Source organism: Gordonia sp. ALPHA1B1 (assembly GCF_005502615.1).
Taxonomy (GTDB): domain Bacteria; phylum Actinomycetota; class Actinomycetes; order Mycobacteriales; family Mycobacteriaceae; genus Gordonia; species Gordonia hongkongensis.
Genome location: NZ_SCOC01000001.1, coordinates 57,672 through 115,050, shown reverse-complemented (window position 1 = coordinate 115,050; position 57,379 = coordinate 57,672). Strand labels below are relative to the sequence as shown.

The window sequence follows — 57,379 nt, the reverse complement described above, 5'->3', positions numbered from 1 at the left end:
TCGATGAACGGCCGGTGCAGGTTGTCCGGACGCACCCCGAAGTCGGCCTCGAGGTCGTCGAGCGAACCGTAGACGTCGACGCGCGGGAACTCCGGGTCGTCGGACACCCAGACCGGCAGGGGCGCACCCCAGTACCGATTGCGGCTGATGTTCCAATCCCGGGCGCCTTCGAGCCACTTGCCGAACTGTCCGTCCCGGATGTGTTCGGGCACCCACGTGATCTGCTTGTTCAGTTCGACCATGCGGTCGCGGAACTGCGTCACCGCGACGAACCACGACGGCACCGCCATGTAGATCAGTGGCTGGCCCGACCGCCACGAGTGCGGGTAGGAGTGCTCGATGGTCTCATGGCGGAGGATCCGGCCGGATTCCTTCAGGTCCTTGATGATCACCGGGTTGGCGTCGAACACCATCAGACCCTCGTACGGCGGGACCTGCGCGGTGAAGCGTCCGCCCGGGTCGAGCGGTTGCACCACCTCGATGCCATTGGCGGTCGCGAGGTCCATGTCCTCCTCGCCGAAAGCCGGTGCGAGGTGCACGATCCCGGTGCCGCTGTCGGTGGTCACGTAGTCGCCCAGCAACACGCGATGGGAGTTCGGATGGCCGGCGAAGAAGTCGAACGGCGGTGTGTACGACAGGTTCTCCAAGGTCTTGCCCAGGTGGGTGCCGAGCACCTCCGGATCGGCGATCTCCTTCGCGTACGCACCGATCAGCGCCTCGGCCAGCAGGTATTCCCGGCCGTCGGCGGCCTTCACGTGGACGTAGGTGACCTCGGGGTTCACCGCGATCGCGAGGTTGGACGGCAGGGTCCACGGGGTCGTCGTCCAGATCAGCGCGTTGACTCCGTCGAGGGAGGACAGCGGACCGTCGGGCACCCGCAGCGGCATCGTGACGGTGACCGCCGGGTCCTGCCGCATCCGGTAGGCATCGTCGAGCTTGGACTCCTGGTTGGACAACGGCGTCTGCTCGTACCAGCTGTAGGGCAGCACTCGATAGCCCTGGTAGATGAGCCCCTTGTCGTAGAGCGCCTTGAACGCCCACATCACCGACTCCATGAAGTCGAGATCGAGTGTCTTGTAGTCGTTGTCGAAGTCGACCCAGCGGGCCTGGCGGGTCACGTAGTCACGCCACTCCCCCGTGTACCGCAGCACCGAGTCGCGGCAGTACTCGTTGAACTTCGCCATGCCCATCTTCTCGATCTCCGACTTGTCGGTGATCCCGAGCTGCCGTTCGGCCTCCAGCTCGGCAGGCAGACCGTGTGTGTCCCAGCCGAATCGGCGGTCCACCTTCTTGCCACGCATGGTCTGGTACCGGGGTACCAGATCCTTGACGTAACCGGTCAGCAGGTGACCGTAGTGCGGCAGGCCGTTCGCGAACGGCGGACCGTCGTAGAAGACGAACTCCTCGGCGTCGGCCCGGTTCTCGATCGACGCGGCGAAGGTCGAATCGGAGTCCCAGTACTGCAGGACCCGCTGTTCCACGGACGGGAAGTCGGGGGCGCTGCGCCCGGTGCCCCCGGTCATGTCGACCTTGGGATACACCCGCCCGGACTGAGTGGGGGCGGACTGGGTGGGGTCGGTCGCGTCGCTCACGGCTCGTCTCCTCGTGCCTGGTGATGTCTCATCGGCACGGGGACGCACACCGGAGGTCTGCGCGGTACCACCCCGCTTGCGTCGGAGTTCCGACGCCACTCGACGAATCGCGACGGTTGGTGACCGTACGATCCTGTGGCTGTCACGGGCCACGCCCGCCCGGTTCTACTGGGAGTCACGCATTCGCACCGTCCACTGGACGCCGCACTCGATGACACCGTTCTTCCGGGTGCTCCCCGGTGATGGCCGGATCAACGCGTGAACCAGTGTAGCGACGACCGACCCGGTCGGGCCAATGGGTTCTCGACCGGTGCGCGACCGTGCGGGTGCGCTCAGTCCGGCGGCGGATGCCAGTTCGGATCAAGCGGATCGAAATCCGCACGCCGACGACGCGGCGCGGACTCATCGGGACTTGTTGTCCAGTCGTCCGGGCCGGCGGCGTCGCCGCCCGGCACGTCGTCGGGGACCCACCCCGGAGACTGCGGGTCGAAGGGACGCGGAGCCGACGGCGGGCCGACCGGAGGCCGTTGGCCCCTGGTCGGAGGCGGGCCGGATTGCGGAGGACCGAATTGCCCCTGCTGCGGCCGGGCCTGCTGTTGCGTCCACGATGGTTGACCGACCCCGGGTGGTCGGCTCTGCGGTCCTACGCCGGGCGGTCGGGAACCCGGCGGCGGACCGGGGCGACCACCGGCGACATCGACACCGGTGGGCGGGGCCCCGCGGGGCGGCCCGTCACCACTCGGACCGTCACCGCCGACCGAACGCAGATAGTCCTCGAGGTTGCCCTCACGACGCTCGGGAGCAGGACGATTCGGCGGGACCGAACCAGCGGGCGCGGCCATTCCGGGGTCGAAGGCCCCGGGCCGATAGCCGGCGGGCTCGGAATCGCCGACACCGGGGGCGTCGGCGGCGGGGTACCGACGCGTCGGTGCATCGTCGCCGCGATCGCCGGCCGGGTCGTGCCGGGTGACAGCGTCGTCATCGGCGTCGTGCGACGGATCGGTGTCGCGACCGGCGCCCGGGACCATGTCTTCCAGTGACCGGGCCGCTTCGCCCTTGCGACCGGCGAACACGTCCATCAGGAGGAAGCCGAGGCCCACCAGACAGACCACGATGCAGGCCACGGCCAGCCACACGGTCCCGGTGATGAGACCGAGGATGAGCAGCACGAACCCCAAGAGGGTCGCGGCCAGCGCCAAGGTCAGCACATCACCAGCCTAGTGCGCACCGATCCGCCCAGGTCAGCTGGGTGAGTAGCTGCTGAATCCACCGTTACCCGGATCGTTCGAGAACGACTGATCGGGTCGGCCGCCCTCGACAGGCGCCGCGCTGCCACGCTGCTGGAGTTCCTCGAGCTGGGATTCGAGGTAGGTCTTCAGACGCGTACGGTATTCACGCTCGAAGGTCTTGAGCTGCTCGATCCGGCCTTCCAGCACACCGCGCTGCTGGTTGATCGTGCCCATGATCTCGCTGTGCTTGCGCTCGGCGTCGCTCTGCAGGGCATCGGCACGTTCCTGTGCCTGCCGCAACTGCGCCTCCGACCGCGTCTGCGCGTCGGCGAGGATCGCCTCCGAGCGCTGCCGGGCATCGGCGAGCATGGCATCGGACTTGGTCTGCGCCTCGGAGACCAGCGTGTCGGCGCGCGTCTGGGCGTCGGACAGCATCGCGTCGGCGTCGGCGCGTGCGCTGCCGGTGAGCCGGTCCGCGGTGTCCTGGGCGAGCGCGAGAACGCGTGCGGCACGCACGTTGGCGTCGTCGTTGGTCGCCTGCGGGGCCGGCGTCGGCGCCGGGGCGGGCGGCTCGGGTGCCGCGGCGGGCTTGGCGAACATCTGGGTCCGGTCGTCCGCCTGGGCGCCACCACCGGAACGGGCATCGGCGAGCTCGCTCTCGAGCTCCTCGACGCGCTGCTTGAGGTCGGTGTTCTCTTCGATCAGCCGTGCGAGTTCGGCTTCGACGAAGTCGAGGAACTGATCGACCTCGTCTTCGTTGTAACCGCGCTTACCGATGGGCGGTTTGCTGAACGCGACGTTGTGCACATCAGCTGGAGTCAGCCGCATGTCGGTTCCCCTCATGTCTGGTGGTGAACTTGTGTTCAGTTGGCGGGCCGTCCAACCCGGATCGCGCGACGGTGAGTCGTTCGACCGATACAGGTTGTCACTAACTATTCATACCAGTCAAAAATTGTAACTGGCGTCCAATCCTGTCACACGCGAACCGTTGGTCGCATCTCTGCGATGCGCTGTTGAAATGAAACAGTCATCCGAAGATGACTTACAACGGTAGACCATCGCCGTGACACGGGGTACCCGCCGCCCGATCGGGTGCGCCCGCCGGTGACGGACCCTTCGTGACGCGCCCTCCGCAAGCTCCGGGCGCTCCTCAGGGAGCAGGGGGACGCGCCCGCAAGCTCGGGCGCTCCTCAGGGAGCAGGGGACGCACCCGCAAGCTCCGGACGCTCCTCAGGGAGCAGGGGGATCAGGGGCGGACGAGGTGTCCGGCGATCGCGAGCGACTCGGCCAGGGCGTCGGCGCGTAGGCCGTTGACGATGTTCATGCCGATGATCACGACGAGCATCACGATCATGAGCGACAGGTCGAGCCGGATCGGACCGAGTGGGATCGGGGGGAGAACGCGACGCAGCGCCTTGATCGGGGGGTCGGTCACGGTGAAGACCATCTCGATGACGACCACCGCGATCCCGGTGGGACGCCACTCACGCGCGAAGGTGCGGACCAGTTCGACCACCAGCCGACCCAGGAGGAGCAACCAGAAGATCAGCAGGAGGTAGTACAACACGCTCAACAAAATCGCAGCCACGCGTCAAGAGTGCCTGAACATCTCGGACGACGGCGAACCGAGGTACCCGACGCCGGTCAGGAGTGGTTGTAGAAGCCCGTCTCGGCGATCTTGCGGCGGTCTTCGGGCGACACGTCGACGTCGGCGGGCGACAGCAGGAACACCTTGGTGGCCACCTTGTCGAACGATCCGCGCAGCGCGAACGCAAGACCCGCGGCGAAGTCGACGAGGCGCTTGGCGTCGTCGTTGCTCATGTCGACGAGGTCCATGATGACCGGGTTGCCGTCGCGGAAACGCTCCCCGATGGTACGGGCTTCGCTGTAGTCCGACGGGCGCAGCGTGGTGATCTTCTGCAGCGGGCTGTCGGCGAAGACGCGCTCGAGTTCGCGGGGGTCGGCACCCATCGACCGCGGCGCGGTGGCAGCGCGCAGGGCCGCACTCGACGAACGCTGCAGCGGTTCGAGGCGGGCGGGCGCCCGCATCGGCCCCTCGCCCACCGCGCGACTGCCGGCGTAGGCGAACTCCGCCGCGTACTCCGGGGCCAGGTCGAAGCCGGCGTCGTAGTGGCGGTCGGACAGCTCGTCGCGGTACGCGATCTCGTCGCGGTAGCCGGCGTCCCGGAACGACGGCTCGTATCCGGGATCGTAGGAGGAGTCACCGTAGTAGTCGTCACGGTAGGCGCGCTCACGAGACCGCTCTCGCAGCGGCGGGGCCGACTCCTCGAGGTAGTCGTCCTCGTACTCGCTGGGCGGCACCATGCCGAAGTAAGCCTTGAACTTCTGCATCGTGGTCATTGACGGCCTCTCTGGTAGTGCGACGCCGGTTGCTGCCGTGCCGGATGGTGCATCTGTGGTCAGTGAGCTAACTGCGCTTCGTGTGTCACTTGGTTCTGGTGTTACCAATGTGATTACTGAGAGATTAGCGGCCGATCGCCCATGATCGCGGTTCCGACACGCACGCATGTCGAGCCCGCGGCGACCGCCTCCTCCATGTCCCCTGACATGCCCGCGGACAGTTCGGCGGCGGCGTCGAATCGCCCGCGGAACGCCTCGCGGATGCGTGCGGCCTCGGCCATCCAGTGCCCGGGTTCGCCAGCCAGCGGGGCGATCACCATGAGCCCGCGCAACCGCAGTGAGTCGGCCTCGACGACCCGCTCGGCCAGAGCCGGGAGATCGTCTTCGACGACGCCGCCGCGCTGCGGATCGCCGTCGAGGCTGACCTGGAGCAGGATGCCGAGCGGATCGGCGCGCTCCCCCTCGTCGAGTGCTGCGACCGCGGCACGGTCCAGGGCGTCGACGACCTTCGGGCGGTCGACGGAGTGCACCGCGCGCGCCCACCGCGCCACCGACCGGGCCTTCTTGGACTGCACCGAACCGATCATGTCGAAGACGGGGACGTCGCCGGGCTCCGGGGACTCCCAGTCCCCCAGCACCTCCGCCACCTTCCGGCCGGCCTCGGGTTCGCGTGACTCGCCGAACGCGCGCTCCCCCAGCTGCAGCAGCCGACGGACGTCATCCGCGGGAAAGAACTTCGTGACCACGAGGAGCTGACAGGAGCCCGCCGGCCGATGGGCGGCCTCGACCGCGGCGTCGAGGCGCCGACGCACCGCGGCCAACCGTTCCCCCAGCTCGGCGGTGCGCGCATCAGATGACCCCGTCATGTCCCCATCCTTCTCGCCACCGGGTCACTCCCCGAGCGGGCGCCGCTCACCGGGTGCATCGTCGCCGTGTGCATCGTCGCCGTGTGCATCGCCATCGGGGTCCATCCAGATGACCGAGGCCAGGCGGCCCGTGGGTGCGCCCCGGCGATGGCTGAACAGGCTCGGGTCGGCGATGGTGTCCCGCGGGTCGACCGCGACTCCGGCGACGCCGGCCTCGAGCAACTGCCGCCGCAAGCCGGCACGCAGGTCGAGACCGGCCGTGCCCTTCTTGGTACGCACGGCGCTGCCCGGCAGATGCTTCTCCACGTCGGCCTGCATGTCGGCGGGCACCTCGTAGTGGTCTCCGCTCGCGGCAGGACCGAGGAAGGCGCCGATGGACCCGATCCGGGCGCCGAGTTCGACCATTGCGCGCAGGGTGGCGGGCACGATGCCGATCCGGGCGCCGACGCGGCCCGCATGGACCCCCGCGATCACACCGGCGTCGTCGTCGCTGAGGAGCACCGGGACACAATCGGCGGACAGCACGGCGAGGGCGAGACCGGGCGTGGTCGTGACCAGCGCGTCGGTGGCGGGCACCGGCTCGGGAACCGGTCCGTCGACCACGGTCACGTTGCGACTGTGGATCTGTTCCATCCAGACCACCGACCCGGCCGCCACCCCGATCTGCTCGGCCAGCCGAATCCTGTTCGCCGCCACGGCTTCCGGATCGTCTCCGACGTGATCACCGAGATTGAACGAATCGTACGGTGACACCGAGACCCCGCCGGCACGGGTGGTGATGACACGACGCACCCGCATGCGCGGGCTCAGCGCTTCATGAACGACGGCACGTCGACATCGTCGTCGTCGAGCCGAACGGTGTTGCGGCGGGGCGGCTCCGGCTCCTGCTCGAACGGATCGCCCGCACCCTTCGGCATGTCCCCGAAGAGCGGATCGTTCTTCGGCGGCGAGGCCACGGCGCCGGCCTGGCCCTGACCGACCGCGGAACGCCCCGCGGCGGCCGGGACGTCGGTCCGCTTCTTGGGTGAGCCACCGTCGAAGCCGGCGGCGATGACCGTGACCCGGACCTCGTCACCGAGGTTGTCGTCGATCACCGTGCCGAAGATGATGTTGGCGTCCTCGTGCGCGGCCTCCTGCACCTGGGTCGCGGCGTTGTGGATCTCGAACAGACCCAGGTCGCTGCCACCGGCGATCGAGATCAGCACACCGCGGGCGCCTTCCATCGAGGCCTCGAGCAGTGGCGAGTTGATCGCGGACTCGGCGGCCTTGCGCGCACGCTCCTCGCCGCGGGCCGAACCGATGCCCATCAGCGCGCTGCCGGCATCGCTCATGACGCCCTTGACGTCGGCGAAGTCGACGTTGATCAGGCCCGGCGTGGTGATGAGGTCGGTGATGCCCTGCACGCCGTTGAGGAGCACTTCGTCGGCACTGCGGAACGCGTCCATCAGGCTGACCTGCGCGTCACCGAGCTGCAGCAGACGGTCGTTCGGGATCACGATCAGCGTGTCGCAGGACTCGCGCAGAGCGGTGATGCCCGCCTCGGCCTGTCCGCCGCGCCGCTTGCCCTCGAAGGCGAACGGCCGGGTGACCACGCCGACAGTGAGCGCACCGAGCTTCCGCGCGATCGACGCGACCACGGGTGCACCACCCGTTCCGGTCCCGCCGCCCTCGCCCGCGGTCACGAAGACCATGTCGGCGCCCTTGAGCAGTTCCTCGATCTCGTCGCGCGCGTCCTCGGCGGCGCGGCGACCGACCTCGGGATCGGCACCGGCGCCGAGACCCCGTGTCGAGTCGCGCCCGACATCGAGCTTGACGTCGGCGTCGCTCATCAACAACGCCTGGGCGTCGGTGTTGATCGCGATGAACTCGACTCCCTTGAGTCCCTGCTCGATCATGCGGTTGACGGCATTCACGCCGCCACCGCCGATGCCGACGACCTTGATGACGGCCAGGTAGTTGTGCGGTGGCGTCATGCGCTCGCCTTCCTTGTGTGGTCGATCTCGTTGTTCGAGTTCTGGTCTCGATATGTCCTGTGTGAACCGGCCGGTCCACGTCCCGCTCGCGACAAACCCTAAACCTGAACCATAGATTTAGAGTTATGTCAAGTAACTCGTTGTGGTGATGACGCTAGGCATCGCGGGCCCCGGTATCCAGATCCGCGCTCGGCGTGTCGGGAAGTCGTGGCGAAATCCGCCGGAACCCTCAGCTTTTCGCCGCCCCACGGGGGTCGTCCGGTTCCGTCACGCGGGTCCGCCTCACCCCGACCGGTGATTTCGGGGTCGGCCGGATCCGGCGTGCGTCACCGATAGGCCGGGAACTCGGGACTCGACACGTTGTACATCCGCGCCTCGCGGGTGAGCAGATGCGTCAGTGTGCGGGCCTTCTCGGCGCCGCGGTCGCTGTCCCCCCACACCACGGTGCGCTTCTCCGACAGCGTGAACTCGATGTCGACCGGCGAGGTCGCGGTCACCCGGATGACCTGCCGCGCCAGCGATTCGGGCAAGCCCGCCACCGCCGCGATGGTCTCCCTGGTGGTCGGGTCCGCCGGCCCCGGGTTCGGAGTGTCGAGAACGGGGAGCTTGAGCACCTCGGGCGGGACGCCCTGCGTGCGGTCGTAGTCGAGGAACGCCACCCCGGACTTGTCGAGCACGTGGACGTCGTCGCCGTTGTTCACGATCACGACCGGGACCCGCTCGACGACGGTGATGGTCAGCGACGAGGGGTAACTCCGCTGCACGCGCGCCGATTCGACGGACGGGATGGTGGCGACGCGCTGCGCGACCGCCCGGGTGTCGACCTGCAGCAGCGGGGTGCCCGACGGCACTGCCGCGACCCGCAGGATCTCGTCGGCCGGAATCGACCCGTTGTCGCGGACGTCGGTGCCGCGCACCGACATCAGCGGCGTGAGGTAGGCGATGAGCACCAATCCGACGCCGGCCGCGACCACCATGAGCGTGCCGAGGACCACGCGCGACCGGCGGCGCTGCGGCCAGCGGATCACGACACCCGCCCCGTCCGGCCGTCGGAGTCCGCCGGGCCGTCGGTCGGAGTCGCGCCCGAACCCGTCACGGTGGCGGTGTCGGCGGTCGTCGAGGCCGAGGCCAGGGCGTCGAGGATCTCCGGACCCTGCATGGTGATGTCGCCCGCCCCCAGGGTCAGCACGACATCCCCGGACCGCGCCAGGCGCGCGACCTGCGCGGCCAGCCGCGACAGGTCCGGGGCGAAGGTCCCCGGCACGGTCAGCTTGTCCGAGATCGTGCGACCGCTGACTCCCGGGATCGGGGCCTCACGGGCCCCGTACACATCGGCGACGACGACTGCGTCGGCGAGGTCGAGAGCAGCGGCGAACTCGTCGGCGAACTCGACGGTCCGCGAGTAGAGGTGCGGCTGGAACACCGCGATCACGCGCCCGCGCGAACCGCTCGGCCCGCCGCGGGCGGACACCATGTCCTGCGCCGCCGAGAGCACGGCCCGCACCTCGGTCGGATGATGGGCGTAGTCGTCGATGACCTCGACGCCGCCGCGCCGGCCGCGGAACTCGAAGCGGCGGTGGACACCGCCGAACGCGCCGATCCCGGCCACGATGCCATCGAGCCGCCCGGCCCCGGTCGATGCGTCGGATGTTGCGACGCCGAGCTGCGCACCCACCCGGGCGGCACCGATCACCGCGGCGATCGCGTTGAGCGCCATGTGCTCGCCCGGGAGCGGGAGGACGATCGGTCGATCCTCGACATCCGGGCAGAGCGGCGAGGTGAACCGGACCGTGGCGGCTCCGCCGCCTCCGCGCGGCTGCCAGGACGTCATGGTCGCGACGTTGCGGACGGTCGGCGCCAGCGCGGCGTGGGTCCCCCGTCCATAACCGAGGACCTCCACCCCGCGCGCGGTGAGCGACTCGGCGACGCGGCCGGCCAGGGCGGCCGAGCCCGGGTCGTCGAGGCACACGACGAGCGACCCGCCGCCCGCTATGCGCGCGACGAACCGGTCGAACACCTCGACATATGCCTCGATGGAACCGAAGAAGTCGAGGTGGTCGGCGTCGATGTTGGTGACGACGACGACGTCGGGTGTGTACTCCAGCAGGGAGCCGTCGCTCTCGTCGGCCTCGGCGACGAAGATCGGGTCTCCACCGTGGTGGGCGTTGGTCCCCGACTCGTTCAGCTCGCCGCCGATCGCGAACGACGGGTCGGTCCCGGCATGCTGCAGCGCGACGACCGCCATCGAGGTCGTGGAGGTCTTGCCGTGGGTGCCCGCGATCAGCAGGCTGCGCTGACCCGCCATCAGCTGGGCCAGGACGCGGGGCCGCAGGAGGATCGGGATACCGCGCGACCGTGCCGCCACGAGTTCGGGATTGGTCTTGGGGATCGCGGCGTGAGTGGTCACCACGACAGACGGGCCACCGGGGATCTGGTCGAGCGCCGACGGATCATGCCCGACCTGCACCCGGGCGCCGCGGGTCCGGAGTTCGAGGATGCCGCGACTGTTCTTGGCATCCGACCCCGACACCTGTCCCCCGCGGGCCAGCAGAATCCGGGCCAGCCCCGACATCCCGGCGCCGCCGATGCCGACCATGTGGACGCGGCTCAGTTCATCGGGCAGCGACCCCGGAGCCGACGCCGCCTCGTCCCTCTCCGTCGCTTCGCTCACGGCGTCATCGTTCACGGGCCGACCTCCCACCGCGACGACGTCCAGCCCGGAAATCCTGCGCGAGTTCGATGGCGGCGGTGGCCACCGCCGCCGCGGCGTCCCGATGCCCGGTGCCCGCGGCAGCGATCGACATCTCGTGCAGCCGAGCCGAATCCGTCAGCAGCGCAGGCACTTCGCGGGCAACCCAGTCCGCGTCCACCGTCGCATCGTCGACGAGCAGTCCCCCGCCCGCCTCCACGACCGGGAGCGCATTCAGTCGTTGTTCGCCGTTCCCGTGCGGCAGCGGGACATAGATCGCGGGCAACCCGGTCGCCGACACCTCGGCGACGGTCATCGCGCCGGACCGGCACATCACGAGATCCGCGGCGGCGTACGCGAGATCCATCCGTTTGAGATACCCGACGGCGCGGTAGGGCGGCGCGTCATCGACGACGGCGGGGTCGATCGAGTTCTTGGGACCGTATGCGTGCAGCACGCCGATGCCGGCCTCACCCAATGTCTTCGCCGCGCCCGACACGGCGTCGTTGAGTCGTTGCGCGCCCTGCGAGCCGCCGAAGACGAGCAGCGTCGGAGCGTCGTCGTCGAGTCCGAAGTAGTGGCGCGCCTTCGCCCGCAGGGCGGGCCGGTCCAGTTCGGCGAGGACACCGCGCACCGGGATTCCGACGACCGTCGCATCGAGCCCGGAACCGTCGACCGCCGCCAGGACCCGATCGGCGAAGCGGGCACCGACCTTGTTGGCGATGCCGGCCGAGGCATTGGCCTCATGGATGACGATCGGGATCCGATTGCGTCGGCGCAGGTGCATCTGCGCCGCGAGGTACGCCGGCACCGAGACGTAACCACCGAAACCGATGACCACGTCGGCGTCCACCTCGTCGAGAACCTTGCGGGTGGCGGCCACCGAACCCAGCAGACGACCGGGGGTGCGCGCCAGGTCGAGGCCGGGTTTGCGCGGCAACGGCACCGGCGGGATCAGCTGCAGGTCGTATCCGCGTTCCGGGACGAGATCGACTTCGAGGCCCCGACTGGTACCCAGAGCCGTGATACGGGCCGTCGGATCGATGCGGCTGACCGCGTCGGCGACGGCGAGGGCGGGTTCGATATGACCGGCCGTGCCGCCGCCTGCGACGACCACCGACAACGGCCGGCCGTTCGGCCGTCCGGTCGTATCAGCTTGTACCGCACCCGAACTCACCGGCGTCGTCACTCCATTTCAGCTTTCGATCACATTCGCGGGCTCCCGGCCGGGAGATCTCCCGTCGTGGGCCCGCACCTCAGCCGCTCCCACCGCCGGTCACCGACGGCCGGCGCCGCGTACATTCGGCCCGCTCGCTCCGCTCCCGGCGCCGCGTACATACGACCCGCTCCCCCGATACCCGACACCGTAGTCGACGCCGCTCCGCGAAGAAGTCCCCGGCCGGACCCGCCCGCGCGGGACACCCGCCCGGCCGGAGGCCGCCGACCGGGCCCCTCGGGTGTCGCCGGCACCGGATCGCGTCGACGACCGGCCCTGCCGTCGATCGTCCGGCGCGGACTGCGACGGGGCGGCCCGCCGCTGCGACGTCTCGGCGGCCCGCCGCCAGGGCAACGGGAAGCGTCGACGGCCACGTCCGGCATCGGCCGACGGCGCGGGCCCGCTCGGCGGACGGCGACGCGACTGCGGTCCTCGGCCGCCGCGACCCGCACCGGCCGTCGGACGCGGACCGGCCGTGCGGCGCTGGTCCAGTCGATCGCGCAGCGACTCCGCCCGTGTCTGCCGGTAGGCCACCGGCGTCGGCAGGCGCAGCCACCGTGCGACGCGGCTCGGCGACCCGCCGGTGAGCGTGGCGACCGCCTCGGGTTCGTGCCTCGCGGCGTTGGCGAGCAGACCGAGCATCGCGAGGACGGTGAGCGTCGACGTGCCGCCGGCCGAGATCAGCGGCAGCTGGATCCCGGTCACCGGCAGCAATCCGATGACGTAGCCGATGTTGATGAACGCCTGCGCGGTGATCAGCACCGTGATGGTCGCCGACATCAGGCGCAGGAAGGGATCGGTCGACCGGGATGCGATCCGGAAGCCGATGTAGGCGAGGACGACGAACAGGAACACCACCATGAGCCCGCCGAGCAGCCCGAGCTCCTCGCCGATGATCGCGAAGATGAAGTCGTTGTGCGCGTTCGGCAGATAGTTCCACTTGGCACTCGACTGGCCGAGGCCCACGCCGAAGACCCCGCCGTTGGCGAGCGCGTAGGTCGCCTGGCGCGCCTGATAGCCGGCGCCCTGCGGGTCATCGACGTTGCCGAGGAAGCTCATCACGCGCTGCGAGCGGTAGCCCTCGGCCAGGGCGAGGATCACGGCGAGCGCGATGCCGGACACCGCGAACGAGACGAAGACCTTGACCGGCAGTCCCGCGAACCACAACAGCGCACCGACGATGATTGCGATGGTGATCGTCGTCGACAGGTTCGGCTCGAGGATGATGAGCAGGCACACGAGCATGGCCACCGGGACGAGCGGGACCAGCAGCTCGCGCAGGGAGGCGTTGTCCCGCCGGCGCGAGGCCAGCAGGTGCGCACCCCAGATGCACAACGCGACCTTCACCAGCTCCGACGGCTGCACCGACAGGCCGTAGATGACGAACCAGCGGCGTGCGCCCTGACTGAGCGTGCCCACGCCGGGGATGAGGACCAGTGCCAGGAGCACCACCGCGACGAACATCGCGGGAGCGGCGAACCGTCGGAGCAACCGCACCGGAATCCGCAGCATGAAGTAGAAGACCACCAGGCCGAGCAGGGCGAAGATCACCTGCGTGGCGAACAGCCCGTACGCCGATCCCTCTTTGGAATACCCCTCGACCGACGACGCCGAGAGAACCATCACCAGGCCGAATGTGGTGAGCAGGAACGACATCGTGAGGATCAGCTGATAGGACGCCAGCGGACGCGCCAACAGGTTGCGGATGGCGTCGAGCACGATCGCGGGGATCGACGCGGCAGTCGCTGCTGCCGCACCCGCGGAGCGGCCCGAGGCGTCGTCCGGTGCCGACCTGCCACCGGTCCCGCGCTTCACGCCCGGTCGTTCGTCTCTCGTGCGCGTCCGGCCACCGGCGTCCCCGCCGGTCTCGACATCAGGCCTCCCGTTGTCGGCAGCGACACCATCGTCCCCGACACCGTCGAGACCGCTGCGGTCATCGGCATCGTCGACGGGGTCGTTGTCCGCGGCCGGGTTGCGGCTGCTCATCCGACTCAGCGTCCGGTGTCGGGCGAGCCGGCGATCCGACGCGCGGCGGCGGCGAAAGCGTCGCCGCGCAAACCGTATCCGGCGAACATGTCCAGCGAGGCCGCCGCGGGTGCGAGCAGCACGGCGTCGGGCGCGGACGGGCTCGCCTCCGCGAGCACCCACGCCTCCTCGACGGCCCGGTCCATGACCGCCACCGATGTCGAGGAGCCCGTCCCCGGGAGATCAACTGCTGAGGCTTGAGGACCGGCCTGTCCCGGACGATGCACGTTCACCGTGCCATCGTCCCCTGTGAATACTGTGACTGTTGGGACTTCTGGGGCGTGTCGCGCGATCGCCTCGATCACCAGGTCTCGGTCACGGCCGATCGCGACCACCCCGGCCAGCCGACTGCCCACCGCGGTGAGCATCTCGTCCATCGACGCACCCTTGAGCAGACCGCCCGCGATCAGCACGACCCGGTCGAAGGCGGCGACCGCCGCCTGGGCTGCGTGGGGGTTGGTGGCCTTGGAGTCGTCGACGAAGTCGATCCCGTCCCGCGAGGCGACGACCTCGCCGCGATGACCGGCCGGCCGGAAGGACGCCAGCCCCGCCCGTATCGCCTCCGGCCCGATGCCGGCCGCGAGCGCGAGAGCCGACGCGGCCAGCGCATCGGCGACACCCGACGGTCCGGCCGGGCGCACCTCGTCGGCGTCATACAACCGGCCCGCGTCGAAGGCGCGGTCGATCAGCACACCGTCCGCGACGCCGAGCTGTCCGGGCTGCGGCTCGCGCAGCGTGAAACCGATGCGGCGGCCCGCGGCGGGCAGGCCGGACGCGACCGGGTCGTCGAGTCCGACGACACTCACCGCACCGCGCAGCGCTCCCGCCTTGGCAAGTGCGTACGCCTCGAAGGTCCCGTGCCAGTCGAGGTGATCCTCGGCCACGTTGAGCACGACTCCCGCATGCGGGCGGACCGACGGCGCCCAATGCAGCTGGAATGACGACAGTTCCGCACACAGCACGTCCACCCTGGGCTCGGCCTGCATCGCGTCGAGCACCGGGAGCCCGATGTTGCCGCAGGCCGCACCCGTGCGGCCCGATGCCTCGACGATCCCGGCGAGCATCGACGTGGTCGTCGTCTTGCCGTTGGTGCCGGTCACGACAAGCCAGGTGCGTGGTTCGCCCAGCAGTCCCGCGACGTCCACGCGCCAGGCCAGTTCGACCTCGCCCCAGACCGGTACGCCGGCGGTGGCCGCGGCCGCCACCAGGTGGTGGGTGGGCGCGAAGCCGGGTGACACGATAACGACCGTGGCCGTCGCCAGTCGCCCGGGACCGGTGAGCAGATCCGCGACGGCGACCGGTTCGACCCCGTGCAACATCAGTTCGGTGACCCCGGCGACCGCCGCGGCCGCGGCGTTCCGGTCGACGGGCGGCGCGTCAGCACCGGCGAACCGGTCGTCGGCGAGCAGGACATGCGCGCCGAGCGTCACCAGGAACCGGGTGGCGGACAACCCCGCGGTCCCGGCCCCGCCGACCACGACGGTCCGGCCGGCCAGTTCGCGCGGGTCGGGCCCCCCGGGGGTCGGACCCGCCACCGGGCGATCAGCCATTGGTGGTCAGGAACTCGCCGTAGAACAGCGACAGGCCGAGCGCACAGGCGATGGCGGTGAGCAACCAGAATCTGATGATCACGGTGGTCTCCGCCCAGCCACCGAGTTCGAAGTGGTGATGGAACGGCGCCATCCGGAACACGCGACGACCGGTGGTCCGGAAGAAGGCGATCTGGATCACCACCGACATGATCTCGGCGACGAACAGCGCGCCGATGACGACCGCGAGCAACTCCGTCCGCGTGGTGATCGACAGACCGGCGAGCATGCCGCCGAGGGCGAGCGAGCCGGTGTCGCCCATGAAGATCTTGGCAGGCGCCGCATTCCACCAGAGGAAGCCGAGGCACGCTCCACCGCCGGCCACCGCGATGAGCGCGAGATCGAGGGGATCACGGACCTGGTAGCAGCCGGTGGGGATCTCGCTCGGCGGTTTCGCGCCGCCCGCACAGGCGTTGACGAACTGGAAGAAGGTGACCAGGACGTAGGAGCCCAGGACCATCGCCATGGAGCCGGCGGCCAGGCCGTCGAGCCCGTCGGTGAAGTTCACCGCGTTCGACCAGGCCGCGACGACCAGCCAGCAGAACACCACGAACACGACCGACCCGAGCGTGATCGCATCGATGTCGCGGACGTAGGACAGGTTCGTGCTCGCCGGCGTGTAGCCGTAGTCGTTGCGGAACTGCAGCACCAGGATGCCGAAGAGGATGGCGGCGATGAACTGGCCGATCGACTTCGCGGTCTTGTTCAGACCGAGATTGCGATGCTTGCGGATCTTGATGATGTCGTCGAGGAACCCGACGACGCCCAACGCGGTCGCCAGCCCCAGGACGAGCAGTCCGGAGGCGGTCGGCCCGTTCCCGGCGTCGGTGAAGACCCCGACGAGGTGGGCGCCGAAATAGCCGGCCCAGAGAGCCGCCAGGATCGCGACGCCGCCCATCGACGGGGTCCCGCGCTTGGTCTGGTGGCTCTGCGGGCCCTCGACCCGGATCTCCTGCCCGAAGCCCTGCCGGGAGAACACCTTGATGAGGACCGGCGTCAGCAGGATCGACACCGCGATCGCGATCGCCCCCGCGAGGAGTATCTGTGTCACCGCGTTGCCCCCGCATCCTCTCCGTACGCGACCGGTCTGTTCCCGGCCGCGATCTTCCCGAACCTGCCTGACACCCCGCGGCGGAGCGGCATCGTCGGCCCACTCACGCCCGCGCGAGCGCTCACGGTGCCGCCTCGTCGCCGGCCGGGGCGTCGACGACCCGCCATCCGCCCCGCTCGGACCACGCGGTGATCACCGAGTCGAGATCGGCGCCGGCCGCGGCCAGCAGGATGACGTCGCCGGCGGCGGGCCGCCAGTCCGGTTCTGTGTCGGCGAGTCGGGCGGCGGCGTCGACGGACTCGACGATGCGCGCCTCGTCACCCCACGAACCCTCCATGACCGCGCCCTGGTGCAGCGCGTGCACCGATCGTGAATCCCCCACGCAGAGAGTCTTGTCGACGGCCAGCCGGACCGCCAGGCGACCCAGCAGATCGTGTTCGACGACGCGCTGGTTCTCGGTCAGGTCGGCCGGCGAGGCCAGCTCGGCGATGACCGCCCAGGTGCGGCCGGCGCCGGCGGACTCGGCGAGGCGCCGGATCAGCCGGCGGGCGTCGTCGACCGACACCGGCGCATCGCCGCGGATGACCGTGACCGCTCCGGTGGTCATCGTTCGCCCTCCGCGACCGCACCCGGAGCGACGGCTGCCCGGGACTCGAGCGCACGGGCGACGACCTCCCGATCGTCGAACGGATGCTTCACGCCGTCGATCTCCTGTCCTGCCTCGTGTCCCTTGCCGGCGACCAGCACGATGTCGCCGGGTCGTGCCCAGGCGACGGCCGCCTCGATCGCGGCGGCGCGATCGCCGATCTCCCGGATCGGTTCGGCGCCGCGAGGTCGCTCGGTTCCGGGCACGGCCTGTGCACCGGCAAGCACCTCGGCCCGGATCGCACCCGGGTCCTCGGTACGTGGATTGTCGTCGGTCACGACCACGAGTTCGGCACCGCGCGCGGACGCCTCCCCCATCAGCGGCCGTTTCCCGGTGTCGCGATCGCCGCCGGCACCGACGACGATGGCCACCCGTCCGGTCGTCTGCCCGCGCAGTGTCGCCAGCACCGCCTCGATCGCGCCTGGCTTGTGGGCGTAGTCGACGAGGGCCAGGAACGGCTGTCCACGATCGATGCGCTGTAGGCGTCCCGGAACGCTCACCGACGCGACCGCCTCGAGCGCGGTCGGCACCGGCACCCCGGCGGCGTGTGCCACGGCGACGGCCAGGAGCCCGTTGGCCACGTTGTACCGGCCGGGCAACGGGATGAGGAGCTCGTGCTCGCCGTCCGGCTCGGTGAACGGGGTGCGCGACGAGCCGTCGTCGGCGAGCGACGACTCACCAGCATGCCAGTGGGCCGGCGTCGGTCCGGTGGACACCAGGACCGGTTGCAGATGGGCGGCCTCGCCCGGCCGCCGGGCCAGCTCGGCCATCCGCCGACCCCACTCGTCGTCGACGCACACGACCGCCCGGACCGCATGCGTCGGGGCGGACGGGACGAACAGCTGAGCCTTCGCGTCGAAGTAGGCGCGCATGGTGAGGTGAAAGTCGAGATGGTCCTGCGAGAGGTTGGTGAACGCGCCGATCGCGAAGTGCGCACCGTCGACACGACCGAGCGCCAGCGCGTGACTCGACACCTCCATGACGACGATGTCGACGCCGTCCTCGAGCATCGCCGCGAGCAGGGCCTGCAGGGTCGGCGCCTCCGGCGTGGTCAGCGAACTCGGTTGGGCGACGCCGTTCACGCGGGTCTCGACGGTGCCGATGAGCCCTACCGAGTGCCCGGCGGCCAGCAGGGCGGCCTCGACCAGATAGGACGTGGTGGTCTTGCCCGACGTGCCGGTGATGCCGATCAGCTTGAGTCGCTGGGACGGATTGCCGTACACGCGGGCGCTGACATTGCCGAGAACCGTGCGGGGAACGGGATGGATGAGGACCGCGACGGCCGTCTCCGGCGGCAGGACGCGAGCCAGTTCGGCCCGGCCGGCGGGGTCGGTGAGGATGGCCGTCGCACCGGCCGCCACGGCCTGATCGGCGAACTTCGCGCCGTGCGTGCTGGCCCCGGGCAGAGCGGCGAACAGGTCACCGGACCGTACGTCCTGCGCCCGCAGGACGACCCCGGTCACCTGGGTCTCGGCGTCGGCGCCGCCGACCAGGTCGAGTCGGGCCCCGGTGGCGGTGGACAACACGGACACCGGTGTCGGCGCGACCTCACGCGGACGGATGGGTCCGCCACTCCGGTCGGGTGATGGTCGACGAGACGCCATCGGTGCTCCTCGCCTCCTCGGTTCTTCTCTCGGCGTTTCCCACGGGCGAGCGGACATGCTCGCTCCTCGGGACTGTGCTGGTCGTGCGGGACTGCTCGGTACGGGTGTCGGTGTTCGGACGTCGGACCGGGCTGTGCCGCGAGGTGCGTCGGTGCCTCGTCGGGAGGCGCAGAATCGCACTCACGATACCGACCCGTCCCGACGCCACGGCACACGGTGCGCCCGTGGCCGCACCTGTCCGGGTGCCCGGCCGATCGGCGACGGGCGCCGCGGGCGCTACCGCGCGGTCAGGGTCAGCCGCGGCGTCGGCGCGGACAGCGGCACCTGGGCGCGCTGGAGCATCCACGACGTGATGGTGGAGAACAGCGGGGCCGCCGACTGACCGCCCGACCCGTCGGAACTGCGCCGTGGATTGTCGAGCATGATCCCGACGACGTAGCGCGGGTTGTCGGCCGGGGCGATGCCCGCGAACGTGATGTTGTACCGCGAGTTCGAGTAGCACCCACAGGATGGATCGACCTGCTGCGCGGTGCCGGTCTTGCCGCTCACCTGGTAGCCGTCGACGGCCGCCTTGGTCCCGGTGCCCTGTTGCTCACCGGTCGGGTCGTCCTGCACCACCGACCGGAACATGTCCCGGACGGTCCGGGCGGTGGACTCGCTCACCACCCGGACGGGTTGGGGCCGCGCCCGGTCGTCGGGCGCCGACCCGTCCCGCTGCTCCGACGCCAGGATGCGCGGCGGAATGCGCAGGCCGTCGTTGGCGATCGCCTGGTACATCGCGGTCATCTGCAGCAGCGACATCGAAAGGCCCTGTCCGATGGGCAGGTTGGCGAACGAGCCACCGGACCACTGACTCAGGGCGGGAACCTCTCCCGCGCTCTCCGCGGGCAGGCCGACCCCGGTTCGCTGACCGAGACCGAATTTCTTGACCATGTCGGCGAAGCGCTCCTCACCGATCCGCTGCGCGAGCATCAGGGTGCCGACGTTCGACGACTTACCGAAGATGCCGGTGGTCGTGTAGGGCTCGACCCCGTGCTCCCAGGCGTCGCGCACCGTCACCCCTGCCATCCGGATGCTGCCCGGAACGCGGTGCACCGTCTCGGGCCGGGTGATGCCGTATTCGACGGCGGCCGCGGCGGCGATGAGCTTGTTGACCGACCCCGGCTCGAACGGAGAGGTGACGGCGGGGTTGCCCAGCTCGGCATCGGGCTGCTCGGACAACGGGATGGATGCGTTGAACGTCCCGTCGTTCGCCATCGCCAGCACCTCACCGGTCTTGGCATCGAGCACCACGGCCGACGCGCCCTGCGCACCCGATGCCTGCTTGGCCTTCATGACCTGGCTCTGGACGAACCACTGGATGTCGGAGTCAAGGGTGAGGCGCACCGTCGCCCCGTTGAGAGCCGGATGCACGTTGCGCATACTGCCGGGGATGACGGCCCCGTCCGATCCCCGATCGTAGGTCCGCGAGCCGTCGGTCCCGGACAGGATCGAGTCCAGCGACGCCTCGAGCCCGATGAGTCCGTTGCCGTCGTAGTTCACGTCGCCGACCACGTTCGCCGCCAGCGACCCACCCGGGTACAGGCGGATGCTCTGCGGGTCGGCACCGACCTCCGGGAAGTCCTCGGTGATCCGGGACGCGACGTCGGGGCTCACGGACCGCGCGAGGTACACGAAAGTGTCCTCGCCGGTGACCTTCTCGAGGAGATCCTCCTCGCTGATCGAACCACCGAGGGCCACCGACACCCCCTTCGCGATCTCCTCGAGCCTGGTCTCGACGCCGGGAAGCGCGGGGTTCTTGCGGTGCTCTTCCTCGATCGTCTTGCGAACGGCCTTGGGCAGGAACGTCAACGACCGCGCTTCGTCGGTGTAGGCCAGCGGGCGCCCGTTGCGGTCGAGGATCGCACCGCGCTTGGCGGTGAGGACCTGCGTGTACTCGCGCTGCTGTGCGGCCTCGGCAGAGATCGAACTCGCCTGCACCGTGTGGACGACGATCATCTTGACCGCGACGGCGAGAACGACCAGCAGGACCACCACGCCGGCCGCGCGCGCACGGAAGACGAAACCCTGCGGCCCACGGCCGTTCCGCCCGCCGGGCCCCTTCCGATCCGATCCTCCCGACCCCGCTCCGGGTCCACGCCCGGGCCGGCGTCCCGGACGCGACGGGCCGGCGCCGAGCCGCTCGAAGGTCGCACGTGTCATGGTCGTCAATTGTTCACCGCTTCAACGTGGTTACCCCGGATTTGACCCCGGCGGGTTGGAGATGGCGCCGGAGATCCAGCGCACTTCGAAAGCGCGGATCGGGGCGAACTCACGGGGTGGGCACCACATTCGGCGCCGGAGTCGGGGCCGACGGCGCGGCCGGGGGCACGGCACCGGCCCCGGAGGGAGCCGGACTCGCACCGGACGGGAGCGGATTCGCGCCGGGCGGTGCGGTCTGCGACGGAGACGGTCCGCCGGCCGCCGGTTCGCCGGATGCCGGTTGCGACGATGTGGGTTGCGACGGTGCGGGTTGCGGCGTGGACGTCCCACCCGCCTCGGGTCCCGCGGAACCCGATCCACCGCCCAGCCCGATCGAGTCGTCGACCTGGCTCGGGTCGATCGATTCCGCGGGATCCGGTGCGGTATCGGGATTCAGGCTCCCCATCGGACGCCCGGACGCGGGCTCCGGCTTGCCCACCACCCGCGGGCGTCGCGGGTCGTCGACGATCATCCGAGCGGGGTTGTCGGCGGGGATCATGCCGAGACGTGCTGCCTTGTCGGACAATTCAGGCGCCGAGTTGCCCGATTCGTACGTGCGCTTGAGCGCGTCGCGCTGATCGATGAGGGACTGGTTCTGCGTCCGCTCGATTCCCAGCTTGTAGGAGTCCTGCGCCGCCTTGGTCGACAACCACAGGCTGAGACCGAGTCCGAGGACGAGCAGCGCGATCACCGGCACGACAAACGGGGTGTGCTGCAGTCGCTCTCGCAGGGACACCCCGGTCATGGACAGTCCGCCGCCGGTACGACGCGGCGGCGTGGCACGACCCGCCGCGGAGCGTCGGTGTCGACGGTCGAGCGCCCGCTGGGCGGCCCGCGATCGTGTCGCACGTTCGGACTCGATGCGGGTTCGGCGTGACCGTCGCGAATCGCGCTCGTCGTCGGCGGACCGCGACGGGGCCTCGTGCAGGATGGTCATGCTCAGCCCTTCTTCTCGACTCGTTCGATCGCGCGGACACGTACCGGCGCCGAGCGCGGGTTGGTGGCCAGTTCGTTCTCGTCCGGACGTTCGGCGCCCCGCGTGACGAGACGGAATTCCGGTGCCGTGCCGGGCAACTCGACCGGGAGCCCGGGAGGTGAGGTGGACGATGTGCGCGTCGCGAACTCGCGCTTGACGATCCGATCCTCGAGAGACTGGTAACTCATCACGGCGATCCGTCCGCCCACGGCGAGCGCGTCCAGCGCAGCCGGCAGAGCCTCACGCAGGACGTCCAATTCGTGGTTGACCTCGATGCGCAGCGCCTGGAACGTCCGCTTCGCCGGGTGCCCGCCGGTCCGCCTGGTGGCGGCCGGGATGGCGTCGTAGAGGAGTTCGACGAGACGCGCGCTGGTCGTGAAGGGCTCCTTGTCCCGCTCCCGCAGGACCGCCGAGGCGATCCGGCCGGCGAAGCGCTCCTCCCCGTAATCGGAGAGCACACGGGCCAATTCGCCGTGCGAGTACGTGTTGAGCACGTCGGCGGCGGTGAGCGGGTCGTCGGAGTTCATGCGCATGTCGAGCGGCGCGTCCACCGCATAGGCGAAACCGCGTCCGGCCTGGTCCAGCTGCATCGACGACACCCCGAGATCGAACAGTGCGGCATCGATGACCGACTCCCCCGCTGCGTCCATCACGTCGCGGATCTCGTGAAAGGTGGCCTGGTGCAGCGAGATCCGGTCGGAGTACGACGCCAGGCGCTCGCGGGCGATCTCGAGTGCCGAGGCGTCCCGATCGATGCCGACCACGCGGACGTTCGGGAACGACTCGAGAACCAGTTGACTGTGCCCGCCCGCGCCGAGCGTGGCGTCGAGGAAGACGCGCGGATCGTCGGAATCCAGCGCGGGGGCCAGCAGTTCGACGATGCGCGCACCCATGACGGGGATGTGGCCGAACTCGCCGGACCGACGCGGTTCGTCCTCGGCATCGACCATGATGAAGACCCCCCATCGGCATGTATGCGGTATCGGCGGTGGGCGGATGCCTCGGGTCGGCGAGAGCAGGCGGTCGGATGGAGCGGGGTCCCGACCCGATCACGCACCTGGCGTTGGGGAAGTACGCCAGGGTCGCCACCGGGCCGGGGCCTCGTGCCACCCGAAGCCGCTGGGCACCGAACTCGCCCATCGGTTGCTGTCTCTTCGGTCGGTTTCTGGTCGGTTGCTGTCGTTGGTGTTGCTGTCTCGGCGGTGTGGCGGGCCGGTCCTCCGGCTACAGCACCGCGTTCAGCGCGGCGGAGTTGGCGGCCGAGAAGTTCTCCTCGTGCCGCGTCTGGTACTCGTTCCATGCGGCCGAGTCCCAGATCTCGAGGTGATCGAAGCTGCCGAACACCACGCACTCCTTGGACAACCCCGCGTACACGCGATGGTCGCCGGACAGGCTGATCCTGCCCTGACCGTCCGGTCGCTGCTCTTCCGAACCGGCGAAGAACGTTCGCTGGAACGCGCGCAGATCAGGGTCGTTCCGAGACGCCTCGACGATCCGAGCGGCTATCGCGTCGAACTCTTCGGTCCGGTACACCGACAAGCTGTGATCTTGGCCTTTGGTGACCACTACCCCTCCTGCCAGTGCATCGCGGAACTTGGCGGGCAACGTGAGCCGCCCTTTGTCGTCCAATTTGGGCGTGTAGGTACCGACGAATCGCACGGACACGTCGACACCTCCTGCCCACCGGGTTCCGCGTCGTATCTCGCCTCACCCAGTGATGCCACAGTACCCCACTTTCCACCACTTTCCACCCCCACCGCCCCCGCATTCACCCACCGACAGCAAATTCCCAGTTCAGAGAGCTCAAGATGACGATGAACGCGCGTGTCGCCGGCGCGTCATGGGCGGAAAGAAGGGCAACCAGCGTGTGACCAGAGATACCGATGAGGTCCGAGAGGCGGGAATTCCAGGCGTAAATCCTCTAGTGGGGCAAAGTGGGGCGACCCGGTGGGGAGAAGTGGGGATCGCCGGTGGCGAGAAGTGGGGATCGCCAGTATGGAAGCGCGAGGACCGTTGACCGGGCGTTCGATCCCGTCGACCGTGCGCCCGGATCCGTTCAGCGTGCTCTGGAGAGCAATCGAGGACATGAAAGAGCCGCGTGCCCGAAGGCACGCGGCTCAGTCGAATATGCGAAGTTGCGGGAGTCGGTCAGCCGATCGACGAACGCGGAGTCGGGATCAGCGGATCACTCCTGCTCGAACCGGCGATTGAATCGCTCCTCCATGCGTTCTGACAGCTTGCGCTTGGCGCCGGACGACCCCGATTGCTTCTTGCCGGACCTGGTCGACGACGAGCCCGCCTCGGCGGTGTTGTTGTCTCCCCAGAGAGCGAAGAGGCCGGCCCCGAACATCACCAGGAAGCCCAGGAGGCTCACGATCGGGAATCCGCCGATGTTGATGTTGACGATGAGTCCGCCGACCAGCATCACCAGGCCGACGACGAAGACCGCTGCCGCCTGCAGGCGACGACGACCGCTCGACTTCCCAAGGCGCCGACGCTTGACACTGGACGCAAACTTGGGGTCTTCCGCGTACAGCGCGCTCTCGATCTGTTCGAGCATGCGTTGCTCGTGCTCCGAAAGTGGCACCGACCCTCCTTCTCACTGATCCGTGACGCCGACGAAGGTCACCCGCGACCGGAAAGGCGTCTGCGCCTATATCGTCCCATGATACGAGGTGAAATCGACCGCGACCACCATTACTCGCTGTTGCCGACGACCGGGCGGTGCCAGAAACCGCAAAGTGTGGCCGGATTCACGCCGTCGCGCCGATCTGCGGCGCTTCGGCACCGAGTTTTCCTTGCTCGTAGGCGATGACCATCGTCTCGACCCGACGCAGGAAGTCGAGGACGAGCAGCCGCATGCCGGCGACGCTGTCGGGGTCGATCGTGCGGATGATCCCGGACTCGATCTTCATCCGAACCGGCGACAGCGCGGCGAACCGGGCGGCGATCGGCGCCAGCTCTGGGGCGACCACACCGATGCGGGTCCAGGCGTTCGACGTCCTGCGCCGCACGGTCCCGACCGGTTCGTGCACGGCGAGGGCCGCGCCCGAGGCGCGGAGGGCAACGAGGTACAGCTGACGGAACCGCTCGACGTCGTCGTCGACGCCGTCGGCATTGTCGAAGAGCACGTGTGCACGCTCGAGGAGATCGCGCGCTCGACCGACCATCACCGGGTCGACGGGCGCCGCGTGGGTGAGAGCCGTGGCGCTGCGGTGTCTGGCCATGTCGTCCTCCTCGTGCGTATGGGCTGTGTCCGGCGGCAGACGCTTCCCTCGTCCGCCGCCGGACCGTGTCGTCGGATGAACGCGAACAGCTTGCGGAGGCACATTCATCGAACATCCGTTCGACACGTTCAATATAGCTATCCCGGCGTCGGCGTTCAAGACATCTGTGACCCGAAACCCCCGCCGGGGAGTACAACGCCACCACCTGCGGGCCGATTCCTGCCGAGTGTGCATCATCGATAGGACAATTCCCGGAAGTGGCCTGCGACGCGATGCCCCCGGCAGAGGGCGGCCCGCCCCAGCGGCAGCCGACCTCGTCTACAGGTCGACGACGCAGGACGAACGATGCAGAGAACGGAAATCCGTTGACCATCCGCCTGGTGAGCCTGAGTGGCCAGGACGCCCGGGCCTGGCTCGAGCCGGCCCTGGAGATCTACGTGACCGCGATGAATTATCCGCGCGGTACGGAGATCCATCGGGCCGGGCTCTGGCGCGAACACATCGCGCGGCCCGGATGGCGTGCGATGGGCGCGGTCGAGACGGTGACCCCACACGAGGCGCGGACCATGCCGGCCGCGCGGCGCCGGGTCGGTCCGCCGGTCGGCTTCGGACCCGACGACCTGCTCGTCGGCATCGCCTACGGCTACACCGGCGCGACCGGTCAATGGTGGAACCAGCAGCTGCGGCTCGGACTCCGCCAGACGGGCCGACCGCCCGAGACGGTCGAGGCGATCGCGCGCGACTACTTCGAGCTCACCGAGCTGCACGTCCACCCGACCGCTCAGGGCCGAGGTATCGGCCAGGGGCTCCTCGCCCGGCTGCTGGCCGACCGGCCCGAACGCCATGTGCTGCTGTCGACCCCGGAGATCCCCGCCGAGGACAACCGCGCGTGGTCGTTGTACCGGCGGATGGGTTTCACCGACGTCCTGCGCCACTTCACCTTCACCGGCGATCCGCGTCCGTTCGCGTTCCTCGGCCGTCCGCTCCCCCTGGAACTGCAACCCCCGGCCGCCGCCCGCCGCGCCGGTACCGGGAGCTGACGATGCACGGCACACGGCGTGACGCCGTCGTCATCGGCGCGGGCCACAACGGCCTGATCGCCGCGGCCTACCTGGCACAGGCCGGACGGGATGTGGAGGCACTCGAGCGGGACGACATCCCAGGCGGCGCGGTCTCCACCGTCGAACGGTTCCCCGGACATCGGGTCGACCGGGGGTCGTCGTCGCATCTGATGATCCGTCACTCCCCCGTTCTCGACGACCTCGACCTCGCCGCGCACGGCCTGCGCTACATCGACTGCGATCCGTGGGCGTTCGTCCCGGCCACCGCGACCGCCCCGCCGATCGTCTTCCGCACCGACCTCGACGCGACGTGCGCTTCCATCGAGAACGCCTGTGGTGCAGCCGATGCCGCCGCATATCGACGCTTCGTGGAGACGTGGACGCCGCGGGCGCGGGCGGTCATGGATGCGTTCTACCAACCCGCGACGATGGGGAAGTTCGGCCGGGCCTTCGGCGGGCTCGGCGGCACCGCCACCACGGCACGCACGGGGTTGTTCGGCCGGCGCGGCGGCCGGGTGCTGAACCTGACCGCCGAATTGATGGCCTCCGGCGATTCCCTCCTCGACGAGTATTTCGAGTCCGAACAGCTCAAGGCGGGACTCGCGTGGTTCGGCGCCCAGTCCGGACCGCCCATGAGCGCACCGGGCACGGCGCCGATGATCGGATTCGCCGCACTCATGCACCGAATCCCGCCCGGACGCGCGATCGGGGGCAGCGGCGCACTCACCGAGGCCCTCGTGCACCGAATCCACCAGGACGGCGGCCGTGTCTCCTGCGGCGACCCCGCGGTCTCCGTCGCCCGCTGCGGCGACCACTGGCGGGTGCTCACCAGCACGGGTCAATCCCGTTGTGCCGCAACAGTCATCCACGCCTGCCACGTGCTCACCACGCTCGACCTCCTCGCCGCCGGCGGTTTCGACGCGGGCGTCATCGACCGGTGGCGACGCACCATCGTCGTGGGCAGCGGGATCGGGATGGCGGTTCGCCTGGGGACGACCGGCCTGCCCGACTACCAGGGGCTGCCCGGCGACCTGCCCGAGCACGGCGTCCATTCGGCTCTCGGACTGCTGGTCACCGACCGCGCCCACCTCACCCGAGCCCATGCCGCGGCGTCGGTGGGCGAGCTCCCGCCGCGCCCGGCCGTGGTCGCGATGAGCTATTCGGCGATCGATCCGACGCTCGCGCCCCCGGGCCGCTCCGTCATCAATCTCTGGGCACAGTGGCATCCGTACCGGCTGGCCGACGGCGACTGGCCGGCCGCGGCGGACCGCGCCGCGAAGGCCGTCGTCGACGAGGTGGACCGCCACGCGCCCGGTTTCGCCGAGTCGGTCGCGCATCGGCACGTCCAGACGCCGCGAGATCTGGCCGATGAGCTGGGCCTGATCGGCGGCAACATCATGCATGTCGAGATGTCCATCGACCAGATGTTCATGTGGCGTCCCACCCCCGACCTCGCCGGACACCGCGTCCCCGGTGCCGACGGCCTGCTCCTCGCCGGAGCGTCGACTCACCCCGGCGGAGGTGTCACCGGCGCGAGCGGTTACATCGCCGCCCACCTGGCGCTGCGACGCGGGCGTCGGGGTCTCGGCCGTCGGCCCTGACACCGCCGACACCCGACGCGGCGCGGTGTGACGGGTGCCCCGCGGTCCGGCCGGGGTCTGGCACGATGAGCACCGTGCGTTCGTCGAATCCCGTACCGGGTGCGCCCGGGTCCCGCCGAGCCCGGCGCCTGTTGCCGTCCGCGGTGGCCGTCGCTCTCGTCGCTCTCTCCCCGCTGATGGCCGGTTGTCTCGAACGGTCGACGACGGTGGGAGATCGCTACTCGGGGAGCGTCGTCGTGGCGACCACCCCGGACAATCCGCGCGGGACACCGCAGTTCGACCTCCCCGAGTCGATGATGGGGCAGGTCTCGGTGACCGACTACAAACAGGTGCCCGATCGTCCCGACGCGCCGTCGTCTCCGGGCGCCGGACCCGAGAACACGGCCGAATCCCCCTCACCCTCCGAGCCCGCCGGAAACGACGAGGCCGGCGCGGACGAGAACCCCGACGAGGACGATCCCGCCACGCGCGTCGGAACGCGGGCGTCGTTCAGCGATCTCACCGCGGGGCAGTTCGCCCAACTGGGCGACATCGTGGCCGACGCCTACGGCGACACCTCGCTGACGATGGATCTCACCGCCAAGCGCAGCGGGGAGGTGGTGCGGTTCCGCGGCGACGCCGATCTGACCGAGCTGGTCCCGGACCGCGACTACGTACAACTGACCGTCACCTTCGGCGGTCCGGTGACCGCGACGAACGGCGAGCAGGTCGGCGAGTCCACCGTGACCTGGACCCCCGCTCCGGGTGAACCGTCGGACTTCAGCGCCGATGCCACCTATCCGGACCCGGCGACCGCCGCGGTCAGCAGTTGGTCGTGGTTCGTCGCGTTGCTGTGCGTCGTGGTCGTCCTGGTGATCGTCCGGATCGCCTACTCCAAGCGGTATCGCGGACCGCGGCCCGGACGTCCGGTGGCGGCTAAGACAAACCCTTCGTCGATCTCGGGTGAAGGACTCGCGGCTGCCGCCGATCCCGTGTCGGGTCCGTCATCGGCAACGCCGCCCGCGGATCGAAAGCCACCCGCGGGCACATGATGCCGCGCCGGACCGGCGCCGACACCGGTCCGGCGGAACAGCTTCGGCCGTTCAGGCCGGGACGTGCAGCGCGGCGTCGACGTCCACGCCGAGTCGGCCCAGGACCTCCGTCGTGGCCTTGGCGAAGTTCAGACTGCAGAAATGCAGACACGGCGCACCCTCGGCGACCAGTCGCTGTGCCATCTCGGTGGCGAAGTCGATGCCGACGGCACGGACCGACGCACGATCCTCCTCGGCGCCGTTGCCCGCGGCCTTGGCGAAGCGTTCCTCGACGTCGGGCGGGATCACCGAACCCGACAGCTCGACCATGCGACGGACGGTGGCCAGCGACGTGACCGGCATGATGCCCGGGATGATCGGCTTGAGTCCCTGCTCGGGGTCGGCGGCCGCGACCCGGTCGCGCAGCCGCAGGTAGTGCTCGACGTCGAAGAACATCTGGGTGATGGAGTACTCGGCCCCGGCCCGCAACTTGCTGACAAGAGTGCGGGTGTCGTGTTCGATGTCGGGCGACCGGTGATGCGTCTCCGGGAACGACGCCACCCCCACGTGGAAGTCGCCGAGGGTGTCGATGAGCCGGACCAGTTGCTCGGCGTACTCGACGCCGTCGGGATGGGCGACCCACTCGCCGAGCGGATCGCCGGGCGGATCGCCGCGAAGCGCGAGGATGTTGGTGATGCCCTGGTCGGCGTAGGCACCGACGAGCGCGCGCAGTTCCGCGACACTGTGGTTGACGGCGGTCAGGTGGGCCACCGGCAGCAGCGTGGTCTGTGCGGCGAGCTCACCGGTGATGCGCACCGTGCGATCCCGCGTCGAACCGCCGGCACCGTAGGTCATCGAGACGAACGCCGGGGACAACCGCTCGAAGATGCGCACCGCCCGCCACAGCCGGGACTCGGCCTCGGCGTCACGCGGCGGGAAGAACTCGACCGAGAACGGGACCGGGCCGCGGTGCGGAGCGGACAGGCGTTCGACGATCGAGGGTGCGGGAGCGGTTGGGGTCACCCGCACAGTGTACGGAGCAGGTCGCATAGCCTGGCAGGGTGACCTCCACGATCCCGACGCCCACCTCGCTCGATGCGGTTCCGGGCGCCGTCGAGGCCGAATTACGCGCCTTCTTCGACGACGCCGTCCCGGCCGCCGCCGCGATCGCACCGGTGGTCGGTGAGGCGGCGGAACTGATCCGGGAGTTCGTGCTGCGAGGAGGCAAACGCATCCGACCGGTCTTCGCCTTCGCCGGGTGGCGCTGCGGGACGTCGTCGTCGGACCGTGCCGTCGCCGGGGCCGCAGCCGAGGACGACGCCCCCGGCCCGCGGGACGCGCTGCGCGTCTGCGCCGCACTCGAACTCGTGCAGGCCTGCGCCCTGATCCACGACGACATCATCGACCGGTCGGACACCCGGCGCGGGCACCCGACCGTGCACCGGGAGTTCGAGTCGCGGCACGCGAGCGCGGAGTGGGCCGGGGACTCCGGCGCCCACGGGGTCGCGGCCGCGATCCTCGCCGGCGACTTCGCGCTCGCCTGGGCGGACGACCTGGTCCACGGTCACCGGCCGGGGGTTTCGACAGGCTCAACCGGCGGGGACCGCTCAACCGGCGGGGACCGCTCAACCGGCAGGGACGGCGACCACCCGCTGCCCGCGGAGGTGGGCGCGACGTGGGCGGCGATGCGGACCGAGGTGCTCGGCGGCCAGTTCCTGGACATCGTGAACGAGGCCGGCGGCGACGACTCGACCGAGGCCGCCTACCGGGTGATGGAGTTCAAGACCGCCGCCTACACCGTCGCGCGACCGCTCGAGCTGGGTGCGCGACTCGCCGGTGCGTCCGAGCAGCTGGTGTCGACGCTGCGTGCGATCGGGCACGACCTCGGCATCGCCTTCCAGCTCCGCGACGATCTGCTCGGCGTCTTCGGCGATCCGGAACGCACGGGTAAACCGTCCGGGGACGATCTGGTCTCGGACAAGCACACGGCCCTGCGCGCGATCGCGCTGCAACGCGCCGATGCGGCCGACCCGGCCCTCGGCGCGCGGTTGCGCTCCTACTTCGGCCGCCGGCTCGACAGCGACGAATTGGGTTCCGCGCGAGATCTTTTCGTCGCGCTCGGCGCGGTGGCCGAGGTCGAGAACTCGATCGACGAGCTGTTGGGATCGGCGTTGACCGCGCTCGACGCCGCCGACATCGGCGACGACATCCGTGCCGAGCTGATCGCGGTCGCCCATCGCGTCGCGCACCGTCAGGCGTGAGCACTTCCGTGACAGGTGCCGCCACGGCCGCTCGGGGCGATCTGATCCTCGGCGCGATCGGGTCCGTGCTGGTCTGTCTCGGCAGCTTCGGGGTCGGCGACCCGCCGCGCAACTCCGCTCTCCTCTCCGATCTGGGTCTGAGCTGGATCACGTACGGGCACGGCAAGAACGTCTTCGGGACGCTGTTCTGGCTGGGCGTGTTCCTCATGGTGTTCGGGTGGGTCCGGCTGGGGCGTCGGATCATCTCCTCCGCCACCGACACCGCGCCGACGACGCGGACGCTGAGCCGATGGGTACTCGTGTGGACCGCTCCCCTGCTCGTCGCGGTGCCGGTGTACTCGCGCGACGTCTACGCCTATCTCGCCCAGGGCGCGGTGTTCGGCGCCGGTTTCGACCCGTATGCCGACGGTCCCGCCCACCTGCCCGGTCCGCTCGTCGACAGCATGGCGCAGGTCTGGGCGACCACGACGGCACCGTACGGCCCCTTCTTCATGGGCATGCTGCGCGTCGTCACCGAGATCACCGGCGACCAGGTCGTCCTCGGCGTGCTGGCCATCCGGCTGGTGCTGCTGCCCGGACTCTTCCTGTCCCTCTGGGCGATACCCCGATTGGCGGAGCGGTTCGGGGCCTCCCCGCAAGCCGGACTGTGGCTGGTGCTGTTCAACCCGCTGGTCCTGATCCATCTCGTGGCGGGACCGCACGTGGAGCTGCTGATGATGGGCGTCCTCGTCACCGGGATCGTCCTGGTGGTCGACGGCCGGCACGTGGTGGGCACAGCCGTCCTGGCGCTCGCGGTGTCGATCAAGATCACCGCCGGCATCGCACTGCCGTTCGTCTTGTGGATCTGGTTGTCGCACATCCGTTCCCGGCGACCGGTGACCGCCCGCGACGTGGTGACGGTGTTCGCATCCATCGTCGGGATCGCGGTCGCGGTGTTCGGCCTGTGGACCCTGGTGATCGGCTTGGGACTCGGCTGGCTCACCGGCCTGGGGTGGGCCGACGTCATCATCAACTGGTTCACCATTCCCACCCTCGCCGCCCATGTCGTGACCCTCGTCGCGGCGCCGTTCGTCGCCCTCAATCTGCAACCGGTGCTGGAGGTCACGCGGGCAATCGGTTCGGTGGTCCTCGCGGTAACGCTGGTCGCGCTCTGGTGGCGCCACCGCCACGACGTGCGGGACGCGGTCGCCGGGATGGCGTGGGCGATGCTGGCCGTACTCCTGCTCGAACCGTCGACGCTGCCCTGGTACTACACGTGGGTGCTGGTGATCGCGGTGGCCTTCGACCTGCCGATGTGGGTGCGGGCCACGGTCGTCGGTGCCTCGACGTTCCTGCTGATCGTGTTCCAGCCCGACGACGCGATCGTCTTCTACAAACCTGTCGAGGTGACGCTGGCGGCCGCACTGGCCGGCGTCGCGGCCTGGTCGCTGACCCGTCGGGACCCGTTGCGGCTGCGCCGGTTCGGGAGGTGGGCGTGGGGCGCGACCCCGGCCGGCGAGGACACTCTCGCGTCGGATGTCCTCGCGGAGACGGGCGTCGAGGAGTCGGGGCGCGCCGAGGCCGAGCACCGGGAGTCCGGACCCCGGGGGTTCGGGGCCGGGGCGTCGCTCAGAAAGCCTGGGCCTGCGCCCGGCGGATGACCTCGCGGGCCAGATCCGTGTGCAGCGCTGCCGCCGGGTGGAGTCCGAGATCTTCCTGCTCGGTGAACAGCCACTCCATCACCTCGTCGCGCGTGTAACCGCCGTCGATCAGGACCGCCACGAGCCCGTAGAAGTGTTTCGCGACGCCGCCCTCGTCCACGAAGAGCGCCGGAATCGCCGGGTATCCGTTGTGGGAGACCGCGAGCAGGTGATGGTCACGGATGAGTGTCCGCACCCGGTTGGTCGACACCCCGAGGCGGTCGGCGACATCGTCGATCGACAGGAACTCGGTGTCGGAAGGCAGAGTGTCAGGCGACAACGGTAGGGAACCCACGTCGAAAGGGTAGCCGGTAGTCGGGAGCGGGAGAAACCGTCGGGTCGCGACGACATGACGAACGAGACCCGCGAACGCCCCGGCGGCGACACCCTCGGTCGGCATCGTGCCGATGCTCTCGACCGGCCCGGGCTGCAGGTAGATTCGGCAGCGTGAACTCCCCCGTCGACACGATGCTCGGGACCGTCCTCGAGGACCGGTACCGGATCGACGCGCCCATCGCGCGCGGCGGCATGTCGGCGGTCTACCTCGCCGTCGACCTGCGGCTGGGACGCGACGTGGCGGTGAAGGTGATGGACTCCCGGTACTCGGGAGACCCACAGTTCTTGCGCCGCTTCGAGTTCGAGGCACGCGCGGTCGCCGGCCTGAAACATCCCGGGCTCGTCGCGGTGTACGACCAGGGCATCGACGACGGCATCGCGTTCCTGGTGATGGAACTGGTCGACGGGGGCAGCCTGCGCGAACTGTTGCGCGAGCGCGGCCCGATGCCGCCCCATGCCGTCGTCGCGGTGGCCGCGCCGGTTCTGGGCGGGCTCGGCACCGCACATGCCGCGGGTCTGGTGCACCGGGACGTGAAACCCGAGAACGTGCTCATCTCCGACGAGGGCGAGGTGAAGGTCGCGGACTTCGGACTGGTGCGAGCCGTGGCCGAGGCCGGGGTGACCTCGGCCAGCGTGATCCTCGGGACCGCTGCCTACCTCTCCCCCGAACAGGTCGAGTCCACCCACGCCGACGCTCGCAGCGATGTCTACTCCATGGGTGTGATGATGTTCGAACTCCTCACGGGCAGAACACCTTTCTCGGGCGACTCACCCCTGGCTCTCGCCTACCAGCGACTCAGCTTCGACGTGCCGGCGCCGGGCGACGTGATCCCGGGGGTGCCGGAGGAGTTCGACGAGATCGTGCTGCGCGCGACCGAACGCAACCCCGCCGATCGATATGCCGACGGCTTCGACATGCAACGGGCCCTGCTCGCCGTCGCCGACGAACTCGGCCTCCCGCCGTTCACGGTGCCCGCGCCGCGCCGGTCGGCCGAGCGTCAGACGGTGTCGCGCTACCGGGGCCCCGATCCCGGCGGCCATGGCACCCGGGTCCAGTCGGTGCCCGGCCCGGCGCGGCCCGCGGACACAGCCACACCCGTGGAGCAACCTGCGGCCGAGCGCGACGACGTCGGCTCCGCGCCGCGTCCGGTGACCCGTCGTACCTCACGGCCGATGGCCGTCGAGCCCGAACTCATCGGCGGCAGCCGGCTCGGCGCGCTGGTCTGGATAGTCGTCGTGCTGGTGCTGGTCGGCGGCCTCGGCGCCCTCGGTTTCTGGGTCGGCAGCACGTTCCTGGCGATCGGCTGACGCCCCGCTCCCTCAGCCGCGCAGCATCTCCGCGACGAGGAACGCCAGCTCGAGCGACTGCTGCGTGTTCAACCGCGGATCGCAGGCGGTCTCGTAGCGTCCCCCGAGGTCGAGATCCGAGATCTCCTGTGCACCACCGAGACATTCGGTGACGTCCTCGCCGGTCAACTCGACGTGGACGCCACCGGGATGGCTGCCCAACGCGCGATGCACCTCGAAGAACCCCTGCACCTCGTCGACGATGCGGTCGAAGTGCCGGGTCTTGAAGCCGGTCGACGCCTCATGGGTGTTGCCGTGCATCGGATCGCACTGCCAGATGACCTTGTGGCCGGTCGCCTCGACGGCGCCGACGATGGCCGGCAGCACGTCGCGGACCTTGCCGTTGCCCATCCGCGCGACGAGCGTGAGTCGCCCCGGCACGTTGTGCGGATCGAGACGCTCGACGTATTCGACGGCCTGCTCGGGCGTCGTCGTGGGCCCGATCTTGACGCCGATCGGATTGCTGATGAGCTCCGCGAACGCGATGTGGGCGCCGTCGAGCTGGCGGGTCCTCTCCCCGATCCACAGGAAGTGCGCGGAGAGGTCGTAGAGGACCTTGCCGGCACCCCCGGGGTCGTCGGCCAGCCGCAGCATGGCGCGTTCGTAGTCGAGGACGAGCGCTTCGTGCGAGGCGAAGATGGAGGCGGAGTTCAGATTCGAATCGGTGACGCCGCAGGCGTCCATGAACCGCAGGCCGCGATCGATCTCGGACGCCAGGGCCTCGTAGCGTGCGCCGGCGGGTGACGTGCGCACGAACTCGCGGTTCCAGTCGTGCACCCGGCTCAGATCCGCCTCGGCCTGGGTGAGGGCGCGGACCAGGTTCATCGCGGCGGCGGCATTCGCGTAGGCGCGCACCAGCCGGGACGGGTCGTGTGCCCGCACCGCCGCGTCGGCCACGAACCCGTTGACCATGTCGCCGCGGTAGGAGGGCAGCCCCAGGGCGTCGGTGTCGGATGATCGCGGCTTGGCGTACTGGCCGGCGATCCGGGCGACCTTGACCACCGGCATGCTGGCGCCGTAGGTGAGCACGACCGCCATCTGCAACAACGTGCGGATATTGCCCTTGATGTGCGGTTCGGTGTTGTCGGCGAACGTCTCCGCGCAGTCACCGCCCTGCAGGAGGAATGCACGCCCCTCGGCGACGTCGGCCAGCTGCGCGGCGAGCGTCTGGACCTCGGCGGGCATACAGATCGGCGGGACCGACTCGAGGACAGTCCGCATCTTGCGCGCCTCGTCGGCCGGCCAGCTCGGCTGCTGTACCGCCGGGCGGCTGATCGCGTCGTCGAAGCGCGTCTGGAGATCCCCCGGAAGCGGCGGGAGCTCGGGAAGGTCGTCGATCGGAACGTCTACGGTCCAGTTCACCACCCGTCCAGGGTAGAGGAGACGTGGCCGTGGATTCGTCCGCGGGTCAGACGCGGGCCTTCTCGATCGCCTCCCACCGGCGCAGGTTGTGCCGGGCGTCGCTCAGCGCGTCGTGCGCGTCCGACGGCGTGGGCGGCAACGCCGGTCGGCCCGCGGCCTCCCAGTGCTGCCGCAGCTCACGGGTGAACCGCGGGATCTCGCGCGGCAGCGCGGTCATGGGACCCCACAACTGGCACAGCACGACATGGTCGTACGCGCCCACCCAGGCCCACAGCTCGATGTCGGAGCCGTCGGCGGTGAGGAACTCGAGGAGATCTTCCCGGATGCGTCGACGGTCCCGCCACGCGGACGACGACGGCGAGGGCAGTTTCGGCAACACGTTGGCCCGCACCCAGTCCCCCGCCCGGCCGGGGTCGAAATCGGTCGACACCGCATAGAACTCGCGGCCGTCCTCACCGACGACCCCGATCGAGACCAGCTCGATGGTGGTGCCGTCCTCGATGAACTCCGAGTCGTAGAAGAAACGCATGGGTCAAGTATTCACACACCCTCCTGCCGACCCGCTCACCGCGCACCGTTTCGCCATACCGCCCTCCGGCTGTCTACCCTGGTATTTCGTGCGCTCCAGGTCCGTGCTGGCGACCGCTCTCCTGGCGGCGTCGATCATCGCGCGGCTCGTCTGGGACACGCTGACCGTGAACGGCAGGAACTTCGTGGACCTGCACGTTTACCGCGACGGTTCGGCGGGTCTCGCCGACGGGTCGCTCTATCTCTTCACCTACGCCGGTGAGACCGACTTCGCCCTGCCCTTCACGTATCCGCCGTTCGCGGCCGTCGTGCTGTACCCGTTGTCTCTCGTGCCATGGGACCTGGTGGCCATCGGCTGGCAGCTCGCGACGTTCGGAGCCCTGTACACCTGCGTCGTCCTCGCCTTACGCCTGTGCGGGTCGACGACCGACGTCTACGCCGTGGCCGCACTCTGGACCGCCCCCGCGATCTGGTGCGAACCGGTCCGGGTCACCCTGGACTACGGCCAGATCAACGTCTTCCTGATGCTGGGCACCCTGCTGGCGGTCACCTGGGCGCGCAGCGACCGCGGGGTGCTCGCCGGCGGCGCACTCATCGGTCTGATGGCCGGGGTCAAGCTCACCCCGGCGATCTCCGGGCTCTGGTATCTCGCCGCCCGCAAACCCCTGGGCGCCCTGGCCGCCGCGGTCGCCTTCGTCTTCACCGTCCTCGGTTGCCTGCTGCTCTTCCCCGACGTCACCCGCACCTACTACGGGACCCTACTCGGCGACGCCGAGCGCATCGGCCCCGTCGAGGCGGTGATCAATCAGAGCCTGCGCGGCACCCTGTCCCGCTTCGTGGGCTTCGACGTGGGGTCGGGCTGGATCTGGATGGTCGGCGTCCTGGTCGCGGTCGTGGTGGCGGTGTTCGCCGGCCGCGCGGTGTCCGACGCGCTCGGCATCCTGCTGGTGGTCCAGCTCTTCGGACTCCTGGTGTCGCCGATCTCGTGGGTCCATCACTGGGTGTGGATCATCCCGCTGGGAATCTGGCTCGTGCACGGCACCGGTTCGCGGCGCCGGGGCGCGCGGGCGGTCCTCGCGATGTGGATCGTGGTCGCGGGCCTCGGGATTCCGTGGTTGCTCCGGGTCACGATCGAGTACGGTCCCCATCCCCCGGCGGCACTCGAGGCGATCTTCGGGGCCGCGTGGCCGGCGGCAACCTTCGTCACCTTCGCCTGGATGATCGCGACGCGCGCCGCGCGCGACGAACCCCGCGACACCCGACCGCGCGACGTCGTCGCCGCGGCGATCGTCGCCGACGGCCGGCTGCTGCTGGCGCAGCGGTCCCGTCCCGCCGAACTCGCCGGTCTGTGGGAACTGCCCGGCGGTCGTGTCGAGTCGGGGGAAACCCATGCGGCGGCGCTGGTTCGGGAGATCCGCGAGGAGCTCGGAGCCGAGGTCGAAGCCGGCGAGGGCGTCGGCTCCCCGGTCGCGCTGCCCGGTGGCCTGACCCTGCACGCCTACGTTGCGCGGTTGCGTTCGGGGACTCCGACCGCGCTCGAGCACCTCGACGTGCGCTGGTTCTCCGCCGACGAGCTACGACACCTCGACGCCGCCGAGATCGTCCCGGCAGATCGCGACTGGATTCCGGAGCTGTGCGCCGTCCTGGACGGCACCCGGGTCGGCGACGCCGGCTGATCAGGCGGCGTCGGCCGCCGGGGGCTCGACCGGCGGGGCCTGGTTCTTCAGGCTCGCGGCGTAGATGTCGACGTACTGCTGACCCGAGAGCTGCATCAGCTCATACATGATCTCGTCGGTGACCGCGCGTTCGATGTAGCGGTTGCCCTCCATGCCCTCGTAGCGCGAGAAGTCCAGGGGCTTGCCGATGCGCACCGACACCCGGGTGGGTCGCGGCAGGATGCTGCCCGGCGGGTTGAACTTGTGGGTGTCGATCATCGCGACGGGGATGACCGGCACCCCGGTGTCCATCGCCAGCCGGGCGAGACCGGTTTTCCCCTTGTAGAGGCGTCCGTCGGGCGATCGGGTGCCCTCGGGGTACATCCCCATCAGCTTGCCCTTGTCGAGCTGGCGGCGTGCCGCGGTGAGCGCACCCTCGGCGGCCTCGGCTCCCGACCGGTCGATGGGGATCTGACCGACCGCGGTGAAGAACCAGCGCTGGAAACCACCTTTGAGCCCCGTACCGGTGAAGTACTCGCTCTTGGCGAGGAAGTAGATGCGGCGGTCCACCATCAGCGGCAGGAAGAAGCTGTCCATCACCGCGAGGTGATTGCTCGCCAGGATCGCCGGGCCGTCGGTCGGGATGTTCTCGTGTCCTTCGATCGTCGGCCGGCCGAGGACCCGCAGGATCGGACCGAGAAAGATGTACTTGAACGCCCAGTACCACATGAGAATCTCCTCGCCGCGCACACCGACCCGATGACCACCGCCGGACAACCGCGCCGCGGAGACCGCGGAACCGAGGAGTGTCCCGACGCCAAGACCTTACCCGCGTCGCACTCTACCGTCCGGCCGGGACCGCTCGGGGTCTCGCCGGGAGCACTCAGAGCCCGGAGACCGGCCGTGTCTCGGGGTGCGGGTCGGCCAGAGGGCGTGCGGCCGTCCGGATCGCCTGTCGCGCAACCTCGGCCGCGCCCACGACGCCGGCGGTCTCGCCGAGCTGGGTACCGCGGATACGCGCGAGCTGACGGTGTCCGGCACCGGTGACCTGGCGGGCGTAGTGCTCCCGGGCCTCGTCGAGGAACAGCCCCGACGCCGCGCCGACGCCGCCGGCCAGGACGATGAGGTCGGGGTCGAAGATGTCGGCGATCATCGCGAGCCCCTGGCCGAGCGACGTCGCGAACCGCGCGAACGCGGCCAGCGCGACGGCGTCCCCGTCGGCGGCCGCGCGGGCGACCCGACGGCCGGTCAGCGACCCGGGGTCCGCGGCGACATCGGCGGCGAGTTGGCTGCGCCCCCAGTCGCCGTCGGCGAGCAACTCGACCACGGTGTCCACGAGTGCGGTGCCGCTGCAGTACCGCTCCCAGCAGCCGCGTTTGCCACAGGCACAGGCGCGCCCGTCGGGGACGATCGTCAGATGTCCGAGTTCCGGTGCGACGCCGTAACTTCCGCGGTAGATCTCCCCGTCGATCACGAACCCGGCGCCGATCCCGGTCCCGATCGCCAGGACGACGGTGTTGTGCCCACGGGCCGCCGCGCCGAACCGCCATTCGGCCACCGCGGCGGCGTTGGCGTCGTGTTCGGCGAAGACCGGGATCCCGACGCGGCGGGTCATCTCCTCGGCGACCGGCGCCTCGCGCCAGGGCAGATGCGGCGCGAACCGGACGATGCTGCGGTCGGTGGTCAGGAAGCCGGCGATCGCGAGCCCGACCGCCTTCGCGTCCCAGCGCGAGGTCAGTTCGCCGACCAACCGGTCCAGACAGTGCTCGAGCGCGGCCGCGGTCGGCGGGGTCTGCGCGCGGAGGGTGTCGAGCATCGTCCCCCGGTCGTCGACCACCGAGGCGCGCACGCTGGTGCCGCCGATGTCGATGCCGATCGTCAGGTCGCCCATCAGTTCTCCTGCCCGGGGCCGGGTTCGGGGGGCGGCGTAGCCCGCCGTGAGGCATCACCGCGTCGCGGTGTGCCGGCCTCGCGCCCGGCGGCCGGTCCGTTGAATCGCACCGCGATCGGTTCGTACTGGCGTGGTGACGCCGATGAGGTCGGCGACGAACGCAGCGCCTCGGCGATGGCCTCGAGTACGGCGATGACCGCCGCGATCAGCCGGGCGACCAGATCGCCGATCTCGGCGAGCAACGAGGTGATCTCCCCCGACGCCCCGGAGAGCGCATGCCCGAGCGGACCACCGTCGGCGAAAGCGGCGAAACCGGGGCGCGTCCCCGTTGCGTCCGCACCACCGGCGGTGGCCGACTGCGGAGCCGGCGCGAAGAGCGCGGCCAGGTGGTCGATCTGGGCGGCCAGTCCGAGCAGCAGGTCGCGCACCGGATCGGCGGGTCCGTCGCGACGCCCGTCCGCGGACCCGTCACCGGCCTGCCGGAACGTCTCGTCGTCCGTGCCCATCGCCAACTCTCCCCTTCTCCCGGCCCCGCGCGAACACCCACCCGCGTGTCTGTCGTCGGGGTCATCGGCACCGTACCCTGCCGTCTCGAACAGTGCGGTCTGGCGAACGTACCCCGCCCGGGCGGGATCATTCCACCATCGCCGTCCCACCTGGCCGTCGGGAACTGCGCGGCGCCGACGTAGCGGGCCGAGGAACCGGTTCAGTTCTGCGGCCGGGGCCACACCGCCGGATCGGGGACGAAGCCGATGCCCAGGGTCGTGCCGTCCCAGTCGGCGTCGACGACCGTGCAGCGCCGTAGCACCGACGGCAGCCGCACCGGATGGCGGAATCCCGCGATCGTCACCAGGAGGTCGTCTCCGCTGCGCCCGAGCGCCAGCGAATCCGGTTCCGGTAGGCGCTGCGGCCACGACAACCGGTACACCGGACCGGCCGGCTTGCCGCTCACGCGCCCCTGGCCCGCCTCGACCTCGGCCGCGGCCGAACCCCGGGGGACGCCGTGCGGTGCCGGCAACGAGACCGAGAGCTTGCGGAGCCGCGCCATGCGATCGATCGCACCGGGCGATTTCTCGACCACCTCGACGACGACGGAACGCGAACCGTCGGAACCGGCGAGTTCGGCCCGCACCATGTCCGCGACCTCGGCCGCCGGTTCGGCGCCGACGCCCGCGTTGACCTGGACCGAGGCCAGCGGCAGGCCCATGAGGTCGGCGGCGGCGAGATGGTGGCCGGTGAGTCGTCGGCTCCGGTCGTCGGCGGCGAGAACGAGGTGCACCGCCACCGCATGCGGATCGGCGAACAGTTCGGCGATGTCGAGGCAGTCCCGGTCGATGGCGTCGACCGCGGCCGTCAGTTGCGCGACCATCGGACGCTCGGAGGCCATCGCGAGGCGTCGGTGACGCGGCCAGAACCGGTTGAGGGCCTGGCTGAGAACTGCTCCGCCACGGAGGAACTGGAGTGGGTCACCACATCCGGAACAGTCGACGACGATCCGCTGCCACCGGCCGCTGATCGCCTCGTCCCGGATACGGCGCAGGAGCAGGAAGTCGTCGATCCCGGGCAACGAGGTGAGCTCGGCGGCGTCGATCCCGGCCAGGGTGCCGACGCCGGGCAGGGCCGTCTTGCTGCGGCTCACGGTGTGCTCGAGCACCTCGACGAACGCCGACCATGTGCGTTCGGTGAGGTCCAGTCGGTCCAGGGTCAACAGGTGCAGGTATTTGGACACCGCGACGGGCTCGCCGGGCCGGCGGTACACCCGTGCCCAGTCGGGAACCGGCGACCAGCGGTCGACGGTGATGAGGAGCGTGTCGGATTCGGCTGCCGACAGGCCCGACCGGGGCACGGCCCGGGCCGCCCGGGAGGTGCCGGGACGCTGGGTCGCGCCGGCGGCCGCGACCGCGGAGACACCGGAACCCCCCGGCCCGAGCACGATGTGGATGGGTGTGAGATCGATCAGCCTTCGACCCTCTTCTTGAGGTCGTTCAGCGCGGCATCGGTGATCGCCTTCTCGGCTCGCCGCTTCAGCTGGCCGATCATGGGCACCTGCAGGTCGACCATGAGTTCGTAGGTCACCTTCGTCGATCCCGGGACCTGTTGGGTCAGCACGTATCGTCCGCGCTGATCCTTCTGCAGATCGCTCGACACCAGGCGCCACGACACCGCGGGGGCGTTCCGATCCCATTCGTAGGCAAGCACATACGTGTCCTGGAGGACACCGGCGTCGAGCACGAACCTGACCTCGAGGGCGCGGCCGGCTTCATCCGTGCGCAGCACCTCGACCTCGCGGGCGGCGGTCACCCACTCCGGGTAGTGCTCGAAGTCGGCGATGACGGCGAGGATGGCGTCGGCGTCGGCGCCGATGACGATGTCGCGTTCGGTGTGGTCGGCCATCACCGCATCCCGGCCGACTCGAGACCGGCGGCGGGACCACCGACGACGCGGCCCTTCTCCAGCAGTCGTTTGACCTCGAAGGAGACTTCTTTGCCCGTCACGCGGCGCAGCTTGTTCTGCTCGGCCAGCACGTCGGCGCGGGCGCGGGGATCGTCGGGCAGCGGACCGGCGGGTTCGGCGTGGAGGAAGTAGTGGAGCACGAAGCCGTCGAGGACCGCCTCGTTCCAGATCTCCATCGTCCCCGACACCGGACCCGCGACCTGCCAGCGCACGCCCTGCTCGCCCCGGTCCTCGGTGACCGCCAAACGCAGGTCCGGCCACCACCGGCGCCAGTTGGCGGGGTCGCCGATCACGGCGGTCGCCGACGGCGGCGCCGCGGCGACGAAGACCTCGTCGGCCACCTGGATGCTCGTCACGCCCACTAGCTTCACATACTCGTGTCGGCGCAGGGTAGTGCACCCGAAACCGACGTCGCGATGAGTCCGATTCCGTGTCGGGGATACGATTCGGTGACTGATGTCTACTGAAGGGTAACCACGATGGGCGAGTACAGCGTGCCCGCGAAGTTCTCGATCGGCGACGACGAGAACTGCACGAACATCATCTTCGGCCTGGCGCAGCGATCACCGCAGCACATCGTGTTCCGCCACAAGCAGGGCGACCGGTGGGAGCCGGTCACCGCCGCCGAGGCCGCCTCCCGCATCTCCGCCATCACCAAGGGCCTGATCGCCTCCGGCGTCAACCCCGGGGACCGGGTGGCGCTGCTGTCGCGCACCCGCCTCGAGTGGAATCTCTTCGACTTCGCGATCTGGTCCGCGGGCGCGATCACCGTGCCCATCTACGATTCGTCCTCCGCCGGCCAGATCGAATGGATCATGCAGGATTCCGGTGCGGTCGCGATCGTCCTGGAGGACGACGGACATCGCGCCGAGTTCGAGTCCATCGACTCCCTGACCACGCCGGTGACCGTCTTCCAGATCGACCGCACCGACGGGCCGGGTGCCGTCGGCGAGCTCGTCGCCGCCGGTGCCGACGTCCACGACGACGAGGTCGCGGCCCGCCGGGCCACCGTCAGGGCCGCCGACCCGGCGACGCTGATCTACACCTCGGGGACCACCGGACGGCCCAAGGGCTGCGAACTCACCCACGCCAACATGCTGTCGGAGGTGCGGGCGGTCCTCGCCGGCGACATCCTCGATCAGGTCATCGCCCGCGACGAGAAGCGTCTGCTGATGTTCCTTCCCCTCGCCCACGTGCTCGCCCGGGCCATCACGCTCGTCGCCATCGAGGCAGGCATCGAGGTGGGACACACCAGCGACATCCCGAACCTGGTGGACGAGTTCGCCGTCTTCAAACCGTCGCTCATCCTGTCCGTGCCGCGCGTGTTCGAGAAGGTGTACAACACCGCCCGGCAGAAGGCCCACGACGGCGGCAAGGGAAAGATCTTCGACGCCGCGTCCGAGACCGCGATCGCCTACTCGCAGGCGACGGAGAAGGGGCAGGTCGGTCTCGCGCTGAAAGTCAAGCACGGCGTCTTCGACGCGCTCGTCTACAAGAAGCTCCGGGCCGCCCTCGGTGGCGAGTGCCAGATGGCGATCTCCGGTGGCGCGCCGCTCGGCGCCCGCCTGGGTCACTTCTTCTCCGGCGTCGGCGTGCCCGTCTACGAGGGGTACGGCCTGACCGAGACCACGGCGGCCTTCAGCGTGAACACCCCGTCGGCGTCGAAGATCGGCAGTGTCGGGAAGCCGTTGTCGGGCAATGCTGTTCGGATCGGCGATGACGGAGAGGTGCTGCTGCACGGCGGTGTCGTCTTCACCGAGTACTGGCAGAACCCGGAGGCCACCGCATCGGCCGTGATCGACGGCTGGTTCCATACCGGCGACCTCGGCACCGTGGATGCCGATGGGTTCATCACCATCACCGGCCGCAAGAAGGAACTGATCGTGACCGCCGGCGGCAAGAACGTCTCCCCCGCCGGACTCGAGGACGTCATCCGCGCCAACGCCCTGATCTCGCAGGCCACCGTCGTCGGCGACGCGAAACCGTTTGTGGCCGCCCTGATCACGATCGATCCCGAGGCGTTCCCGGCGTGGAAGGAGCGCACCGGCAAGCCCGCGTCCGCGACGGTCGCCGACCTCGCCGACGACACCGACCTGCGCGCCGAGGTCCAGTCGGCCGTCGACCTCGCCAACAAGACGGTGTCGCATTCAGAGGCCATCAAGAAGTTCCGCATCCTGCCGACCGACTTCACCGAGGAGACCGGCGAGATGACGCCGACGCTCAAGGTCAAGCGCAACGTCGTCGTGGAGAAGTTCGCCGGCGACATCGAGGCGATCTACCAGCGGTGAGCTCCCCGCCGGCGCCGGTTGCTCTTCAGAGCAACTGGCGCAGGCGGGCCGCCATCTGGCTCCACTGCCAGTTCTCGACGACGTAACGCCGTCCGGCCCGGCCCATCTCGGCCGCGGCCGCGCGATCACCGAGGATCGCCAGGATCGCCAGGGCGACCGCGTCGACATCGGTGCCGTCGACGGCGGTGCCGGTGACCCCCTCCTCGATGGTCTCCGGCGCGCCACCGGACAACCCGGCGACCACGGGCACCCCCGACGCCGACGCCTCCAGGTAGACGATCCCCAGGCCCTCGACGTCCAGGCCGCGCCCCCTCGTCCGGGACGGCATCGCGAAGACGTCCGCGATGTTGTGGTAGGCCGCGAGGTCGTCGGCGGGCACCGAACCGGTGAAGATCACATGGTCGGCCACCCCCGTGTCGACCGCGAGGTCGCGCAGGGTCTTCCCGTAGGGACCACCGCCCACGATGACCAGCGTCGCGTCGGGGATGGTGCGCCGGATCAGCGGCAGCGCGCGGATCAACACATCCTGCCCCTTGCGGGGCACCAGCCGCGACAGGCAGAGGATCGTCGGACGTTCCCCGAGGTCGAGACGTTCGCGAAACCGCTGTCGCAGCACCGGATCCGGGGCGAACCGCTCGGTGTCGACACCGGGGGGCAGGTGTTCCAGGGCCGCGCGGGCGCCGAAGGCCGACGCGAATCGGCCGCGGGTGTATCGGCTGACGAAGGTGATCACATCGGTGTGGCGGCCGATGTGCCCGAGCACCTGCCGCGCGCCCGGCAGCATCGACCACCCGACCTCGTGACCGTGCGTGCTGGCGATGATCCGCTGCGCGCCCGCGCGACGCATCGCCGGCGCCAGCACGGCCAGCGGCGCGGCCGCGCCGAACCACACCGTCGAGATCTGTTCGCGGCGCACGATCTCCGCGGCACGCCGCGCCACGAACGGGGTGGGGAGCATGAGCGTCGTCGGGTGCCGGTACACCCGATACGGGGCGGCCGCGTCGAACTTCTCGTGCGAGTCACCGCGCCACCGGGGCGCGTAGACGACCACGTCCTCCGGCGGCAGCAGGTCCACCAGATTCTGCAGGTAGGACTGGATCCCGCCCGGACGGGGCGGAAAGTCGTTGGTGAGCAACAACGTTCGAGACATCAACGGGCCTGCGCTTCGAGCCACCGCTGCCATCCCGCGACCAGTTCGGCACGCGTCAGCCCGAGACTCGAGGCGATCGCCGCGTCCTGCGCCGCGGGCAGGGCCGACGCCGCGACCCCCATGTACAACTTCTTCAGCCGCGCCTCGTCGAATCGATCGGCGACGTAGGCGGCCAGCGACCACGCACTCTGATAAGCCACCTGTGAAGTCTGACCGTCCATCGCGAAGTCGGTGTCGGCGGGTGGCCCGGTCGGAATCCGATCGGCACGCACGGACGCGATCAGGTCGGGTGCGGCATCCGCGATCCTCGTATAAGTCCCGTTGCGCCCGACGTATTCGGCCACGCCCTCGATGATCCAGAGCGGCGCGTCGAGCGCGGTGTGAACGCGGGCCGCGACATGGGTCAACTCGTGCCGGAGAACCACCGCGAGCGTCGGTGCGGCGAGTTCCCGGGCCGCCGGGGTCAGGATGATGCGCTGTCCGGTCGCGGTGCGCTGGACCAGGTCGAGGCTGCTGAACACGGTCGCGGCCGCCGCGGTCCCGGTCGCCGCTCGGCCCTCGGGTACGAGGGCGGCGAACTCGTCGTCGGTCGCCGTGGCGACCACGACGGCGCGGCGATCCCAGTCGTCGCCCCAGAAGTCACTGACGGCATCCACCGCCCCGGGCAGCTCCCGCTGCAGCGTCGCCACCGTCGACGACGTTCGGGGATACGAGGCGACCACCGACGTGCCGCCTGCGGTGGCGGTGTCGGCCACCTGGAGTCCGGGCAGCTCCCACATCTGAGTAGGTGCGGGTTCTCCTCCCAGGGCCGTGGCGTCTCCGACGAGGCGCCAGGCCTCGCCGTAGCGGGCGACCACGAACTGGGTGCCGACGACCACCTCGGCCTCGTCGACTCCCGGGACCCCCTCGCCGCCGAGCGCATAGCGCAACTCCACCGGAGCGACCCACGAGTCCGAACTCCCCCCGGCATCGAGGAGCTCCTGCAACTCACCGGGTACGAGCACCTCCGCCTCTTCGGTGGGCGCAAGCTGATAGCCGAACCTTGCGAACCGCAGGGTGCCGCTGCGACCGTTCCGCGGCGTGAACCGGCTGGGCGCGAAACCCGCGGCGGCCGTGACGAATCTGTCCTTGAACGCCGGGGTGGCAGCGGTGTCGACGAGGGTGCCGATCGCCCGCACATCCCCGGAACGCACCGCTTCGGTGAGCGCGTCGAGCAACCGCGTGACGCCCGCCGCTCGATCACGCTCGTAGACGTTGACCGCGGGGCTCGACGACACGGGCGCTGCGGACGAGCCGGGCCCGCCGGGCACATCGACCGTGCCGCACGCGGTGGCAACTGCGATGACCAGAACGACCACGGCCGAGACGAGGCCGGCGCGCCCGCGCGGTGAGGTCACCGGTGGGACTAGAACCGGCGGGCAGAGTTGTACGGTCCGGCCTCGTCGAGCGGCTCGACCTTGACCGGAACGCCGAAGGTCGAGGCGTGGATGACATAACCGTCACCGACGTACATACCGACGTGATGGGCATCGGGATAGTAGATGACCAGATCACCGGGCTTGAGATCGTTCTTCTCGACCGGCTGACCGCCGGCCATCTGCGCCTGACTCGATCGCGGGATGGTCTTGCCGGCCTGCCGGAACGCCCACACCATGAGTCCCGAGCAGTCGAACGAATTCGGTCCGGTGGCGCCCCACACGTAGGGGTCACCGATCCGGGTGAGCGCGGCGTGGGTGGCGATCAGCCCGGCGGCGGTGCCCTTGGGCACCAGTCGCGGATCGAAGTCGAAGGTCGGACCGCGCAGAGCCGCCAACTGCTTGCCGGTCATCGACTTGTAGATCGACCGGATCTGGATCGCCTGGAGCTGCAGGTCGGCTTGCTTCGTCTGGAGGTCACCACGGACCCGTTCGGCGCGGGAGACCGCCTCGGAGGCGGCCACCGCCGTGCGCTCGGCATCCTTCTTCGCGATGGCGGTCCTGGCCCGTACCTTCTTGATCGCGGTCAGGTCCACCGACGCCTGACGCGAGATCATGTCGAGACCCGACATCTGGTCCAGGAGCGCCTGCGGGGAGTCGCTGACCATCACGGCGTACAGCCCGCTGACCCGCGCGCCCTGATAGCTGGCGCGGACGATCGCGTCCACTCGGTTCTGGTGCACGGCGAGCTGGGCGCGGCTGGTGTCCAGCGTCTGCTGCGCCTCGGCCGCGGCTTTCTTGGCCGCCGCCACGATGCCGCGCTGCTTGTCGTACTCGATCTTGGCGTTGTGCATCGCCTCGGTGGTCTTCTCCGCGTCGATGCCCAGTTGCTTGTAGCGGTCGAGCAGCTGATCGGCCGAGCGTGCGGGCACCGCACGGGCGTCCCCGACGCCGCCGGCGACGGTCGGTGCCAGAACGGCGAACGCCGACAGGACACAGAGCGCCACCATCAGCGGACCCGAACGCATCCTCGGCCGCGTCGCGCGACCACGCCCCTCCCCGATCAGCACGGTCTACTCACTCCCTCGTGTGTGCTCGTCGATCCCTGAGCATCCCGGGCCCCTGCACCCGTACCCCGCGTCCCGTCGACCACCCTAGGCGGCCGACCGGCCCCCGGGACTGGTTCGGGCGGATCGCAATCCACGCGATCCGCCCGTCCAGAGACCTTCGTGCTCAGTCTGTTCGTGTTCAGTTGTCGTCAGTACCGACGGATGCCCGTCAGGGTCCACTCCTTGACGGCGTCGCGCTTGACCGGCGTGCCGTAGTTGGACGAGTGGACGAACTGACCGTTGCCGACGTAGATGCCGGCGTGGCCGCCACCGTTGAAGATCATGACGTCGCCGGGCTTGGCCTCGGAGTACGACACCGCGCGTCCGCCGCCGAGCTGGCCGTAGCTGTCGCGCGGGATGTTCTTGCCGGCCTGCTTGTAGGACCAGTAGACGAGGCCCGAGCAGTCGAATGCGTTGGGGCCGGCGGAGCCGTAGGAGTACGGCGCACCGATCTTGCTCTCGGCGGCCTTTACCGCCTTCTGACCGGCGGTCAGCTGCGGCTGGCCCAGGGGCGCGCCGCCACCCTGCGGACGGAACTGCTGCGGGATCTGCTCCGGCGCGATACCCGGCACGGTGAACTGCCCCAGGTTGGGGATCTCGACCGTGGCGGCGGGCGACTTCTTCACCGGCGTGGCCTCAGGCGCGGGCTTGGCCTCCGGGGCCTTCGCGCCGGGCAGGGCCGGGATCTCGAAAGTGCCCAGCGGGGTGTGGACCGGGGCGGCGAGAGCAGGGCCGGCGGCTGCGGCGAGCGAACCGAGTGTGATCGATCCAGCGATCACCGCCTTCTTGGCGACCGTGCTGCCACGATTGGGCTGTTCCAAACGATGTTTGGCCACGAAGCGAGTTCTCCTTCAGATCTTCCTCTACCGCCGACCGAGTTAGCTGTCGGGTTCGGGCCGGAAGAGTGGCCCTACACGTTTTCGCGCATGAGGTATCCACTGGACACTCATGCATGGCAACGCGATTCACCCCGATTCGGATCGGTTTCGACCGAGTCGCATCAGTGGTGATGCGCTCCGACGAGCCCGTCCGAAGGTTGTGGTTCCCCGGTTCGCCCGCGAGGGCGATTGAGCGGTGACTACTGCGGACCACTTCTGTTGAAGCGGGACGCTCCGCAAAGGTCTCAGAAAGGTTACGAAATCGGATGCGCTCTGTCCACTAAGCGACAGACAGCCAAACCTCGGCCGCTTCTCAGCCTGCCCTGAGGACGGTCACAGAAGCGCGTCGATCCGGCGCCTGAACTGCGGTTTTGGCTGATCTTGCAGATCGTGCAGCGCCGCTGGTCACCATTGCAGCAGCCTGCAGAACGTCGATGGCGAGGTCCAGTTCGGCATCCGCGTCCGAGGTGGCCGCCGTTACCGAAACTCCACCTTCGTGCGGCATATCGTCCCAGCTCGGGCCACCAAACAGCACTGTCATCATGCACCCGTCGCAAGCGACGGGACGAGCCGGGCAGCGCGCACAATCGACGTACATAATGTGATCTCCATCTCATCTGGCGAGGGTGGGCCGCGTCGGCCCCGTTACGGGTCGTTGTGACCGTGAGAAGACCGCATTTCTCACGTCCAGGTGGAGACTAGGGGCGCCCACCGACAAGTCCGTCGAACAGCGATCGACACAGCAGTCACACGGGTCACACGACACGATGTCGGAGCGTCGCGGTCGCGATGTCGGTGGATCGAACTAGTGTTCGCCGGGTGACGCAGACCAGCGTGGACGGCTCGCCCGCGGGGCAGCTCACCTTCGCCGACCTGGAGGCCGCCGACCAGGGGGCCACGGGTGAGACGTCGAACGAGTTCAGCGACCGGTCGCTCTTCGAGACGACCCTCGTCGTCGTCGACCTCGAGACCACCGGGTCCGACCCGGTCCGCGACCGGATCACCGAGATCGGCGCGGTCAAGATCCGCGGCGGCGAGGTGGTCGGCGAGTTCGCCACGCTGGTCGACCCCGGCCGGCCGATCCCCCCGCAGATCGTGACCCTCACCGGCATCACCACCGCGATGCTGACCGACGCCCCCCGGATCGAGTCGGTGCTGCCGTCGTTCTTCGAGTTCGCCCGCGGCTCGATCCTGGTGGCCCACAACGCTCGTTTCGACATGGGTTTCCTTCGGCAGAACGCGATCCGGCTCCACCTGCCGTGGACGTTCAGCCTCAGCCTGTGCACGGTGACCATGGCCCGGCGCATCCTCAGCCGTGACGAGGCGCCGACGGTCAAGCTCAGCGCGCTCGCCGACCTGTTCGACGTCTCCGTGCGGCCCACCCACCGGGCGCTCGACGATGCGCGCGCCACGGTGGAGGTCTTCCACCGGCTCCTCGAGCGCGTCGGCAATCAGGGCATCGCGACCGTCGGCGACCTGACGTCGTATCTCCCGAAGACCAACCCGCGCCTGCGCGCCAAACGCGCACTCGCCGACCATGTCCCGGCCCGGCCCGGGGTGTACCTGTTCCGCGGCCCGTCGAACGAGGTCCTCTACGTGGGCACCGCGGTGGACCTCCGCCGCCGGGTCCGGTCGTACTTCAGTGGCAACGACCCGCGCCGCCGCATCGCGGAGATGGTGCTCCTCGCCCAGCGGGTCGACGTCGTGGAGTGTTCCCACGCCCTGGAGGCCGCCGTCCGCGAACTCCGGCTCCTCGGCGCGCACGCACCGGCGTACAACCGACGATCGACCCAGCCGCACAAGGGTTGGTGGGTGACCCTGACCGAGGAACGCTTCCCCCGGCTCAAGGTCAGCCGAACACCCACCGACGAGTCGATCGGCCCGGTGGGCAACCGCAACAACGCGGCGACCGTCGCCGACGTGATCTCGGCGGCCGCCGGTCTGCGCACGTGCACGACACGGCTCGGCGCGACGGGCTACCACTGGTGTCCCGAGGCCGATGGGAGGCGGCGGCCGGGGTCCTGCCGGGCGGCCACGGCGCAGCCGCAGACGGTGCCGGACTACTCTCCCCGGGTCACCGCGGCCCGCCGGCTCATGCGGGGTGAGGCCGACGAACTCCTCGACGGCCTCACCGCGCGTCTCGCCGACCTCGCCAAGGCGCACATGTTCGAGACCGCGGCGCGGCATCGGGACCGTCTCGCGCTCACGATCGACGCCCTCGCCCGCTGCCAGCGACTGGCCGCGCTGTGCGCGATCGCCGAGATCGTGGTCGCCCGGCCCGACGGTGAACGCGGCTGGCAGTTCGCGGTCATCCGGTACGGACGGCTCGCCGCCGCCGGGCGCGCTCGACGCGGAGTCTCGCCCATGCCCGTCGTCGACGCGCTCGTCGCGGCCGCGGAGACCGTGTTACCGGGCCCCGGTCCGCTGCGGGGCGCGCCGGCCGAGGAGGTCGGCCTCGTGTACCGCTGGATGACCGAACCGGGCGCGCGCATCGTGTCGACGAGTGAGCCGGTCGCCCTGCCCGCCGGCTCCGCCGAACGCCGGCTCGGCTGGTCGCAGTCGGCGCACGACGCACGTGCGGCCAGACCCGTCGCCGACTCTCGCACACGGCAGGCGAGCTGAGGGCCACGCACCACTAGGCTGGCGACATGATCACCGCCATCGTGCTCATCCAGGCCGACATCCACCGGATCCCGGAGACCGCCCAGGCCGTCGCCGACATCCCCGGGGTCGAAGAGGTGTACTCCTGTGCGGGCGACGTCGATCTGATCGCGAAGATCCGGGTCCGTGACCACGAACAGATCGCGACGGTCGTCACCGGCCAGATCAACCGGCTACCCGGGGTTCTCAAGAGCGCGACACACATCGCGTTCCGCAGCTACTCCAGCTCCGACGTCGAGGGCGGTTTCTCCATCGGCGAGAACTGACCCGCCGAACACTGAGCCCCACAAGGATTTCGGGGCAGCGTGACCGTCAGGCGGGCGCGGCGAGCCGGCCGCTGAGCTCGGCCCACCGCTGCAGCAGGTCGGCGGCGGCACCGTTGTCGATCGCATCGGCCGCCCGCTCCTTCGCGGCGCCGAGGGCATCGGTCAGTTCCGCCGAGCTCATCGGGGCCTCCTGCTCGAACGCGACGATGGCGCCGGCCGAGTTCAGCAGCACCGCGTCCCGGACCGGGCCCGTGGTCCCGGCCAGCAACTCGCGGGCGATCGCGGCGTTGACCGTCGCGTCTCCCCCCTGCAGGGCGGAGAGTTCCACGCGCGCGATCCCCAGATCCGTCGGGTCGACGGTGAGTTCGTTCACCTGCCCGGCGACAACCTGCCACACCGTCGACGTGGTGGTGGTCGTCAGTTCGTCGAGACCGTCGTCGCCGCGGACCACCAGCGCGGAGCCGCCGCGCTCGGCGAAGGCCCGCGCCAGAACCGGCGCGAGGTCGGCGAAGGCGCAGCCGATCAGCCCCCGGCTGGGTGTCGCCGGGTTGGTCAGCGGCCCCAGCACGTTGAAGACCGTCGGGATGCCGATCTCCTTGCGCGGCGGACCGGTGAAGCGGAACGCCGGATGGAACACCGGCGCGAAGCAGAAGCCGATCCCGAGTTCCGACACGCACTGCGCGACCGCGGCGGCGTCGAGGGAGATGTCGACGCCGAGCGCCTCCAGCACGTCGGCACCGCCGCTCTTCGACGACGCCGCACGGTTGCCGTGCTTGACCACCGCGACGCCCGACGCAGCGATCACGATCGACGTCATCGTGGAGATGTTCACCGTGTGCGACCGGTCGCCGCCGGTCCCCACGACGTCGACGGCCGGGCGACCGACGTCCACGAGCGTCGCGTGGTCGAGCATCGCGCGGGACAACCCGAGGAGCTCCGCCGGTGCGGCACCTTTCATCTTCACGCCGACGCCGAACGCGGCGATCTGGGCTCCGGTCGCACTGTCGGTCATGATCTCGTTCATCGCCCACGCCGCCTCGTCGGCGTCGAGGTCGAGGCGATCGGTGACCTTGCCGAGGATCTGCGGCCAGCTGAAGTCAGACTGTGCGGTGCTCACGGGGAGTCAGCATATTCGTGTTCAGAGCGGCGGACGCTGGAGGACGGCCCACTCGCGTGCGAATCCGCCGTGCCGCGAACCGAGGCTCGCCATCCGGGACCGTTCCTGCGACAGATGCATCGCGTCGAGCATCTGGACCCGCGCCAGGACCAGGACCACGAGCCGGTCGTCGCGTGGCGCCGGCCTCGGCCCCCAGCGTTCGTCGTCGACGGACTCGTAGCCGTCGAGCGCCGCCACCGCGGCCGCATCGGCCCGCCGGGCGGGGGGCACCTCGACGACGTGCCGGAGAATCACCTCGTCCGCGGCTCGCCACGACGACGCGTCGAGCGCCACCGAACTCGCGATGGCGTCGTCGTCGGACCGCGCCACCACCTGCACCTGCTCGTGCAGCGTCAGCGGGCCGACACCGGCACGCGGGCGCAGCCGTGAGCGGAGCCGCGCCAGGCGACCCTGCTCGACGACTCGGCCGTTGAGATCACGGGGGCCGGGCGGCGCCGAACTGGACATGAACACACGGTAGCGAGCCGGGCGTCCGCCACGCCCTTCCCGGACACGCCGAGGATCACCCGATTCGCGCCCGGACCTGCGACGAGAGAAATAGTCGGAGGCAATTTCCGACCCGGGTGGCCACGGCTTACTACGAACCGTCATACTTCACTTGTGACAAGCGCTGTAGGTACCTCAGGAACAGCCATCACCTCGCGCGTGCACTCGCTGAACCGGCCCAACATGGTCAGCGTCGGCACGATCGTGTGGCTGTCCAGTGAGCTCATGTTCTTCGCTGGCCTCTTCGCGATGTATTTCGTCGCCCGTGCCAACTCCGCGGTCGGCTGGCCGCCGCCACCGACCGAGCTGAATCTCGCCCTCGCCATCCCGGTGACGACGATTCTCATCCTGTCGTCGGTGACGTGCCAGATGGGTGTCTTCGCCGCTGAGCGCGGTGACGTCTTCGGCCTCCGCCGCTGGTACGTCATCACCCTCATCATGGGAACGATCTTCGTGATCGGGCAGGCGTACGAGTACACCGTGCTGGTCGGCCACGGCACGACCCTCGCGTCGGATGCGTACGGCTCGGTCTTCTACATGACGACCGGGTTCCACGGCCTCCACGTGATCGGCGGTCTGATCGCGTTCGTGTATCTGCTCATACGGACCAAGCTGTCGAAGTTCACGCCGGCGCAGGCAACCGCGGCCATCGTCGTCTCCTACTACTGGCATTTCGTCGACATCGTGTGGATCGGGCTGTTCGTCACGATCTACTTCATCCGATGACGCCGGCCCGCTCCAGCACGACCGAGCGCAGCTCGATCTAACAACAGTCCGTCCCGCTTAGTAGAGAGTCACAGATGAGTTCATCTCCACCGCGTCCGTCGGATAGCGGCACCGAGGTCGGACCCGATGCCTCGGCCCGACGCTCCTCTGCACGCGACGCCGGCCGCCGCGCCAAGGCCCGACGCAAGCTCCGTCGGCGCGCAGGCGGCACCATCGTGCTGCTGGCCGGCCTCGTCATGGCGGGTGTGCTCGCCTCGGTGCTGACCCCCGAGCCGCAGGTCGCGGTCGCCGACGAGAGCAACGCCGCGATGATCGACGACGGTCGCAAGCTCTACGAGACCTCGTGCATCACCTGCCACGGCGCGAACCTCCAGGGCGTGCCCGAGCGCGGTCCCGCACTTCTCGGTGTCGGCGACGCCGCCGTGTACTTCCAGGTGTCGACCGGACGTATGCCGGCGGCGCGTGGTGAGGCGCAGGCCCAGCGCAAGCCGGCCAAGTTCACCACCGAGCAGATCGACCAGCTCGGCGCCTACATCCAGGCCGAGGGTGGCGGACCGCAGGTGCCGCGCAATGCCGACGGCACCGTCGCGATGGAGTCACTGCGCGGCGACAGCATCGGACGCGGCAGTGAGCTGTTCCGATTGAACTGCGCGTCGTGCCACAACTTCACCGGTCGCGGTGGCGCACTGTCCTCGGGCAAGTTCGCGCCGAACCTCGACGGGGTGAACGAGGCGCAGATCTACACCGCTATGCTGACCGGTCCGCAGAACATGCCCAAGTTCTCGAACCGTCAGCTCGATCCGGAAGAGAAGCGGGACGTGATCGCCTACGTCAAGTACGTGAGCGAGGCCAAGCCCAGTGGTGGTCTGGGCCTCGGTGGTTTCGGCCCGGTCAGTGAAGGCATGGTCATGTGGTTCGTCGGCGTCATCGCCATCGTCGCCGGCGCCATGTGGATGGGATCTCGAGCATGAGCGCGAACGACAAAGACGTCCCGTCGCGGGACGAACTCGAACAGATGAGCACCGATGAGCTCGTCAAACTCGGCACCAATCTCGACGGCGTCGAGATCATCCACCGGTCCGAGCGTTACTCGGTGCCGGGCACCAAGGTCGAGAAGCGGGCCGAGCGTCAGGTGGCCATCTGGTTCACCGTGGCCGGCGTGTCCGCCCTCGCGTGCCTCGGGATCTTCCTGTTCAACCACTGGGAATTCGCCCTCCCGGACGATCCGAACTACTGGTGGTACACGTTCAACACGCCACTCCTCGGCGTGACGTTCGGTCTGTCGGTGTTCGCCATCGGCGTTGCGCTGATCCTCATCACCAAGAAGTTCATCCCGGCCGAGATCTCGGTTCAGGATCGTCACGACGGTGGATCGACCGAGGTCGACAAGAAGACGATCGTCGGTCTGCTCCAGGACACCGGCGCCACGTCCACCCTGGGTCGTCGCAAGATGATCATCGGCTCCGCCGGTTTCGGTCTCGGCGCCTTCGCGGTCACCGGACTCGTGGCCTTCCTCGGTGGCTTCATCAAGAACCCGTGGGCCGAGGGCCCCGACTCGCCACTGTGGCATTCGGGATGGTCGCCGATCTACAACCCGCCGGAAGCGCCCAACGAGACCATCTACCTGCGGCGTGACACCGGCAACCCGTTCCAGGTCGCCCTGGTCCGGCCGGAAGATCTCGACGCCGGCGGTATGGAAACCGTGTTCCCGTGGCGTCGTTCGGACGGGTTCGGCGAGTCCGAGCACTCCCGCCATCTGCTGGAGGAGGGCCTGCACCAGGTCCGCAACCCCGTCATGCTCATCCGTCTGCGTCCCGAGGATGCGGCCCGTGCGGTCAAGCGCAAGGGTCAGGAGAGCTTCAACTACGGTGACTACTTCGCCTACACCAAGGTCTGCAGCCACCTCGGCTGCCCCGCCTCGCTCTACGAGCAGCGGAGCAACCGCATCCTGTGTCCCTGCCATCAGTCGCAGTTCGATGCGCTCGAGTACGCCAAGCCCATCTTCGGACCGGCCGCACGTGCGCTGGCACAGCTGCCGATCACGGTGAACAACGAGGGCTACCTCGTTGCCGCAGGCGACTTCATCGAGCCCGTCGGTCCGGCATTCTGGGAGCGTAAGTCATGAGCATCGCCGAACGCCTCGGCACTCAAGCCGAAGAAGTGGACTCGCGGTATCACCTCGCCGCGGGCATGCGTCGCCAGATCAACAAGGTCTTCCCCACCCACTGGTCCTTCATGCTGGGCGAGATCGCGCTGTACAGCTTCATCATCCTGCTGGTGTCGGGCGTCTACCTGTCGCTGTTCTTCGATCCGTCGATGACGCGCGTGGTGTACGACGGCGCCTACCAGCCGCTGAACGGCGTGATGATGACCAAGGCGTACGAGACGACGCTGAATATCTCGTTCGAGGTGCGCGGCGGTCTCTTCGTCCGTCAGATCCACCACTGGGCGGCACTGCTGTTCGCCGCGTCGATCATCATCCACATGATGCGCATCTTCTTCACCGGTGCGTTCCGACGCCCGCGTGAGGCCAACTGGATCATCGGTTGTCTCCTGCTGATCCTGGCGATGTTCGAGGGCTTCTTCGGTTACTCGCTCCCCGACGACCTCCTGTCGGGCACCGGCGTCCGCGCCGCCATGAGTGGCATCGTCCTCGGTATCCCGGTCGTCGGCACCTGGATCCACTGGGCACTGTTCGGCGGCGACTTCCCCGGCGTCATCATCATCCCGCGCCTCTACGTGCTGCACATCCT

Annotated in this window: 53 protein-coding genes and 1 riboswitch (2 of these 54 only partly in view); of the genes, 14 read left to right on the top strand and 39 right to left on the bottom strand. The window is 69.6% G+C overall.

What is annotated here, in order from left to right:
- From ileS to FFS52_RS00415, 22 genes are all read right to left on the bottom strand, one after another.
- Window positions 1-1,592, bottom strand: the start of a protein-coding gene (gene ileS / locus FFS52_RS00520) for an isoleucine--tRNA ligase (protein WP_078112834.1). 1,621 nt of this gene lie to the left of the window's left edge; the window shows 1,592 of its 3,213 coding nt (coding positions 1-1,592); it begins with the start codon at window positions 1,590-1,592; the stop codon falls past the left edge of the window.
- Between the two features lie 332 nt (window positions 1,593-1,924).
- Window positions 1,925-2,800, bottom strand: coding sequence for a hypothetical protein (locus FFS52_RS00515; protein ID WP_068970574.1), 876 nt, complete (start codon window positions 2,798-2,800; stop codon window positions 1,925-1,927).
- A 33-nt stretch (window positions 2,801-2,833) separates the two neighbouring features.
- Entirely contained in the window at window positions 2,834-3,649 is an 816-nt protein-coding gene (locus FFS52_RS00510; protein WP_058251721.1) for a DivIVA domain-containing protein, read from the bottom strand.
- 418 nt (window positions 3,650-4,067) lie between these two features.
- Window positions 4,068-4,409, bottom strand: coding sequence for a YggT family protein (locus FFS52_RS00505; RefSeq protein ID WP_068970573.1), 342 nt, complete (start codon window positions 4,407-4,409; stop codon window positions 4,068-4,070).
- Between the two features lie 56 nt (window positions 4,410-4,465).
- Entirely contained in the window at window positions 4,466-5,182 is a 717-nt protein-coding gene (sepF, locus tag FFS52_RS00500; protein WP_065632303.1) for a cell division protein SepF, read from the bottom strand.
- 113 nt (window positions 5,183-5,295) lie between these two features.
- Window positions 5,296-6,048, bottom strand: coding sequence for a YggS family pyridoxal phosphate-dependent enzyme (locus FFS52_RS00495; RefSeq protein WP_137808490.1), 753 nt, complete (start codon window positions 6,046-6,048; stop codon window positions 5,296-5,298).
- A 24-nt stretch (window positions 6,049-6,072) separates the two neighbouring features.
- Entirely contained in the window at window positions 6,073-6,846 is a 774-nt protein-coding gene (gene pgeF, locus FFS52_RS00490; RefSeq protein ID WP_137808489.1) for a peptidoglycan editing factor PgeF, read from the bottom strand.
- 8 nt (window positions 6,847-6,854) lie between these two features.
- Window positions 6,855-8,021, bottom strand: coding sequence for a cell division protein FtsZ (gene ftsZ, locus FFS52_RS00485; protein ID WP_058251716.1), 1,167 nt, complete (start codon window positions 8,019-8,021; stop codon window positions 6,855-6,857).
- Between the two features lie 326 nt (window positions 8,022-8,347).
- Complete coding sequence (locus tag FFS52_RS00480; RefSeq protein WP_065632300.1) at window positions 8,348-9,049, bottom strand: FtsQ-type POTRA domain-containing protein; 702 nt, start codon at window positions 9,047-9,049, stop codon at window positions 8,348-8,350.
- A complete protein-coding gene (gene murC / locus FFS52_RS00475; RefSeq protein ID WP_065632398.1) occupies window positions 9,046-10,617 on the bottom strand; it encodes a UDP-N-acetylmuramate--L-alanine ligase in 1,572 nt (523 codons plus the stop codon). Before murC ends, FFS52_RS00480 begins: the two co-directional genes overlap by 4 nt.
- A 79-nt stretch (window positions 10,618-10,696) precedes the next feature.
- Window positions 10,697-11,827: an undecaprenyldiphospho-muramoylpentapeptide beta-N-acetylglucosaminyltransferase gene (gene murG / locus FFS52_RS00470; protein ID WP_065632299.1), complete on the bottom strand. Its 1,131-nt coding sequence runs from the start codon at window positions 11,825-11,827 to the stop codon at window positions 10,697-10,699.
- 159 nt (window positions 11,828-11,986) lie between these two features.
- Window positions 11,987-13,912: a putative lipid II flippase FtsW gene (gene ftsW, locus FFS52_RS00465; protein ID WP_137808488.1), complete on the bottom strand. Its 1,926-nt coding sequence runs from the start codon at window positions 13,910-13,912 to the stop codon at window positions 11,987-11,989.
- A 5-nt stretch (window positions 13,913-13,917) separates the two neighbouring features.
- Window positions 13,918-15,501 (bottom strand): UDP-N-acetylmuramoyl-L-alanine--D-glutamate ligase, encoded by a 1,584-nt coding sequence (murD, locus tag FFS52_RS00460; protein ID WP_137808487.1) that lies wholly within the window; start codon window positions 15,499-15,501, stop codon window positions 13,918-13,920.
- On the bottom strand, window positions 15,494-16,591 hold the full coding sequence (mraY, locus tag FFS52_RS00455; protein ID WP_058251712.1) for a phospho-N-acetylmuramoyl-pentapeptide-transferase: 1,098 nt from the start codon (window positions 16,589-16,591) through the stop codon (window positions 15,494-15,496). Before mraY ends, murD begins: the two co-directional genes overlap by 8 nt.
- A gap of 121 nt (window positions 16,592-16,712) precedes the next feature.
- Complete coding sequence (locus FFS52_RS00450) at window positions 16,713-17,198, bottom strand: UDP-N-acetylmuramoyl-tripeptide--D-alanyl-D-alanine ligase (RefSeq protein WP_137808486.1); 486 nt, start codon at window positions 17,196-17,198, stop codon at window positions 16,713-16,715.
- Complete coding sequence (locus FFS52_RS00445) at window positions 17,195-18,841, bottom strand: UDP-N-acetylmuramoyl-L-alanyl-D-glutamate--2,6-diaminopimelate ligase (protein WP_137808485.1); 1,647 nt, start codon at window positions 18,839-18,841, stop codon at window positions 17,195-17,197. Before FFS52_RS00445 ends, FFS52_RS00450 begins: the two co-directional genes overlap by 4 nt.
- Window positions 18,842-19,117: 276 nt before the next feature.
- Window positions 19,118-21,043 carry a penicillin-binding protein 2 gene (locus FFS52_RS00440; RefSeq protein WP_137808484.1) on the bottom strand — a complete coding sequence of 642 codons (1,926 nt, stop codon included), beginning with the start codon at window positions 21,041-21,043 and terminating at the stop codon, window positions 19,118-19,120.
- Window positions 21,044-21,152: 109 nt separating this feature from the next.
- Entirely contained in the window at window positions 21,153-22,019 is an 867-nt protein-coding gene (locus FFS52_RS00435; RefSeq protein WP_137808483.1) for a hypothetical protein, read from the bottom strand.
- Between the two features lie 2 nt (window positions 22,020-22,021).
- Window positions 22,022-23,008, bottom strand: a complete 987-nt coding sequence (gene rsmH, locus FFS52_RS00430) for a 16S rRNA (cytosine(1402)-N(4))-methyltransferase RsmH (RefSeq protein ID WP_137808482.1) — start codon at window positions 23,006-23,008, stop codon at window positions 22,022-22,024.
- A gap of 274 nt (window positions 23,009-23,282) precedes the next feature.
- Window positions 23,283-23,723, bottom strand: a complete 441-nt coding sequence (gene mraZ / locus FFS52_RS00425; RefSeq protein ID WP_058251706.1) for a division/cell wall cluster transcriptional repressor MraZ — start codon at window positions 23,721-23,723, stop codon at window positions 23,283-23,285.
- Between the two features lie 520 nt (window positions 23,724-24,243).
- Window positions 24,244-24,645: a DUF3040 domain-containing protein gene (locus FFS52_RS00420; RefSeq protein ID WP_068970560.1), complete on the bottom strand. Its 402-nt coding sequence runs from the start codon at window positions 24,643-24,645 to the stop codon at window positions 24,244-24,246.
- Window positions 24,646-24,811: 166 nt separating this feature from the next.
- A complete protein-coding gene (locus FFS52_RS00415) occupies window positions 24,812-25,285 on the bottom strand; it encodes an SAV_6107 family HEPN domain-containing protein (RefSeq protein WP_058251704.1) in 474 nt (157 codons plus the stop codon).
- Between the two features lie 365 nt (window positions 25,286-25,650).
- Here FFS52_RS00415 and FFS52_RS00410 point away from each other — a divergent pair, with 365 nt between their 5' ends.
- From FFS52_RS00410 to FFS52_RS00400, 3 genes are all read left to right on the top strand, one after another.
- Window positions 25,651-26,325 carry a GNAT family N-acetyltransferase gene (locus FFS52_RS00410; RefSeq protein ID WP_137808481.1) on the top strand — a complete coding sequence of 225 codons (675 nt, stop codon included), beginning with the start codon at window positions 25,651-25,653 and terminating at the stop codon, window positions 26,323-26,325.
- 2 nt (window positions 26,326-26,327) lie between these two features.
- Window positions 26,328-27,947, top strand: a complete 1,620-nt coding sequence (locus FFS52_RS00405) for an NAD(P)/FAD-dependent oxidoreductase (RefSeq protein ID WP_137808480.1) — start codon at window positions 26,328-26,330, stop codon at window positions 27,945-27,947.
- A gap of 65 nt (window positions 27,948-28,012) precedes the next feature.
- A complete protein-coding gene (locus tag FFS52_RS00400) occupies window positions 28,013-28,978 on the top strand; it encodes a DUF3153 domain-containing protein (protein WP_065632288.1) in 966 nt (321 codons plus the stop codon).
- A 51-nt stretch (window positions 28,979-29,029) separates the two neighbouring features.
- On the opposite strand, the gene FFS52_RS00395 is transcribed toward FFS52_RS00400, so the two are convergent.
- A complete protein-coding gene (locus tag FFS52_RS00395; protein WP_058251700.1) occupies window positions 29,030-30,007 on the bottom strand; it encodes a methylenetetrahydrofolate reductase in 978 nt (325 codons plus the stop codon).
- Between the two features lie 11 nt (window positions 30,008-30,018).
- Here FFS52_RS00395 and FFS52_RS00390 point away from each other — a divergent pair, with 11 nt between their 5' ends.
- Window positions 30,019-31,218, top strand: a complete 1,200-nt coding sequence (locus FFS52_RS00390; RefSeq protein ID WP_137808479.1) for a polyprenyl synthetase family protein — start codon at window positions 30,019-30,021, stop codon at window positions 31,216-31,218.
- An 8-nt stretch (window positions 31,219-31,226) separates the two neighbouring features.
- A complete protein-coding gene (locus tag FFS52_RS00385; RefSeq protein ID WP_137808545.1) occupies window positions 31,227-32,858 on the top strand; it encodes an alpha-(1->6)-mannopyranosyltransferase A in 1,632 nt (543 codons plus the stop codon).
- On the opposite strand, the gene FFS52_RS00380 is transcribed toward FFS52_RS00385, so the two are convergent.
- Window positions 32,827-33,192: an Rv2175c family DNA-binding protein gene (locus tag FFS52_RS00380; RefSeq protein ID WP_058251861.1), complete on the bottom strand. Its 366-nt coding sequence runs from the start codon at window positions 33,190-33,192 to the stop codon at window positions 32,827-32,829. The two genes, FFS52_RS00385 and FFS52_RS00380, sit on opposite strands and share 32 nt — an antisense overlap.
- A gap of 152 nt (window positions 33,193-33,344) precedes the next feature.
- Here FFS52_RS00380 and FFS52_RS00375 point away from each other — a divergent pair, with 152 nt between their 5' ends.
- Window positions 33,345-34,541, top strand: a complete 1,197-nt coding sequence (locus tag FFS52_RS00375) for a protein kinase (RefSeq protein WP_065632284.1) — start codon at window positions 33,345-33,347, stop codon at window positions 34,539-34,541.
- A 12-nt stretch (window positions 34,542-34,553) separates the two neighbouring features.
- Here FFS52_RS00375 and FFS52_RS00370 read toward each other — a convergent pair whose 3' ends face one another.
- Window positions 34,554-35,945, bottom strand: a complete 1,392-nt coding sequence (locus tag FFS52_RS00370) for a class II 3-deoxy-7-phosphoheptulonate synthase (RefSeq protein ID WP_065632283.1) — start codon at window positions 35,943-35,945, stop codon at window positions 34,554-34,556.
- Window positions 35,946-35,988: 43 nt separating this feature from the next.
- Complete coding sequence (locus tag FFS52_RS00365; protein WP_058251695.1) at window positions 35,989-36,471, bottom strand: polyadenylate-specific 3'-exoribonuclease AS; 483 nt, start codon at window positions 36,469-36,471, stop codon at window positions 35,989-35,991.
- Between the two features lie 103 nt (window positions 36,472-36,574).
- Here FFS52_RS00365 and FFS52_RS00360 point away from each other — a divergent pair, with 103 nt between their 5' ends.
- Complete coding sequence (locus FFS52_RS00360; RefSeq protein WP_137808544.1) at window positions 36,575-38,146, top strand: mannosyltransferase; 1,572 nt, start codon at window positions 36,575-36,577, stop codon at window positions 38,144-38,146.
- On the opposite strand, the gene FFS52_RS00355 is transcribed toward FFS52_RS00360, so the two are convergent.
- The 6 genes from FFS52_RS00355 to FFS52_RS00330 all read right to left on the bottom strand — a co-directional run bounded on the left by FFS52_RS00355 (window position 38,147) and on the right by FFS52_RS00330 (window position 42,841).
- Window positions 38,147-38,854, bottom strand: coding sequence for a lysophospholipid acyltransferase family protein (locus FFS52_RS00355; RefSeq protein WP_137808478.1), 708 nt, complete (start codon window positions 38,852-38,854; stop codon window positions 38,147-38,149). It lies immediately after the preceding gene.
- Between the two features lie 154 nt (window positions 38,855-39,008).
- A complete protein-coding gene (locus tag FFS52_RS00350; RefSeq protein ID WP_058253064.1) occupies window positions 39,009-40,016 on the bottom strand; it encodes an ROK family protein in 1,008 nt (335 codons plus the stop codon).
- A complete protein-coding gene (locus FFS52_RS00345; RefSeq protein WP_068972086.1) occupies window positions 40,016-40,522 on the bottom strand; it encodes a hypothetical protein in 507 nt (168 codons plus the stop codon). Before FFS52_RS00345 ends, FFS52_RS00350 begins: the two co-directional genes overlap by 1 nt.
- Before the next feature lie 200 nt (window positions 40,523-40,722).
- Window positions 40,723-41,952: an ArsA-related P-loop ATPase gene (locus FFS52_RS00340; protein ID WP_137808543.1), complete on the bottom strand. Its 1,230-nt coding sequence runs from the start codon at window positions 41,950-41,952 to the stop codon at window positions 40,723-40,725.
- A gap of 20 nt (window positions 41,953-41,972) precedes the next feature.
- A complete protein-coding gene (locus tag FFS52_RS00335; RefSeq protein WP_058253066.1) occupies window positions 41,973-42,410 on the bottom strand; it encodes an SRPBCC family protein in 438 nt (145 codons plus the stop codon).
- Window positions 42,410-42,841, bottom strand: a complete 432-nt coding sequence (locus FFS52_RS00330; RefSeq protein ID WP_137808477.1) for a hypothetical protein — start codon at window positions 42,839-42,841, stop codon at window positions 42,410-42,412. Before FFS52_RS00330 ends, FFS52_RS00335 begins: the two co-directional genes overlap by 1 nt.
- Before the next feature lie 108 nt (window positions 42,842-42,949).
- Here FFS52_RS00330 and FFS52_RS00325 point away from each other — a divergent pair, with 108 nt between their 5' ends.
- Window positions 42,950-44,758, top strand: a complete 1,809-nt coding sequence (locus tag FFS52_RS00325) for an AMP-dependent synthetase/ligase (protein ID WP_137808476.1) — start codon at window positions 42,950-42,952, stop codon at window positions 44,756-44,758.
- 25 nt (window positions 44,759-44,783) lie between these two features.
- On the opposite strand, the gene FFS52_RS00320 is transcribed toward FFS52_RS00325, so the two are convergent.
- From FFS52_RS00320 to FFS52_RS00300, 5 genes are all read right to left on the bottom strand, one after another.
- Complete coding sequence (locus tag FFS52_RS00320) at window positions 44,784-45,908, bottom strand: glycosyltransferase family 4 protein (RefSeq protein ID WP_137808475.1); 1,125 nt, start codon at window positions 45,906-45,908, stop codon at window positions 44,784-44,786.
- The gene (locus tag FFS52_RS00315; RefSeq protein WP_137808474.1) at window positions 45,908-47,305 is read right to left on the bottom strand and encodes a hypothetical protein; all 1,398 of its coding nucleotides are present in this window, start codon (window positions 47,303-47,305) and stop codon (window positions 45,908-45,910) included. The genes FFS52_RS00320 and FFS52_RS00315 overlap by 1 nt, the downstream gene beginning before the upstream one ends.
- Window positions 47,306-47,313: 8 nt before the next feature.
- Window positions 47,314-48,351, bottom strand: a complete 1,038-nt coding sequence (locus tag FFS52_RS00310) for an NlpC/P60 family protein (RefSeq protein WP_068972099.1) — start codon at window positions 48,349-48,351, stop codon at window positions 47,314-47,316.
- Between the two features lie 230 nt (window positions 48,352-48,581).
- On the bottom strand, window positions 48,582-49,268 hold the full coding sequence (locus FFS52_RS00305) for a C40 family peptidase (protein WP_068972088.1): 687 nt from the start codon (window positions 49,266-49,268) through the stop codon (window positions 48,582-48,584).
- A gap of 16 nt (window positions 49,269-49,284) precedes the next feature.
- Window positions 49,285-49,516, bottom strand: a riboswitch (cyclic di-AMP (ydaO/yuaA leader).
- 107 nt (window positions 49,517-49,623) lie between these two features.
- The gene (locus FFS52_RS00300; protein ID WP_231742564.1) at window positions 49,624-49,854 is read right to left on the bottom strand and encodes a hypothetical protein; all 231 of its coding nucleotides are present in this window, start codon (window positions 49,852-49,854) and stop codon (window positions 49,624-49,626) included.
- Between the two features lie 275 nt (window positions 49,855-50,129).
- Between FFS52_RS00300 and FFS52_RS00295 the strand changes: the two genes are divergently transcribed.
- Together FFS52_RS00295 and FFS52_RS00290 are read left to right on the top strand one after the other, a co-directional pair.
- Complete coding sequence (locus FFS52_RS00295; RefSeq protein WP_068972089.1) at window positions 50,130-51,932, top strand: DEDD exonuclease domain-containing protein; 1,803 nt, start codon at window positions 50,130-50,132, stop codon at window positions 51,930-51,932.
- A 26-nt stretch (window positions 51,933-51,958) separates the two neighbouring features.
- Entirely contained in the window at window positions 51,959-52,237 is a 279-nt protein-coding gene (locus FFS52_RS00290; protein ID WP_058253073.1) for an Lrp/AsnC ligand binding domain-containing protein, read from the top strand.
- Window positions 52,238-52,283: 46 nt separating this feature from the next.
- Here FFS52_RS00290 and trpD read toward each other — a convergent pair whose 3' ends face one another.
- Both trpD and FFS52_RS00280 read right to left on the bottom strand, forming a co-directional pair.
- Window positions 52,284-53,354 carry an anthranilate phosphoribosyltransferase gene (trpD, locus tag FFS52_RS00285; RefSeq protein ID WP_065630045.1) on the bottom strand — a complete coding sequence of 357 codons (1,071 nt, stop codon included), beginning with the start codon at window positions 53,352-53,354 and terminating at the stop codon, window positions 52,284-52,286.
- Between the two features lie 21 nt (window positions 53,355-53,375).
- Window positions 53,376-53,861 carry a hypothetical protein gene (locus FFS52_RS00280; protein ID WP_137808473.1) on the bottom strand — a complete coding sequence of 162 codons (486 nt, stop codon included), beginning with the start codon at window positions 53,859-53,861 and terminating at the stop codon, window positions 53,376-53,378.
- Between the two features lie 153 nt (window positions 53,862-54,014).
- Here FFS52_RS00280 and FFS52_RS00275 point away from each other — a divergent pair, with 153 nt between their 5' ends.
- The 4 genes from FFS52_RS00275 to FFS52_RS00260 all read left to right on the top strand — a co-directional run.
- Window positions 54,015-54,626 (top strand): heme-copper oxidase subunit III, encoded by a 612-nt coding sequence (locus tag FFS52_RS00275; protein WP_065630046.1) that lies wholly within the window; start codon window positions 54,015-54,017, stop codon window positions 54,624-54,626.
- A gap of 74 nt (window positions 54,627-54,700) precedes the next feature.
- A complete protein-coding gene (locus FFS52_RS00270; RefSeq protein WP_058253076.1) occupies window positions 54,701-55,597 on the top strand; it encodes a cytochrome c in 897 nt (298 codons plus the stop codon).
- The gene (locus FFS52_RS00265) at window positions 55,594-56,751 is read left to right on the top strand and encodes a ubiquinol-cytochrome c reductase iron-sulfur subunit (protein ID WP_058253077.1); all 1,158 of its coding nucleotides are present in this window, start codon (window positions 55,594-55,596) and stop codon (window positions 56,749-56,751) included. The genes FFS52_RS00270 and FFS52_RS00265 overlap by 4 nt, the downstream gene beginning before the upstream one ends.
- Window positions 56,748-57,379, top strand: partial view of a cytochrome bc complex cytochrome b subunit gene (locus FFS52_RS00260; protein ID WP_065630049.1) — the 5' end (the start) only. 991 nt of this gene lie beyond the right edge of the window; the window shows 632 of its 1,623 coding nt (coding positions 1-632); the start codon lies at window positions 56,748-56,750; its stop codon lies beyond the right edge, outside the window. Before FFS52_RS00265 ends, FFS52_RS00260 begins: the two co-directional genes overlap by 4 nt.

What these genes read in the sequence shown, in the direction of transcription:
- FFS52_RS00510 (WP_058251721.1), bottom strand. Translation starts at nt 3,649, where the DNA reads ATGCGGCTGACTCCAGCTGATGTGCACAACGTCGCGTTCAGCAAACCG.
- sepF (WP_065632303.1), bottom strand. Translation starts at nt 5,182, where the DNA reads ATGACCACGATGCAGAAGTTCAAGGCTTACTTCGGCATGGTGCCGCCC.
- FFS52_RS00495 (WP_137808490.1), bottom strand. Translation starts at nt 6,048, where the DNA reads ATGACGGGGTCATCTGATGCGCGCACCGCCGAGCTGGGGGAACGGTTG.
- pgeF (WP_137808489.1), bottom strand. Translation starts at nt 6,846, where the DNA reads ATGCGGGTGCGTCGTGTCATCACCACCCGTGCCGGCGGGGTCTCGGTG.
- ftsZ (WP_058251716.1), bottom strand. Translation starts at nt 8,021, where the DNA reads ATGACGCCACCGCACAACTACCTGGCCGTCATCAAGGTCGTCGGCATC.
- murC (WP_065632398.1), bottom strand. Translation starts at nt 10,617, where the DNA reads ATGGTCGGCATCGGCGGCGCCGGGATGTCGGGGCTGGCCCGGATTCTG.
- ftsW (WP_137808488.1), bottom strand. Translation starts at nt 13,912, where the DNA reads ATGAGCAGCCGCAACCCGGCCGCGGACAACGACCCCGTCGACGATGCC.
- murD (WP_137808487.1), bottom strand. Translation starts at nt 15,501, where the DNA reads ATGGCTGATCGCCCGGTGGCGGGTCCGACCCCCGGGGGGCCCGACCCG.
- FFS52_RS00450 (WP_137808486.1), bottom strand. Translation starts at nt 17,198, where the DNA reads ATGACCACCGGAGCGGTCACGGTCATCCGCGGCGATGCGCCGGTGTCG.
- FFS52_RS00445 (WP_137808485.1), bottom strand. Translation starts at nt 18,841, where the DNA reads ATGGCGTCTCGTCGACCATCACCCGACCGGAGTGGCGGACCCATCCGT.
- FFS52_RS00440 (WP_137808484.1), bottom strand. Translation starts at nt 21,043, where the DNA reads ATGACACGTGCGACCTTCGAGCGGCTCGGCGCCGGCCCGTCGCGTCCG.
- FFS52_RS00435 (WP_137808483.1), bottom strand. Translation starts at nt 22,019, where the DNA reads ATGACCATCCTGCACGAGGCCCCGTCGCGGTCCGCCGACGACGAGCGC.
- rsmH (WP_137808482.1), bottom strand. Translation starts at nt 23,008, where the DNA reads ATGGTCGATGCCGAGGACGAACCGCGTCGGTCCGGCGAGTTCGGCCAC.
- FFS52_RS00415 (WP_058251704.1), bottom strand. Translation starts at nt 25,285, where the DNA reads ATGGCCAGACACCGCAGCGCCACGGCTCTCACCCACGCGGCGCCCGTC.
- FFS52_RS00405 (WP_137808480.1), top strand. Translation starts at nt 26,328, where the DNA reads ATGCACGGCACACGGCGTGACGCCGTCGTCATCGGCGCGGGCCACAAC.
- FFS52_RS00400 (WP_065632288.1), top strand. Translation starts at nt 28,013, where the DNA reads ATGAGCACCGTGCGTTCGTCGAATCCCGTACCGGGTGCGCCCGGGTCC.
- FFS52_RS00395 (WP_058251700.1), bottom strand. Translation starts at nt 30,007, where the DNA reads ATGCGACCTGCTCCGTACACTGTGCGGGTGACCCCAACCGCTCCCGCA.
- FFS52_RS00365 (WP_058251695.1), bottom strand. Translation starts at nt 36,471, where the DNA reads ATGCGTTTCTTCTACGACTCGGAGTTCATCGAGGACGGCACCACCATC.
- FFS52_RS00355 (WP_137808478.1), bottom strand. Translation starts at nt 38,854, where the DNA reads ATGTGGTACTGGGCGTTCAAGTACATCTTTCTCGGTCCGATCCTGCGG.
- FFS52_RS00350 (WP_058253064.1), bottom strand. Translation starts at nt 40,016, where the DNA reads ATGGGCGACCTGACGATCGGCATCGACATCGGCGGCACCAGCGTGCGC.
- FFS52_RS00345 (WP_068972086.1), bottom strand. Translation starts at nt 40,522, where the DNA reads ATGGGCACGGACGACGAGACGTTCCGGCAGGCCGGTGACGGGTCCGCG.
- FFS52_RS00335 (WP_058253066.1), bottom strand. Translation starts at nt 42,410, where the DNA reads ATGGCCGACCACACCGAACGCGACATCGTCATCGGCGCCGACGCCGAC.
- FFS52_RS00325 (WP_137808476.1), top strand. Translation starts at nt 42,950, where the DNA reads ATGGGCGAGTACAGCGTGCCCGCGAAGTTCTCGATCGGCGACGACGAG.
- FFS52_RS00320 (WP_137808475.1), bottom strand. Translation starts at nt 45,908, where the DNA reads ATGTCTCGAACGTTGTTGCTCACCAACGACTTTCCGCCCCGTCCGGGC.
- FFS52_RS00310 (WP_068972099.1), bottom strand. Translation starts at nt 48,351, where the DNA reads ATGCGTTCGGGTCCGCTGATGGTGGCGCTCTGTGTCCTGTCGGCGTTC.
- FFS52_RS00300 (WP_231742564.1), bottom strand. Translation starts at nt 49,854, where the DNA reads ATGATGACAGTGCTGTTTGGTGGCCCGAGCTGGGACGATATGCCGCAC.
- FFS52_RS00290 (WP_058253073.1), top strand. Translation starts at nt 51,959, where the DNA reads ATGATCACCGCCATCGTGCTCATCCAGGCCGACATCCACCGGATCCCG.
- FFS52_RS00280 (WP_137808473.1), bottom strand. Translation starts at nt 53,861, where the DNA reads ATGTCCAGTTCGGCGCCGCCCGGCCCCCGTGATCTCAACGGCCGAGTC.
- FFS52_RS00270 (WP_058253076.1), top strand. Translation starts at nt 54,701, where the DNA reads ATGAGTTCATCTCCACCGCGTCCGTCGGATAGCGGCACCGAGGTCGGA.
- FFS52_RS00265 (WP_058253077.1), top strand. Translation starts at nt 55,594, where the DNA reads ATGAGCGCGAACGACAAAGACGTCCCGTCGCGGGACGAACTCGAACAG.